At 38.0% G+C, this 57,671-nt stretch carries 67 protein-coding genes and 1 other annotated feature (2 of these 68 cut by a window edge); of the genes, 63 read left to right on the plus strand and 4 right to left on the minus strand.

What is annotated here, in order from left to right:
- Positions 1-118 (plus strand) — a sequence feature (ribosomal protein L10 leader region); it begins 27 nt to the left of the window's first position.
- 33 nt (positions 119-151) lie between these two features.
- From rplJ to EK386_RS06175, 11 genes are all read left to right on the plus strand, one after another.
- Positions 152-655, plus strand: a complete 504-nt coding sequence (rplJ, locus tag EK386_RS06125) for a 50S ribosomal protein L10 (protein WP_126658158.1) — start codon at positions 152-154, stop codon at positions 653-655.
- Between the two features lie 78 nt (positions 656-733).
- Positions 734-1,093, plus strand: coding sequence for a 50S ribosomal protein L7/L12 (gene rplL / locus EK386_RS06130; RefSeq protein ID WP_126658159.1), 360 nt, complete (start codon positions 734-736; stop codon positions 1,091-1,093).
- An 85-nt stretch (positions 1,094-1,178) separates the two neighbouring features.
- Positions 1,179-1,781 (plus strand): class I SAM-dependent methyltransferase, encoded by a 603-nt coding sequence (locus EK386_RS06135; RefSeq protein WP_126658160.1) that lies wholly within the window; start codon positions 1,179-1,181, stop codon positions 1,779-1,781.
- 240 nt (positions 1,782-2,021) lie between these two features.
- A complete protein-coding gene (rpoB, locus tag EK386_RS06140; protein WP_179966006.1) occupies positions 2,022-5,579 on the plus strand; it encodes a DNA-directed RNA polymerase subunit beta in 3,558 nt (1,185 codons plus the stop codon).
- Between the two features lie 114 nt (positions 5,580-5,693).
- Complete coding sequence (gene rpoC / locus EK386_RS06145) at positions 5,694-9,383, plus strand: DNA-directed RNA polymerase subunit beta' (RefSeq protein WP_126658162.1); 3,690 nt, start codon at positions 5,694-5,696, stop codon at positions 9,381-9,383.
- Positions 9,384-9,532: 149 nt separating this feature from the next.
- Complete coding sequence (locus EK386_RS06150; protein ID WP_126658163.1) at positions 9,533-9,784, plus strand: ribosomal L7Ae/L30e/S12e/Gadd45 family protein; 252 nt, start codon at positions 9,533-9,535, stop codon at positions 9,782-9,784.
- 98 nt (positions 9,785-9,882) lie between these two features.
- A complete protein-coding gene (rpsL, locus tag EK386_RS06155; protein ID WP_036200765.1) occupies positions 9,883-10,302 on the plus strand; it encodes a 30S ribosomal protein S12 in 420 nt (139 codons plus the stop codon).
- Between the two features lie 167 nt (positions 10,303-10,469).
- Positions 10,470-10,940 carry a 30S ribosomal protein S7 gene (rpsG, locus tag EK386_RS06160; RefSeq protein ID WP_126658164.1) on the plus strand — a complete coding sequence of 157 codons (471 nt, stop codon included), beginning with the start codon at positions 10,470-10,472 and terminating at the stop codon, positions 10,938-10,940.
- A gap of 93 nt (positions 10,941-11,033) precedes the next feature.
- Positions 11,034-13,112, plus strand: coding sequence for an elongation factor G (fusA, locus tag EK386_RS06165; RefSeq protein WP_126658165.1), 2,079 nt, complete (start codon positions 11,034-11,036; stop codon positions 13,110-13,112).
- Between the two features lie 139 nt (positions 13,113-13,251).
- Complete coding sequence (tuf, locus tag EK386_RS06170; protein ID WP_126658166.1) at positions 13,252-14,439, plus strand: elongation factor Tu; 1,188 nt, start codon at positions 13,252-13,254, stop codon at positions 14,437-14,439.
- A 219-nt stretch (positions 14,440-14,658) separates the two neighbouring features.
- Positions 14,659-16,842, plus strand: coding sequence for a malate synthase G (locus EK386_RS06175; protein WP_126658167.1), 2,184 nt, complete (start codon positions 14,659-14,661; stop codon positions 16,840-16,842).
- A 45-nt stretch (positions 16,843-16,887) separates the two neighbouring features.
- On the opposite strand, the gene EK386_RS06180 is transcribed toward EK386_RS06175, so the two are convergent.
- Positions 16,888-17,775, minus strand: a complete 888-nt coding sequence (locus EK386_RS06180; protein WP_126658168.1) for a LysR family transcriptional regulator — start codon at positions 17,773-17,775, stop codon at positions 16,888-16,890.
- Between the two features lie 215 nt (positions 17,776-17,990).
- On the opposite strand from EK386_RS06180, the gene EK386_RS06185 reads away from it, so the two are divergent.
- The 47 genes from EK386_RS06185 (at position 17,991) to EK386_RS06415 (ending at position 49,243) form a co-directional block, all read left to right on the plus strand.
- The gene (locus EK386_RS06185; RefSeq protein ID WP_126658169.1) at positions 17,991-18,674 is read left to right on the plus strand and encodes a response regulator transcription factor; all 684 of its coding nucleotides are present in this window, start codon (positions 17,991-17,993) and stop codon (positions 18,672-18,674) included.
- A gap of 3 nt (positions 18,675-18,677) precedes the next feature.
- Positions 18,678-19,694: a sensor histidine kinase gene (locus EK386_RS06190; protein ID WP_126658170.1), complete on the plus strand. Its 1,017-nt coding sequence runs from the start codon at positions 18,678-18,680 to the stop codon at positions 19,692-19,694.
- Positions 19,695-19,793: 99 nt separating this feature from the next.
- Positions 19,794-20,555: an ABC transporter ATP-binding protein gene (locus EK386_RS06195; protein WP_126658171.1), complete on the plus strand. Its 762-nt coding sequence runs from the start codon at positions 19,794-19,796 to the stop codon at positions 20,553-20,555.
- A complete protein-coding gene (locus EK386_RS06200) occupies positions 20,545-22,533 on the plus strand; it encodes an FtsX-like permease family protein (protein WP_126658172.1) in 1,989 nt (662 codons plus the stop codon). Before EK386_RS06195 ends, EK386_RS06200 begins: the two co-directional genes overlap by 11 nt.
- A gap of 141 nt (positions 22,534-22,674) precedes the next feature.
- Positions 22,675-23,991 (plus strand): Na+/H+ antiporter family protein, encoded by a 1,317-nt coding sequence (locus EK386_RS06205; protein WP_126658173.1) that lies wholly within the window; start codon positions 22,675-22,677, stop codon positions 23,989-23,991.
- Between the two features lie 351 nt (positions 23,992-24,342).
- Complete coding sequence (gene rpsJ / locus EK386_RS06210) at positions 24,343-24,651, plus strand: 30S ribosomal protein S10 (RefSeq protein WP_036172433.1); 309 nt, start codon at positions 24,343-24,345, stop codon at positions 24,649-24,651.
- Between the two features lie 47 nt (positions 24,652-24,698).
- Positions 24,699-25,328: a 50S ribosomal protein L3 gene (gene rplC, locus EK386_RS06215; RefSeq protein WP_126658174.1), complete on the plus strand. Its 630-nt coding sequence runs from the start codon at positions 24,699-24,701 to the stop codon at positions 25,326-25,328.
- A 26-nt stretch (positions 25,329-25,354) separates the two neighbouring features.
- Complete coding sequence (gene rplD, locus EK386_RS06220; protein WP_126658175.1) at positions 25,355-25,978, plus strand: 50S ribosomal protein L4; 624 nt, start codon at positions 25,355-25,357, stop codon at positions 25,976-25,978.
- Positions 25,978-26,262: a 50S ribosomal protein L23 gene (gene rplW / locus EK386_RS06225; RefSeq protein ID WP_126658176.1), complete on the plus strand. Its 285-nt coding sequence runs from the start codon at positions 25,978-25,980 to the stop codon at positions 26,260-26,262. The genes rplD and rplW overlap by 1 nt, the downstream gene beginning before the upstream one ends.
- 46 nt (positions 26,263-26,308) lie before the next feature.
- A complete protein-coding gene (gene rplB / locus EK386_RS06230) occupies positions 26,309-27,139 on the plus strand; it encodes a 50S ribosomal protein L2 (protein ID WP_126658177.1) in 831 nt (276 codons plus the stop codon).
- A 60-nt stretch (positions 27,140-27,199) separates the two neighbouring features.
- Positions 27,200-27,478: a 30S ribosomal protein S19 gene (gene rpsS, locus EK386_RS06235; protein ID WP_036200750.1), complete on the plus strand. Its 279-nt coding sequence runs from the start codon at positions 27,200-27,202 to the stop codon at positions 27,476-27,478.
- Between the two features lie 22 nt (positions 27,479-27,500).
- Positions 27,501-27,845, plus strand: a complete 345-nt coding sequence (gene rplV, locus EK386_RS06240) for a 50S ribosomal protein L22 (RefSeq protein ID WP_126658178.1) — start codon at positions 27,501-27,503, stop codon at positions 27,843-27,845.
- Positions 27,846-27,848: 3 nt separating this feature from the next.
- Positions 27,849-28,505, plus strand: coding sequence for a 30S ribosomal protein S3 (gene rpsC / locus EK386_RS06245; protein WP_126658179.1), 657 nt, complete (start codon positions 27,849-27,851; stop codon positions 28,503-28,505).
- Between the two features lie 2 nt (positions 28,506-28,507).
- Positions 28,508-28,942, plus strand: coding sequence for a 50S ribosomal protein L16 (gene rplP / locus EK386_RS06250; protein WP_126658180.1), 435 nt, complete (start codon positions 28,508-28,510; stop codon positions 28,940-28,942).
- A complete protein-coding gene (gene rpmC, locus EK386_RS06255; RefSeq protein ID WP_004233646.1) occupies positions 28,932-29,132 on the plus strand; it encodes a 50S ribosomal protein L29 in 201 nt (66 codons plus the stop codon). The genes rplP and rpmC overlap by 11 nt, the downstream gene beginning before the upstream one ends.
- 17 nt (positions 29,133-29,149) lie before the next feature.
- Positions 29,150-29,413 carry a 30S ribosomal protein S17 gene (rpsQ, locus tag EK386_RS06260; protein ID WP_036200740.1) on the plus strand — a complete coding sequence of 88 codons (264 nt, stop codon included), beginning with the start codon at positions 29,150-29,152 and terminating at the stop codon, positions 29,411-29,413.
- 42 nt (positions 29,414-29,455) lie between these two features.
- Positions 29,456-29,824, plus strand: coding sequence for a 50S ribosomal protein L14 (rplN, locus tag EK386_RS06265; protein WP_097149259.1), 369 nt, complete (start codon positions 29,456-29,458; stop codon positions 29,822-29,824).
- A 37-nt stretch (positions 29,825-29,861) separates the two neighbouring features.
- Positions 29,862-30,170: a 50S ribosomal protein L24 gene (rplX, locus tag EK386_RS06270; RefSeq protein ID WP_126658181.1), complete on the plus strand. Its 309-nt coding sequence runs from the start codon at positions 29,862-29,864 to the stop codon at positions 30,168-30,170.
- Positions 30,171-30,198: 28 nt separating this feature from the next.
- On the plus strand, positions 30,199-30,738 hold the full coding sequence (rplE, locus tag EK386_RS06275) for a 50S ribosomal protein L5 (RefSeq protein ID WP_126658182.1): 540 nt from the start codon (positions 30,199-30,201) through the stop codon (positions 30,736-30,738).
- A 21-nt stretch (positions 30,739-30,759) separates the two neighbouring features.
- Complete coding sequence (locus tag EK386_RS06280) at positions 30,760-30,945, plus strand: type Z 30S ribosomal protein S14 (RefSeq protein ID WP_097073484.1); 186 nt, start codon at positions 30,760-30,762, stop codon at positions 30,943-30,945.
- A 29-nt stretch (positions 30,946-30,974) separates the two neighbouring features.
- Entirely contained in the window at positions 30,975-31,373 is a 399-nt protein-coding gene (gene rpsH / locus EK386_RS06285; RefSeq protein ID WP_126658183.1) for a 30S ribosomal protein S8, read from the plus strand.
- Positions 31,374-31,403: 30 nt separating this feature from the next.
- On the plus strand, positions 31,404-31,943 hold the full coding sequence (gene rplF / locus EK386_RS06290; RefSeq protein WP_126658184.1) for a 50S ribosomal protein L6: 540 nt from the start codon (positions 31,404-31,406) through the stop codon (positions 31,941-31,943).
- Positions 31,944-31,973: 30 nt separating this feature from the next.
- Positions 31,974-32,333, plus strand: coding sequence for a 50S ribosomal protein L18 (rplR, locus tag EK386_RS06295; protein WP_126658185.1), 360 nt, complete (start codon positions 31,974-31,976; stop codon positions 32,331-32,333).
- Positions 32,334-32,354: 21 nt separating this feature from the next.
- The gene (gene rpsE, locus EK386_RS06300; protein WP_107932324.1) at positions 32,355-32,855 is read left to right on the plus strand and encodes a 30S ribosomal protein S5; all 501 of its coding nucleotides are present in this window, start codon (positions 32,355-32,357) and stop codon (positions 32,853-32,855) included.
- A gap of 14 nt (positions 32,856-32,869) precedes the next feature.
- Positions 32,870-33,052 (plus strand): 50S ribosomal protein L30, encoded by a 183-nt coding sequence (gene rpmD / locus EK386_RS06305; protein ID WP_126658186.1) that lies wholly within the window; start codon positions 32,870-32,872, stop codon positions 33,050-33,052.
- Positions 33,053-33,085: 33 nt separating this feature from the next.
- Positions 33,086-33,526 (plus strand): 50S ribosomal protein L15, encoded by a 441-nt coding sequence (gene rplO, locus EK386_RS06310; protein WP_126658187.1) that lies wholly within the window; start codon positions 33,086-33,088, stop codon positions 33,524-33,526.
- A complete protein-coding gene (gene secY, locus EK386_RS06315) occupies positions 33,526-34,821 on the plus strand; it encodes a preprotein translocase subunit SecY (protein WP_126658188.1) in 1,296 nt (431 codons plus the stop codon). The genes rplO and secY overlap by 1 nt, the downstream gene beginning before the upstream one ends.
- Before the next feature lie 60 nt (positions 34,822-34,881).
- Positions 34,882-35,538: an adenylate kinase gene (locus EK386_RS06320; protein ID WP_126658189.1), complete on the plus strand. Its 657-nt coding sequence runs from the start codon at positions 34,882-34,884 to the stop codon at positions 35,536-35,538.
- 420 nt (positions 35,539-35,958) lie between these two features.
- Positions 35,959-36,177 carry a translation initiation factor IF-1 gene (infA, locus tag EK386_RS06325; protein ID WP_016839390.1) on the plus strand — a complete coding sequence of 73 codons (219 nt, stop codon included), beginning with the start codon at positions 35,959-35,961 and terminating at the stop codon, positions 36,175-36,177.
- A gap of 37 nt (positions 36,178-36,214) precedes the next feature.
- On the plus strand, positions 36,215-36,328 hold the full coding sequence (rpmJ, locus tag EK386_RS06330; RefSeq protein ID WP_000868344.1) for a 50S ribosomal protein L36: 114 nt from the start codon (positions 36,215-36,217) through the stop codon (positions 36,326-36,328).
- A gap of 23 nt (positions 36,329-36,351) precedes the next feature.
- Positions 36,352-36,717: a 30S ribosomal protein S13 gene (gene rpsM, locus EK386_RS06335; RefSeq protein ID WP_126658190.1), complete on the plus strand. Its 366-nt coding sequence runs from the start codon at positions 36,352-36,354 to the stop codon at positions 36,715-36,717.
- Between the two features lie 25 nt (positions 36,718-36,742).
- Complete coding sequence (gene rpsK / locus EK386_RS06340; RefSeq protein WP_126658191.1) at positions 36,743-37,132, plus strand: 30S ribosomal protein S11; 390 nt, start codon at positions 36,743-36,745, stop codon at positions 37,130-37,132.
- Between the two features lie 141 nt (positions 37,133-37,273).
- Positions 37,274-38,218: a DNA-directed RNA polymerase subunit alpha gene (locus EK386_RS06345; RefSeq protein ID WP_126658192.1), complete on the plus strand. Its 945-nt coding sequence runs from the start codon at positions 37,274-37,276 to the stop codon at positions 38,216-38,218.
- A 53-nt stretch (positions 38,219-38,271) separates the two neighbouring features.
- Positions 38,272-38,652 (plus strand): 50S ribosomal protein L17, encoded by a 381-nt coding sequence (gene rplQ / locus EK386_RS06350; protein WP_126658193.1) that lies wholly within the window; start codon positions 38,272-38,274, stop codon positions 38,650-38,652.
- A 481-nt stretch (positions 38,653-39,133) separates the two neighbouring features.
- Positions 39,134-39,979, plus strand: coding sequence for an energy-coupling factor ABC transporter ATP-binding protein (locus EK386_RS06355; RefSeq protein WP_126658194.1), 846 nt, complete (start codon positions 39,134-39,136; stop codon positions 39,977-39,979).
- A complete protein-coding gene (locus EK386_RS06360) occupies positions 39,955-40,827 on the plus strand; it encodes an energy-coupling factor ABC transporter ATP-binding protein (RefSeq protein WP_126658195.1) in 873 nt (290 codons plus the stop codon). Before EK386_RS06355 ends, EK386_RS06360 begins: the two co-directional genes overlap by 25 nt.
- Positions 40,824-41,621: an energy-coupling factor transporter transmembrane component T family protein gene (locus tag EK386_RS06365; protein WP_126658196.1), complete on the plus strand. Its 798-nt coding sequence runs from the start codon at positions 40,824-40,826 to the stop codon at positions 41,619-41,621. Before EK386_RS06360 ends, EK386_RS06365 begins: the two co-directional genes overlap by 4 nt.
- A gap of 14 nt (positions 41,622-41,635) precedes the next feature.
- Entirely contained in the window at positions 41,636-42,388 is a 753-nt protein-coding gene (gene truA / locus EK386_RS06370; RefSeq protein ID WP_126658197.1) for a tRNA pseudouridine(38-40) synthase TruA, read from the plus strand.
- A gap of 162 nt (positions 42,389-42,550) precedes the next feature.
- Positions 42,551-42,988, plus strand: coding sequence for a 50S ribosomal protein L13 (rplM, locus tag EK386_RS06375; RefSeq protein WP_126658198.1), 438 nt, complete (start codon positions 42,551-42,553; stop codon positions 42,986-42,988).
- A 22-nt stretch (positions 42,989-43,010) separates the two neighbouring features.
- Positions 43,011-43,403 (plus strand): 30S ribosomal protein S9, encoded by a 393-nt coding sequence (gene rpsI / locus EK386_RS06380; protein WP_097073502.1) that lies wholly within the window; start codon positions 43,011-43,013, stop codon positions 43,401-43,403.
- Positions 43,404-43,588: 185 nt separating this feature from the next.
- Complete coding sequence (locus EK386_RS06385) at positions 43,589-43,846, plus strand: alpha/beta-type small acid-soluble spore protein (protein ID WP_126658199.1); 258 nt, start codon at positions 43,589-43,591, stop codon at positions 43,844-43,846.
- A gap of 175 nt (positions 43,847-44,021) precedes the next feature.
- Positions 44,022-44,885, plus strand: coding sequence for a PIG-L family deacetylase (locus EK386_RS06390; RefSeq protein WP_126658200.1), 864 nt, complete (start codon positions 44,022-44,024; stop codon positions 44,883-44,885).
- Positions 44,830-45,714: a glycosyltransferase family 2 protein gene (locus tag EK386_RS06395; RefSeq protein WP_126658201.1), complete on the plus strand. Its 885-nt coding sequence runs from the start codon at positions 44,830-44,832 to the stop codon at positions 45,712-45,714. Before EK386_RS06390 ends, EK386_RS06395 begins: the two co-directional genes overlap by 56 nt.
- 107 nt (positions 45,715-45,821) lie before the next feature.
- Entirely contained in the window at positions 45,822-47,138 is a 1,317-nt protein-coding gene (locus tag EK386_RS06400; protein WP_126658202.1) for a hypothetical protein, read from the plus strand.
- Between the two features lie 266 nt (positions 47,139-47,404).
- Positions 47,405-47,836 carry a MarR family winged helix-turn-helix transcriptional regulator gene (locus EK386_RS06405; RefSeq protein WP_126658203.1) on the plus strand — a complete coding sequence of 144 codons (432 nt, stop codon included), beginning with the start codon at positions 47,405-47,407 and terminating at the stop codon, positions 47,834-47,836.
- Positions 47,823-49,004, plus strand: a complete 1,182-nt coding sequence (locus EK386_RS06410; RefSeq protein ID WP_126658204.1) for an MFS transporter — start codon at positions 47,823-47,825, stop codon at positions 49,002-49,004. The genes EK386_RS06405 and EK386_RS06410 overlap by 14 nt, the downstream gene beginning before the upstream one ends.
- Entirely contained in the window at positions 49,004-49,243 is a 240-nt protein-coding gene (locus EK386_RS06415; protein WP_126658205.1) for a hypothetical protein, read from the plus strand. The genes EK386_RS06410 and EK386_RS06415 overlap by 1 nt, the downstream gene beginning before the upstream one ends.
- Here the strand turns inward: EK386_RS06415 and EK386_RS06420 are convergent.
- Together EK386_RS06420 and EK386_RS06425 are read right to left on the minus strand one after the other, a co-directional pair.
- Positions 49,214-49,876, minus strand: coding sequence for a GNAT family N-acetyltransferase (locus EK386_RS06420; protein WP_126658206.1), 663 nt, complete (start codon positions 49,874-49,876; stop codon positions 49,214-49,216). The genes EK386_RS06415 and EK386_RS06420 overlap by 30 nt on opposite strands.
- Positions 49,877-49,898: 22 nt before the next feature.
- Positions 49,899-50,756 carry a carbon-nitrogen hydrolase family protein gene (locus EK386_RS06425; protein WP_126658207.1) on the minus strand — a complete coding sequence of 286 codons (858 nt, stop codon included), beginning with the start codon at positions 50,754-50,756 and terminating at the stop codon, positions 49,899-49,901.
- Positions 50,757-50,922: 166 nt separating this feature from the next.
- Between EK386_RS06425 and EK386_RS06430 the strand changes: the two genes are divergently transcribed.
- The 4 genes from EK386_RS06430 (at position 50,923) to salA (ending at position 56,645) form a co-directional block, all read left to right on the plus strand.
- Entirely contained in the window at positions 50,923-52,662 is a 1,740-nt protein-coding gene (locus EK386_RS06430; RefSeq protein ID WP_126658208.1) for an ABC transporter ATP-binding protein, read from the plus strand.
- Entirely contained in the window at positions 52,655-54,463 is a 1,809-nt protein-coding gene (locus tag EK386_RS06435) for an ABC transporter ATP-binding protein (RefSeq protein ID WP_126658209.1), read from the plus strand. The genes EK386_RS06430 and EK386_RS06435 overlap by 8 nt, the downstream gene beginning before the upstream one ends.
- 208 nt (positions 54,464-54,671) lie before the next feature.
- The gene (gene cwlD / locus EK386_RS06440; RefSeq protein ID WP_126658210.1) at positions 54,672-55,385 is read left to right on the plus strand and encodes an N-acetylmuramoyl-L-alanine amidase CwlD; all 714 of its coding nucleotides are present in this window, start codon (positions 54,672-54,674) and stop codon (positions 55,383-55,385) included.
- A 201-nt stretch (positions 55,386-55,586) separates the two neighbouring features.
- Positions 55,587-56,645, plus strand: coding sequence for an iron-sulfur carrier protein/transcriptional regulator SalA (gene salA, locus EK386_RS06445; protein ID WP_126658211.1), 1,059 nt, complete (start codon positions 55,587-55,589; stop codon positions 56,643-56,645).
- An 88-nt stretch (positions 56,646-56,733) separates the two neighbouring features.
- Here the strand turns inward: salA and gerD are convergent, their stop codons facing one another.
- Complete coding sequence (gerD, locus tag EK386_RS06450) at positions 56,734-57,354, minus strand: spore germination lipoprotein GerD (RefSeq protein WP_246027594.1); 621 nt, start codon at positions 57,352-57,354, stop codon at positions 56,734-56,736.
- Between the two features lie 149 nt (positions 57,355-57,503).
- Here gerD and EK386_RS06455 point away from each other — a divergent pair, with 149 nt between their 5' ends.
- Positions 57,504-57,671, plus strand: partial view of a KinB-signaling pathway activation protein gene (locus tag EK386_RS06455; RefSeq protein ID WP_126658212.1) — the 5' portion only. The gene runs 516 nt beyond the window's last position; only the first 168 of its 684 coding nucleotides appear in the window; its start codon is at positions 57,504-57,506; the stop codon falls past the right edge of the window.

Below are 57,671 nucleotides of genomic sequence, written 5' to 3' on the forward strand. Positions count from 1 at the left end.
GTAGGAGTGCTTGCACTTAATAATCCTACCGAGGACATCGAAATCGGATTCTTTTTGAGATGATGAATTTTCCAGCCTCTAGTCTATTGTTATAACTAGAGGCTTTTCTTTTGTCGGTATAAATGACCCATTCTAATAGGAGGTGTCAAACATGAGCGTTAGTGCAATTGAAACTAAAAAAGTTCAAGTACAAGAAATCGCTGAGAAATTCCAAGGTGCTGCTTCTGTAGTAGTTGTGGATTACCGCGGTTTAACTGTAGCCCAAGTTACAGAACTTCGTAAACAACTTCGTGAAGCTGGTGTTGAGTTCAAAGTTTACAAAAACAGTTTAACTCGTCGTGCGGCTGAAATCGCTGGTGTTGAAGGGATTAACGAATTTTTAACTGGACCAAACGCGGTTGCTTTCTCGAAAGAAGACGTAATTGCTCCAGCGAAAATCGTTAACGAATTCGCTAAAAAGAACGAGGCTCTTGAAATCAAAGCTGGTATCGTCGAAGGGAATATTTCTTCAGCTGATGATATTAAAGCACTTGCAGAACTTCCATCACGCGAAGGTCTACTTTCAATGCTTTTATCAGTACTTCAAGCTCCAGTGCGAAACTTCGCACTTGCAACAAAAGCTGTTGCAGAACAAAAAGAAGAACAAGGCGCTTAATTGTTGCTTAAACTTCAACAAACAATTCGGCCAAGTAGGCTAAAAATAAACTAATATCCAATATAGGAGGAAAATAAAATGAACAAAGATCAAATCTTAGAAGCTATCAAAGCTATGACAGTTCTTGAATTAAACGACTTAGTAAAAGCAATCGAAGAAGAGTTTGGTGTAACAGCTGCTGCTCCTGTAGCAGTAGTAGGTGGCGGTGCAGCTGCTGTTGAAGAAAAAACTGAATTCGACGTAGTACTAGCATCTGCTGGTGACCAAAAAATCAAAGTAATCAAAGTGGTACGTGAACTTACTGGTCTTGGCTTAAAAGAAGCTAAAGAAGTAGTAGATAACGCTCCAAAAGCTCTTAAAGAAGGTATTTCTAAAGAAGAAGCAGAAGAATTAAAAGCTAAACTTGAAGAAGTTGGCGCTAACGTAGAAGTTAAGTAATTATTACTTACACTACAGTTCAATAAATAAAGAAAGCTCGTCTATTTTGACGGGCTTTCTTCATTTCTTTGAGGAGGGCATGTAGATGTCTGAACATTATTATTCAAAGAAGCCTCAAACTGAAAGTAAACCACGTCAATGGAGATTCACACTACGAGGGTCTTCGTTTTTATTTGAAACGGATACGGGTGTGTTTAGTAAAAGCGAAGTAGATTTTGGATCCCGTGTTTTAATTGAAACATTTGAGTTGCCATCAGTAGATGGGGCGATATTAGATGTAGGTTGCGGCTATGGTCCAATTGGGTTATCACTTGCGAAACAATATCCAGAACGACTTATTTGTATGATGGATATTAATGAACGAGCAGTGTCCCTCGCCAGTAAAAACGCACAATTAAACGGAATTCAAAATGTACGTATTTTTGAAAGTGATGGTGTAGATGAAGTTGATGCTGAATTGCAAATTGCAGCAATATTAACAAATCCGCCTATTCGCGCAGGAAAAGACACTGTTTTTAAGTTTTATGATGGAGCTTATAACAGACTAGCAGATGGTGGAGAGTTGTGGGTTGTAATACAGAAGAAGCAAGGTGCGCCGTCGACAGTAAATCATTTAGAAGAAAACTTTGCAGAAGTGGACGTTGTTGAAAAGAAAAAGGGTTATTGGATTATACGTGCGAAAAAATAATCAACATGTATAATTATTGACTTGACAAAACGGCTATGATAACATAATAAAATGCAAAAATATTATTTTGTGGGAGTTTGCCCAATTGTATGCAACTGTTATTGTGTGGGTATACTTTCCATGAATAAGTTTAGTTTAACCGAAAATGACGTCTAAGAAAAGACTCGTTTTCTTTTTGTCTTTCGAAATCATACACTATTTAGTTGGTTTTGCAAAGACCTATTATCGCTTTAATGAGGGGTGAATGAGTTGACAGGTCAACTAGTTCAGTACGGACAACACCGCCAGCGTAGAAGCTTTGCGCGTATTAAAGAGGTGCTGGAGCTTCCGAATTTAATTGAAATTCAAACAGCATCTTACGAGTGGTTCCTTGAAGAAGGGTTGCGTGAGATGTTCCGCGACATTTCTCCAATTGAAGATTTTACAGGTAATCTTTCACTAGAATTCATCGATTATACATTAGGTGATCCGAAGTATGATGTAGATGAATGTAAAGAGCGTGATGTGACGTATGCAGCTCCATTACGTGTAAAAGTACGTCTTCACAACAAAGAAACAGACGAAGTTAAAGAACAAGATGTCTTTATGGGTGATTTCCCACTAATGACTGAAACAGGGACGTTCGTTATTAACGGTGCTGAACGTGTAATCGTTTCACAATTAGTTCGTTCACCAAGTGTATATTACCACGATAAAACTGATAAAAACGGTAAAAAAGGTTTTGGAGCAACAGTTATCCCGAACCGTGGTGCATGGTTAGAATATGAAACAGATGCCAAAGACGTGGTTTATGTTCGTATCGACCGTACACGTAAATTACCTGTTACAGTTTTATTACGTGCTTTAGGCTTTGGTTCAGACTCAGAAATCATAGATATTCTAGGTGATAACGAGTACTTACGAAACACGCTTGAAAAGGATAATACGGATAGTACTGAAAAGGCACTATTAGAAATCTATGAGCGTCTTCGTCCAGGTGAACCACCTACTGTAGAAAGTGCGAAAAGTCTGCTATATTCTCGTTTCTTCGACGCTAAGCGCTACGATTTAGCAAACGTAGGACGTTATAAAATGAATAAAAAGCTTCACATTAAAAATCGTTTGTTTAACCACACGATTGCAGAAACTCTTGTTGATCCAGAAACAGGAGAGATTTTAGTTGAAAAAGGTACAGTATTAGATCGTCGTACACTTGACCGAATTATTCCGTATTTAGAGAATGGTATCGGCTTCCGCACATTATCACAAGTTGGTGGCGTGTTAGAAGAAGACGTAACAATTCAATCAATTAAAATCTACGCACCAAATGATGAAGCGCAAAAAGAAATTAATGTTATTTCAAACGCTTATATCGATGAAGAAGTAAAAAATATTACACCTGCTGATGTGATTGCTTCTATGTCTTATTTCTTCAACCTATTATATGGCGTTGGAAATACAGATGATATCGATCACTTAGGTAACCGTCGCTTACGTTCTGTAGGTGAATTGTTACAAAACCAATTCCGTATTGGATTATCTCGTATGGAACGTGTTGTACGTGAACGTATGTCAATCAATGACACTGCGTCTATTGTACCGCAGCAATTAATTAATATTCGTCCAGTTATTGCATCAATTAAAGAGTTCTTTGGTAGCTCGCAATTATCGCAATTCATGGACCAAACAAACCCATTAGCAGAATTAACGCACAAACGTCGTCTTTCTGCATTAGGTCCTGGTGGTTTAACTCGTGAACGTGCTGGTATGGAAGTACGTGACGTTCACTATTCTCACTATGGTCGTATGTGTCCAATTGAGACTCCAGAGGGTCCAAACATTGGATTAATTAACTCATTATCATCTTATGCAAAAGTAAACAAATTTGGTTTCATTGAAACACCATACCGTAAAGTGGATCCTGAAACGGGTCAAGTTACAGGGCAAATTGACTACTTAACTGCAGATGAAGAAGATAACTATATCGTAGCTCAAGCAAACTCACCATTAAATCCAGATGGAACGTTTGCAAACGAAGAAGTTTTAGGTCGTTTCCGTGGAGATAACACAGTTTTCAAAAGAGACCGTGTTGACTATATGGACGTATCACCAAAACAAGTAGTATCTGCTGCGACGGCATGTATTCCGTTCTTAGAAAACGATGACTCAAACCGTGCGTTAATGGGAGCGAACATGCAACGTCAAGCGGTTCCTTTATTAAATCCAGAAGCACCATTTGTTGGTACTGGTATGGAACATGTCGATGCTCGTGATTCAGGGGCGGCAGTAGTAGCAAAACACCATGGTATTGTGGAACATGTTGAAGCTCGTTCTATCCATGTTCGTCGTATTGAAGAAATCGATGGTAAAGAAGTGAAGGGTGAATTAACGAAATACAAACTTCAAAAATTCACTCGTTCAAACCACGGTACTTCTATTAACCAACGTCCAATCGTAAAAGTTGGCGACCGCGTTAAACCAAAAGATATTTTAGCTGATGGTCCTTCTATGGAAAAAGGTGAACTTGCGTTAGGTCGTAACGTATTAGTTGCCTTCATGACATGGGAAGGTTTCAACTATGAAGATGCTGTAATTATGAACGAACGTCTTGTTAAAGATGATGTTTATACTTCGGTTCATATTGAAGAATACGAATCAGAATCTCGTGATACAAAGCTAGGACCTGAAGAAATTACTCGTGATATTCCAAACGTTGGGGAAGATGCTCTTCGTAACTTAGATGATCGCGGTATTATTCGTATCGGTGCTGAAGTTCGTGATGGCGATATTCTAGTAGGGAAAGTAACTCCTAAAGGAGTAACGGAACTTACTGCAGAAGAACGTCTATTACACGCAATCTTTGGTGAAAAAGCTCGTGAAGTGCGTGATACTTCATTACGTGTACCTCATGGTGCTGGCGGTATCGTTCTAGATGTAAAAGTCTTCAACCGTGAAGATGGTGATGAATTACCACCAGGCGTTAACCAATTAGTTCGTGTTTATATTGTTCAAAAACGTAAAATTCGCGTTGGGGACAAAATGGCCGGACGTCACGGTAACAAAGGGGTAATTTCACGTATCTTACCTGAAGAAGATATGCCATTTATGCCAGACGGAACACCAGTTGACATCATGTTAAACCCATTAGGTGTACCATCTCGTATGAATATCGGACAAGTATTAGAGCTTCACTTAGGTATGGCTGCTCGTTATTTAGGTCTTCATATGGCAAGTCCAGTATTTGATGGAGCAAACGAAGAAGACGTATGGGAAACAATGGAAGAAGCAGGTATGAACCGTGACGGAAAAACGATCCTTTATGATGGTCGTTCGGGTGAACCTTTCGACAACCGTGTTTCTGTTGGGATCATGTACATGATCAAATTAGCCCACATGGTTGACGATAAACTTCATGCTCGTTCAACGGGTCCATACTCACTTGTTACGCAACAACCACTTGGAGGGAAAGCTCAATTCGGTGGTCAACGTTTCGGTGAGATGGAAGTTTGGGCACTTGAAGCATATGGTGCTGCATATACACTACAAGAAATTTTGACAATTAAATCAGATGATGTTGTTGGTCGTGTAAAAACATATGAAGCGATTGTTAAAGGTGAAAGTGTACCAGAACCAGGTGTACCAGAATCATTTAAAGTATTAATTAAAGAACTTCAATCATTAGGTTTAGACGTAAAAATGTTAACAATCAATGACGAAGAAGTAGAACTTCGTGATCTTGATGACGAAGATGAACTTCAACCAACTGATGCATTAAATATCTTACCTAAAGAAGAAGATGCAGTAGAAACGATCGAATAAATTATGCAAGTTAGGGCGGGGGTAATATGCTGCCTGCCCTATTTTCAAATAAACAATTAATTGTTGAGCTTCGGAAAGTCGTTAGAGGACTTATACTAAAGGGAGGTAGGCTCCTTGATAGACGTTAATGAATTTGAATATATGAAAATCGGTTTAGCTTCACCTGACAAGATTCGTTCATGGTCATATGGAGAAGTAAAAAAACCTGAAACAATTAACTATCGTACTTTAAAACCAGAAAAAGATGGTCTGTTTTGTGAACGTATTTTCGGTCCTACAAAAGACTGGGAATGTCACTGTGGTAAATACAAACGTGTTCGCTATAAAGGGGTAGTTTGTGACCGTTGTGGTGTAGAAGTTACACGCGCAAAAGTTCGTCGTGAACGCATGGGGCATATTGAATTAGCAGCTCCTGTTTCACATATTTGGTACTTTAAAGGTATTCCAAGCCGTATGGGTCTTATCCTTGATATGTCTCCGCGTGCTTTAGAAGAAGTAATTTATTTTGCATCTTATGTTGTGATCGATTCAGGAGAAACTTCATTAGAAAAGAAACAATTACTTTCAGAAAAAGAATACCGTGCATACCGTGAAAAATTCGGAAATGGCTTTGAAGCTGCTATGGGTGCAGAAGCTATTAAAAAACTTCTAGAACTAATTGATTTAGAAGATGAAACAAATTCTTTAAAAGAAGAGTTAAAAACTGCACAAGGTCAACGTCGTACGCGTGCAATTAAACGTCTTGAAGTAATTGAATCATTCCGTAACTCTGGAAATAAACCAGAATGGATGATTTTAGAAGTTCTACCTGTAATTCCACCAGAGCTTCGTCCAATGGTGCAATTAGATGGTGGTCGTTTTGCAACTTCTGACTTAAATGACCTGTACCGTCGTGTAATTAACCGTAACAATCGTTTAAAACGTTTATTAGACCTTGGTGCACCAAGCATTATCGTACAAAACGAAAAACGTATGTTACAAGAAGCGGTAGATGCTTTAATTGATAACGGTCGTCGTGGTCGTCCAGTTACGGGACCAGGGAACCGTCCATTAAAATCCCTTTCACATATGTTAAAAGGGAAACAAGGGCGTTTCCGTCAAAACTTACTAGGTAAACGTGTTGACTATTCTGGTCGTTCGGTTATCGTAGTAGGTCCAAACTTAAAAATGTATCAATGTGGTCTTCCAAAAGAAATGGCGATTGAGTTATTCAAGCCTTTCGTTATGAAAGAACTTGTTGAGCGTGGTCTTGCCCACAACATTAAAAGTGCAAAACGTAAAATTGAACGTCTGCACAATGAAGTTTGGGACGTTTTAGAAGATGTAATTCGTGAGCACCCAGTTTTATTAAACCGTGCACCGACATTACACCGACTTGGTATTCAAGCATTCGAACCAACATTAGTAGAAGGTCGTGCAATTCGTCTTCACCCATTAGTATGTACAGCTTATAACGCTGACTTTGATGGTGACCAAATGGCGGTTCACGTTCCATTATCAGCAGAAGCACAAGCAGAAGCTCGATTACTAATGTTAGCTGCTCAAAACATCTTAAATCCGAAAGATGGTAAACCAGTTGTTACACCGTCTCAGGATATGGTATTAGGAAACTACTACTTAACATTAGAACGTGAAGGCGCTCGCGGTGAAGGTTCTGTGTTCTATGGTCCAAATGAAGTGTTAATTGCATATCAAACTGGTAACGTTCATTTACACACTCGTATTGCAGTTAAAGCAAGTTCATTTAAAAACCCAACGTTTACTGAAGAACAAAATAATATGTTCTTATTAACTACGGTTGGTAAGGTAATTTTCAATGAGATTCTTCCTGAATCATTCCCTTACATTAATGAACCGACTTCTACAAACCTAGAACAAAAAACACCTGAGAAATACTTTGCAAACTTAACAATTGGTGAAGAAACGCTAAATGAGTTACAAGCTTCTGAGGAATACCAAGCACTTTCAGAGGACGACAAAATTGCTGCACAACGTAAAGCAGTGTTACAAAGACACTTTGCAAGCGTTAAGCCAATTAGTCCATTCCGTAAAAAGTTCCTAGGAAATATCATTGCGGAAGTATTTAAACGATTCCACATTACAGAAACGTCTAAAATGCTTGACCGTATGAAAGATCTAGGATTTAAATATTCAACAAAAGCTGGTATTACCGTGGCAATTTCAGACATCGTGGTATTACCAGAGAAAAATAAAATCTTAGAAGAAGCGCAGAAAAAAGTAGATAAAGTATTAGTTCAATTCCGTCGTGGTTTAATTACGGAAGAAGAGCGTTATGACCGCGTTATCTCAAGCTGGTCTGCAGCAAAAGATGACATTCAAGGAAAACTGATGGATTCTTTACCGGACACGAACCCTATCTTCATGATGAGTGATTCCGGTGCCCGTGGTAACGCATCGAACTTTACGCAGCTAGCTGGTATGCGTGGTTTAATGGCCAACCCGGCTGGTCGTATTATCGAACTTCCAATCAAATCTTCATTCCGTGAAGGTTTAACGGTATTAGAGTACTTCATCTCTACTCATGGTGCGCGTAAAGGTTTAGCCGATACAGCCCTAAAAACAGCCGATTCAGGTTACTTAACTCGTCGACTAGTAGACGTAGCACAGGATGTTATTGTTCGTGAAGACGATTGTGGAACGGACCGTGGTTTAACAATTGGTGCTTTAATGGAAGGTACTGAAGTGATCGAAGCGTTAGATGAGCGTATTATCGGTCGTCATACGAAGAAAACAATTCGTCATCCTGAAACAGGTGAAGTTATTTTAGAGCGTGATGAATTAATCACTCAAGATATCGCACGTGTTATTGAAGATGCGGGTATTGAAGAAGTAACAATTCGTTCTGCATTCACATGTAATACAAAACATGGTGTATGTAAAAAATGTTATGGTATTAACTTAGCAACAGGTGAAGAGGTAGAAGTGGGTGAAGCGGTAGGTATTATCGCGGCTCAATCTATCGGGGAACCAGGTACACAATTAACAATGCGTACATTCCATACAGGTGGGGTTGCTGGTAACGATATTACACAAGGTCTTCCACGTATCCAAGAGATTTTCGAATCGCGTAATCCGAAAGGGCAAGCGGTTATTTCTGAAATCACAGGTACGGTTTCTGAAATTGAAGAAATCCGTGAAGGCTTAAAAGAAGTTACAGTGCAAGGCGAAATCGAAACACGTAAATATCAAGCACCTTACAATGCTCGCTTAAAAGTAGTTGTGGGTGATGCGATTAAACCTGGTCAAATCCTTTCTGAAGGTTCTATCGATCCAAAACAATTATTAAAAGTAAAAGACGTTGCAACGGTTCAAGAGTACTTATTAAAAGAAGTACAAAAAGTTTATCGTATGCAAGGGGTAGAAATTGGCGATAAACATATCGAAGTAATGGTACGTCAAATGTTACGTAAAGTTCGCGTAATTGAAGCGGGCGATACGGATCTATTACCAGGTTCATTACTTGATATTCACCAATTTACGGACGCAAACAAAGAAGCAATTATTAATGGAAGAGTTCCAGCTACTTGTCGTCCAGTAATCCTAGGTATTACGAAAGCTTCACTAGAAACAGAATCATTCTTATCTGCTGCATCATTCCAAGAAACAACTCGTGTGTTAACGGATGCTGCAATTAAAGGTAAGCGTGATGAGCTATTAGGTCTGAAGGAAAATGTAATTATCGGTAAACTAGTTCCAGCTGGTACTGGTATGCAACGATATCGTCAAATTCGTATCGAAGAAGACCCAATGGATTTAGAAGAAGAGTTTTCTTCTGTAGAATAATCATTTGTAATTAGCTATATTTAATATTTTCTCGGGTGGTATAAAACTCCGCCCGAGAAATCTTAATAAAAATATTTGACAGTTTAAATTAATAGTGTTAATATACTTAAGGTTGATAGTTAACTGTCTGTACTTCGGAGGATATGAGAATGTCTTATGAAAAAGTTAAACAGGCTAGTAAAACAATCATAGGTACAAAGCAAGCAGTAAAAGCAATCCGTGCTGGTCAAGTTGCAGAACTTTTTATAGCGCTTGATGCAGACAGCTGGGTAACCGATCCAGTTGTTATTCTTGCAAAAGAAGTCGGCGTACCAGTGAGTCTCGTTGAGTCGAAAAATGAGCTTGGCAAAGCGTGTGGTATTCATGTTGGTGCTGCGGTAGTTGCAATTGCTGTAAGTTAGTTTTTGTGTGGAAAACACAAAGACTTTGTTTTTACCCTAAAAATGAACCACCTGGATGTGTGGTATTAACAAGGAATATATGAAGGGAGGAATAACCGATGCCTACAATTAACCAATTGGTACGTAAGCCTCGTAAATCCAAAACAACGAAATCAAATTCACCTGCGTTAAACAAGGGATATAACAGCTTTAAAAAATCTTTAACAGATGTTAACTCTCCTCAAAAACGTGGAGTTTGTACTCGTGTTGGTACAATGACACCGAAAAAACCAAACTCAGCGCTTCGTAAATATGCGCGTGTACGCTTAACTAACCAAATCGAAGTTACAGCTTACATTCCTGGTGAAGGTCACAACTTACAAGAACACAGCGTAGTATTAATCCGCGGTGGACGAGTAAAAGACTTACCAGGGGTACGTTACCATATCGTTCGTGGTGCTCTTGATACTGCTGGTGTAAACGGTCGTATGCAATCACGTTCTCTATACGGTACAAAACGTCCAAAAGAAAAAAAATAATTTAGTTTCCTAAAAGTTGCCTTTGTTGGACGTAACAGATTTTGAATAGATTGAATCGTGCGCACGATTCAAAATCTGGACGTATAAATAGTGCGAAACTGCACAATTATACAATGGCAAACTTAAATCTCTTATTAAATAGATAATTCTTGAAAGGAGGAAAACACATGCCTCGTAAAGGTCCTGTTTCCAAACGTGACGTGTTACCAGATCCAATTTATAATTCAAAACTAGTAACTCGTTTAATCAATAAAATGATGATTGATGGTAAAAGAGGTACTTCTCAAAAAATTCTTTATGGAGCGTTCGAATTAGTTAAAGAGCGTTCTGGTAAAGAAGCTTTAGAAGTATTCGAAGCTGCATTAAACAATGTAATGCCAGTTCTTGAAGTACGTGCTCGCCGTGTTGGTGGTTCTAACTACCAAGTACCAGTTGAAGTTCGTCCAGAACGTCGTGTTACATTAGGTCTTCGCTATTTAGTTAACTATTCTCGTCTTCGTGGTGAAAAAACTATGGAAGAGCGTTTAGCTAATGAAATCTTAGATGCATCTAACAACACAGGTGCTTCAGTTAAGAAACGTGAAGATATGCATAAAATGGCAGAAGCTAACAAAGCGTTTGCTCACTATCGTTGGTAATTTAGACTACGTGCTAGTGGTAAGCTAGTACGTAGATTTAAATATATAATTCAACAACTAGTCTATACCCAATATGGAAGGAGAAAATTTCCTATGAAACGCGAATTCTCACTAGAGAATACACGTAATATTGGGATCATGGCTCACATTGATGCTGGTAAAACAACAACAACTGAGCGTATCCTTTATTACACTGGTAAGATCCACAAAATCGGTGAAACTCACGAAGGTGCCTCTCAAATGGACTGGATGGAGCAAGAGCAAGAACGTGGTATCACAATCACGTCTGCTGCTACAACAGCTCAATGGAAAGGCAATCGCGTAAATATCATCGACACACCAGGACACGTAGACTTCACAGTAGAAGTTGAACGTTCATTGCGTGTACTTGACGGAGCTGTAACAGTTCTTGATGCTCAATCTGGTGTTGAGCCTCAAACTGAAACTGTATGGCGTCAAGCTACAACTTACGGTGTTCCACGTATCGTATTCGTTAACAAAATGGATAAAATCGGTGCAGATTTCTTATATTCTGTTGGTACACTTCGCGATCGTTTACAAGCAAATGCTCACCCAATTCAATTACCAATCGGTGCTGAAGATGCATTCGAAGCAATTATCGATTTAGTTGAAATGAAAGCTATTTTCTATGGTAACGACCTTGGAACTGATATTCAAGAGCGTGAAATCCCAGAAGAATACAAAGCACAAGCTGAAGAATACCGTGAAAAATTAGTAGAAGCTGTAGCAGAACTTGATGAAGACCTTATGGAAAAATACTTTGCTGGTGAAGAAATCACTATTGAAGAACTTAAAGCAGGTATCCGTAAAGCTACTCTATCTGTACAATTCTACCCAGTTATTTGTGGTACAGCATTCAAAAACAAAGGTGTTCAATTAATGTTAGATGCTGTAATTGACTATCTACCAGCTCCAACTGATGTAGAGTCAATTAAAGGTATCGATCCTGATACTGGCGATGAGCTAGTTCGTCATTCAAATGATGAAGAGCCATTTGCTGCTTTAGCATTCAAAGTTATGACTGACCCTTATGTTGGTAAATTAACATTCTTCCGTGTGTACTCTGGTATTTTAGATTCAGGTTCATATGTGAAAAACTCTACAAAAGGTAAACGTGAACGTGTAGGTCGTATCCTACAAATGCACGCGAACTCTCGTGAAGAAATTGCTAAAGTATTCGCAGGAGATATCGCAGCGGCTGTAGGTCTTAAAGATACTACTACTGGTGACACTCTTTGTGACGAGAAAAATCTTGTTATTTTAGAGTCTATGGAATTCCCAGAACCAGTTATCTCTTTATCTGTAGAACCAAAATCAAAAGCTGACCAAGATAAAATGGGACAAGCTTTACAAAAACTTCAAGAAGAAGATCCAACATTCCGTGCACATACTGACCAAGAAACTGGTCAAACAATCATCTCTGGTATGGGTGAGCTTCACCTTGACATCCTTGTTGACCGTATGAAACGTGAATTCAAAGTAGAAGCTAATGTGGGTGCTCCACAAGTTTCTTACCGTGAAACATTCCGTGGTTCAGCTGCTGTACAAGGTAAATTCACTCGCCAATCTGGTGGACGTGGACAATACGGTGATGTTTGGATTGAATTCTCTCCAAACGAAGAAGGTAAAGGTTTTGAGTTCGAAAATGCTATCGTTGGTGGGGTTGTACCACGTGAATACATTCCAGCTGTTGAAGCAGGTCTTCGTGACTCGCTTGACCGTGGTGTAATCGCAGGTTACCCATTAATCGACATCAAAGCGAAGTTATATGATGGTTCATACCATGATGTTGACTCAAACGAAATGGCATTCAAAATCGCTGCTTCTATGGCTCTAAAAGCTGCAGCTTCTAAATGTAGCCCAGTTCTATTAGAACCAGTTATGAAAGTAGAAGTAGTAATTCCAGAAGAATACCTTGGTGATATCATGGGTAACATCACTTCTCGCCGTGGACGCGTAGAAGGTATGGAAGCTCGCGGTAACGCTCAAGTTGTTCGTGCAATGGTACCACTTGCTGAGATGTTCGGATATGCAACTACATTACGTTCTGCTACACAAGGTCGTGGTGTGTTCTCAATGGTATTCGATCACTATGAAGAAGTACCAAAATCAATCTCAGAAGAGATCGTTAAAAAAAATAAAGGTGAATAATTGAAATTTCATCTTGCTTCAAGTATAAATAATTTGTAAGCTATGATTGACTGGCTGAGAAAGGGCCCTTATCAGCCGGCAGTTATAACATATAAAAACTAAAAAAACTATTAAACACATATTTAGGAGGCTCACTCTAATGGCTAAAGAAAAATTTGACCGTTCGAAAACGCATGCTAACGTTGGTACAATTGGACACGTTGACCATGGTAAAACTACATTAACTGCTGCTATCGCTACAGTTCTTTCTAAAAAAATGGGCGGAGAAGCTAAATCATACGCTGATATCGATAATGCTCCAGAAGAAAAAGAACGTGGAATTACTATCAACACTTCTCACGTAGAATATGAAACTGAAACTCGTCACTATGCACACGTTGACTGCCCAGGACATGCTGACTATGTTAAAAACATGATCACTGGTGCTGCTCAAATGGACGGCGGTATCCTAGTAGTATCTGCTGCTGATGGTCCAATGCCACAAACTCGTGAACACATCCTTTTATCACGTCAAGTAGGTGTACCTTACTTAGTAGTATTCTTAAACAAATGTGATATGGTTGATGACGAAGAATTATTAGAATTAGTTGAAATGGAAGTTCGTGACTTATTATCAGAATACGATTTCCCAGGCGACGATGTTCCTGTAATCAAAGGTTCTGCTCTTAAAGCTCTTGAAGGTGAAGCAGAATGGGAAGAAAAAATTATCGAATTAATGGACGCTGTAGACAGCTATATCCCAACTCCAGAACGTCAAACTGACAAACCATTCATGATGCCAGTAGAGGACGTATTCTCTATCACTGGTCGTGGTACAGTTGCTACTGGTCGTGTAGAACGCGGTCAAGTTAAAGTTGGTGACGTAGTAGAAATCGTTGGTATCGAAGAAGAAGCTAAATCTACAACTGTTACTGGAGTAGAAATGTTCCGTAAATTATTAGATTATGCTGAAGCTGGTGACAACATCGGTGCTTTACTTCGTGGGGTTGCTCGTGAAGACATCCAACGTGGACAAGTATTAGCTAAACCAGGCTCAATCACTCCACACACAACTTTTAAAGCAGAAGTTTACGTTTTATCAAAAGAAGAGGGTGGCCGTCATACTCCATTCTTCTCTAACTACCGTCCTCAGTTCTACTTCCGTACAACTGACGTAACTGGTGTTATCAACTTACCAGAAGGCGTAGAAATGGTTATGCCTGGTGACAACATCGAAATGAACGTAGAATTAATCTCTCCAATCGCTCTTGAAGAAGGTACTAAATTCTCTATCCGTGAGGGTGGCCGTACTGTTGGAGCTGGAGTAGTAGCTTCTATCCAAAAATAATTTTAGCTTATTGCTAATACAAACATCCTATGGGGACGCCTGTAGGATGTTTTTTTGGGTTCTAATTTCTTCGGTTGGTTATGTACTATAACTAAAATGAATAATGAATATTCAAAATATGTATTTCATTTATGGACCTCTATTCTATTATAATAATTGCTAAGGAAAGATTGAGGAAAACTCCTCTTTCTTGAATTTTGTATATTGGGGGATATGTTCATGACTAATTATATTCAAGTGGGGAATCTTCAAGTAGCTTCAATTCTTTATGATTTTATTAACAATCAAGCACTTCCAGGTAGCGAAGTAGATCAAGAACAGTTTTGGAACGGTTTTGATGCGTTAATCCATGACTTAACACCGGAAAATAAAGCATTGCTTGTAAAACGTGATGAACTACAAGAAGCAATTAATAACTGGCATAAAGAAAATAAAGAAAACTTTAATTTTGATGCTTATAAATCTTTCTTACAAGAAATTGGCTATCTTGAGCCGAAAGTAGAAGATTTTAAAATTACAACTGAAAATGTGGATGAAGCAATTGCAGTACAAGCTGGCCCACAGTTAGTTGTACCTGTAAACAATGCGCGCTATGCAATTAATGCTGCAAATGCACGATGGGGAAGCCTGTATGACGCGTTTTATGGCACTGACGCAATTAGTGAAGAAGATGGTGCAGATATCGGCAAAGGGTATAACCCAGTTCGTGGTGAAAAGGTTATTACAAAGTCAAAACAATTACTAGATCAAGCTGTTGCATTAAAAGATGCTTCACATATTGATGTAGTCAAATATGCAATTGTTGAAAATAAATTAGCTGCTACATTAGCAACTGGAGAAACAACAGGACTTGTAGATGAATCAAAACTAGTGGGATACCAAGGAACACTTGAGGAACCAACTGTTTTATTATTCAAAAACAATGACCTACACATTGAAGTTCAAATTGACCGTGAACATCCAATAGGGAAAACAGATGCAGCTGGTGTGAAAGATATCGTTCTTGAATCTGCAATTACAACAATTATGGACTGTGAAGACTCTGTTGCTGCAGTTGATGCAGAAGATAAAGTGTTAGTATATAGCAATTGGTTAGGTTTGATGAAAGGTGATTTAGCTGCAACATTCGAAAAAGGTACAAAATCGATGACACGTACATTAAATCCTGACCGTACGTATACAGCATTAAATGGCGAAACAATTACGTTATCAGGTCGTTCGTTAATGTTCGTACGTAATGTTGGTCACTTAATGACAAATAGTGCAATCCTAGATAAAGATGGTCAAGAAGTACCTGAAGGAATTTTAGATGGTGTAATTACTAGCTTAATTGCGAAACACGAGACTTTAGGGTCAGGAAAATATAAAAACTCACAAAAAGGGTCTATTTATATTGTAAAACCAAAAATGCACGGACCAAAAGAAGTAGCATTTGCCAATAAGCTATTTGAACGTGTAGAAGACTTAATAGGCTTAGAACGTTTCACATTAAAAATTGGTGTAATGGATGAAGAACGTCGAACATCTTTAAACTTAAAGGCATGTATTAAAGAAGTTAAAGATCGAGTTGTTTTCATCAATACAGGATTCTTAGATCGTACAGGTGATGAAATCCATACATCTATGGAAGCAGGACCTATGATTCGTAAAAATGAAATGAAAACTTCTACTTGGTTACAATCATATGAAAAATCAAATGTAACAGTTGGTCTTGACTGTGGTTTACAAGGTCGTGCTCAAATTGGTAAAGGTATGTGGGCTATGCCAGATTTAATGGCAGAAATGTTAAAGCAAAAAATTGGTCACTTACAAGCAGGGGCAAATACAGCTTGGGTTCCATCGCCAACAGCTGCAACGTTACATGCTACACATTATCACCAATTAAATGTAAAAGATGTTCAAAAAGGGTTATCGAGCTCAGAAGACTTCCAAGATGCTATCTTACAATTCCCAGTATCACCAACTACAAACTGGAGCCCAGAAGAAATCCAACAAGAGTTAGACAACAACTCTCAAGGTATATTAGGATACGTTGTGCGTTGGGTAGAACAAGGTGTGGGATGTTCGAAGGTTCCTGATATTAACGATATTGGGCTAATGGAAGACCGTGCAACGCTTCGTATTTCAAGTCAGCACGTTGCGAACTGGTTACACCATGGTATTTGTACAGAAGAGCAAGTGTTAGAAACAATGAAACGTATGGCAAAAGTGGTTGACGGACAAAATGCGGATGATCCAGAATACCGTCCAATGGCACCAAACTTTGAAGAGTCAGTAGCATTCCAAGCAGCATGTGACTTAGTATTCAAAGGTTATGAGCAGCCAAGTGGTTATACGGAGCCAATTCTACACAAAAAACGTTTAGAAGCAAAAGCGAAGTATGGTACAGTAATAGCAAATTAAAAATAAAAAGACATTATCTCTTGAAGGGGATAATGTCTTTTAATTTTACTGGCGAATAAAATCATGAGCTAGTGCAATAAATTCTCGCACTGCAAAGGATAAATATTTATTTTTCTTCCATGTCATACCGAGCTCTAAATAAATAGTTTCCTCATTAAAAGGAATTGCTACAATCGTATCATATTGAATTTTCTCGCAAATTCGCTTTGGTAACAGCGCAATACCAAGCTTTGCTGCCACCATTTCGATAATTAAATCCTTCTGAGATGTTTCGCATGCAATTGTAGGGAAAAACCCACTTTTTGCGCATTCATCAATTATCCGATCATACAACGTAAAATCATTTCGATAAATAATAAATGCTTCCTTTTCCAATTCTGCCAATTGTACAGAAGGACGAACAGCAAGCGGGTGATCTCGATGAACAATTAACATTAATGGATCTTTTAATATACCAATTGCCTCTAAGTTTTCGTTTGCCACACTTAAATTACAGATGAGTCCGATATCTAATTCTCCTGCTTCAACGCCTACTCGAATTTTCTTCGATCCAACTTCCGTTAAAATAAGTTCAATATAAGGATACTGTTCTTTGTATTGACTCACTAATTTCGAAAAAAATTCTGAACCTACAATAGGCGGAATACCAATACGAATTTGTCCTTTTTTCAATTCCATTAAATCCGTAAGCTCGGATCTTAAATTTTTAAACGCTTCCAGTACATGTTGTGCATTGATTAAGACTGCTCGTCCTGCATCTGTCAATTCTAATTGTTTTGAGGAACGGTAAAACAAAGGAACCCCAAGTTCAGCTTCTAAGTTTTGAATGGCCTTGCTGATTGAAGGCTGGGATACATGTAAAGTAGAAGCGGCTTTTGTGAAGCTTAAATGTTTCGCAACTTCTGAAAAGTATTCAATCTGACGTATATCCAAAAGAAGCAACTCCTTTACGAAATAATTAAATTCTTATTGAATTTAGTATTCTGCAATCTTATTATCTTGGCGCTATCATTAGCTCTCCTTCAAACTATTATACATTTAAACTCTGAATAAAAACCTCACTTTATGCTTGAGTTGAAGATGTATAGTATAATGAAACTGGATTAATTAGGAAAATTTATATCCCCATATGAAGGGAATGAGTAACTATGAAAATTTTTTTAATAGAAGATGATGCAGCGATTTTTGAAACGATTTCGGAACGCTTCAATAGCTGGGATTTAGATGTTATAGGCCCTTCAGACTTTCAAAAAATAATGGATACCTTTATAGAAGCAAAGCCTCATTTGGTGATTATTGATATACAGCTGCCGGCTTTTGATGGATTTCATTGGTGTAGGGAAATTCGTTCAGTTTCTAAGGTACCAATTATCTTCTTATCCTCTCGAGATCACCCAATGGATATGGTTATGGCAATGCAAATGGGGGCAGACGATTTTATCCAAAAGCCTTTTCATATGGAAGTGCTATTAGCGAAAGTGCAGGCAATTTTACGTCGAACGTATGATTATGTAGATGAGCAACCTGAAATTTCACGGTGGAATAGTGCAACAGTGGATTATGCTAAAGGAACAGTAAGGCTAGGAAATCGAACATGTGATTTAACGAAAAATGAGTTGTTTATTTTACGTGTTTTACTTCAGCATGTGGACCAAGTTGTTTCAAGAGATGAACTAATGCGTAAACTATGGGATGATGAGCGCTTCGTCAATGACAATACGTTATCAGTCAATGTTAATCGTTTACGCGTAAAACTTGAGGAAATTGGGTTAGAAAATGTAATCATTACAAAAAAAGGACTAGGCTATATTGCCGTAAATGTGATGGAGTAGTATATGTTGATTTTATTTTTAAAAGAGCGAAGTGCATGGATCGTATACATAATTCTATTATTACTATGTATGAATCTATTGTTTTATTTGGATAGTGGCTTCTCTGGTGTAAGTATAAGTTATTTTAATATAATTGCTATATCGCTATCGGTTGTATTCTTAGTTTGGCAGTACATAAAAGAACAACGACAGATGATTCATTTCCTGGGAAATTTGTCGAAAAGTGCAGAGGTACATTCGAATGAATATATCTCGATGTCACCCTATCAAAAGAAGTATATGGAAGATATTCTTACTGTATTTGAACAAAAGAATTCGGTTATAAATGAGTCGAAAATACAGCTTCAAGAACAGACAGATGACTTATTAGCGTGGGTGCATGAGGTGAAAACACCGTTAACTGCAATGAAGTTAATGATTGAGCAAACGAATGATGCTAAGCTTAGGAAAAAACTAGAGAGTGAATGGGTTCGAATTCATTTACTGTTAGATCAACAGCTTCACAGTACAAGACTTGCAACCATTGAAAAAGATAATCGTTTAGAGAAATTAGATTTAAAACTTATTGTATTTAAAGAAATCCGTGAATTTCAATCTTGGTGTTTGGAAAAGGGGATAGGGTTTCAAATTGAAGCATTAGAGGAATCCGTTATAACAGATAGAAAATGGGTTGCCTTTATTGTGCGTCAAATTTTATCTAATGCGATTAAGTATAGCTGGGAAAATGAAGAGATACAAATTTACACAGAAAGAGATCAAGATGAACATGTATTACTTCATATAAAAGATTTTGGAATAGGAATTGCTCAACAAGATTTACCCCGTATTTTTAATAAATCGTATACTGGGACGATTGGGAGAGAATCAGTACAATCAACTGGCATGGGGCTTTATCTAGCGCAAAATGCGGCACAAAAGTTAGGGGTCCAAATTTCAGTGAAGTCTAAAGAAAATGAAGGTTCTACGTTTACTTTGCGCTTCCCATTAATGAATGAATACCACAAAACATTTGGTAGATGACAAAATTGTCACCTACCATTTTACTTTGTCATCTAAAACGAGGGCAGTTAGGAAATGCCAAATGTACAATTGAAATAAGTTAAGAAAGGAGCGAATTATATGTCAGTTTTAATCGGTAGAAAGATTCGTAAAATATATGGCAAGAAATCCACTGCTCAAGAGGTGTTAAAAGGGATAGATTTAGAAGTAAATAAAGGTGAATTTGTGGGGATTATGGGTCCTTCTGGTTCTGGAAAGACGACTTTATTAAATGTGTTGTGTTCTATAGATCATCCAACAGAAGGGATCGTAGAAATTAATGGGCAAAATTTAAGAGGGATGAAAGAAAAAGCATTGGCCAACTTTAGAAGAGAGCAACTTGGCTTCATTTTTCAAGATTATAATTTACTTGATACGTTAACGGTCAAAGAAAATATTTTGTTACCGTTAGCAATTAGTAAACTTCCAAAAGTAGTAGCAGAAAGTCATTTGAAAGAACTTGTTGGTTTACTAGGCATATCAGATATTTTAAATAAATATCCAAATGAAATTTCAGGGGGACAAAAACAGAGAACTTCTGCGGCACGAGCGTTGATTACAAAGCCAGCATTAGTCTTTGCGGATGAACCTACAGGAGCGCTTGATTCGAAATCTGCTACAGCTTTACTTACAAACTTAGAAAGTATTAATCAACAAAAAGAAGTAACCATTATGATGGTAACCCATGATCCGGTGGCAGCCAGCTTTTGTTCACGGGTATTGTTTTTAAAAGATGGGGCGATTTATACAGAGTTATACCGTGGAGAGAAGACACGTCAGCAGCTATTTCAACAAATATTAAGTACGCAAAGTGTGCTAGGCGGTGACGGTTATGACGCTTAGTCGGTTAGTGTTCCGAAGTATGCGTAAAAATGTTAAACATTACTACTTATATTTTTTCGCACTTATATTTAGTGTAACGTTATGTTTTTCGTTTACGACATTGCAATATAACCCAACAGTTGAAGCTGCTCTTAAGGAGAGTGGAACTGCTACAGCAGGGTTTAGTGCAGGTAGTTATACATTGTACTTTATCATCACTTTTTTTGTGTTATATGCAAATCATCTGTTTATGAAGAGAAGAAGTAAAGAATTTGGATTGTATCAACTAGTTGGCATGACGAAGGGGTTAGTGATTCGTTTAATTGCATTAGAGAATATCATCCTGTTTGTGTTGGCTGTCGGTATTGGAATGGGTATTGGGTATTTTAGTTCCCGCCTTTTTGCAATGGTGTTGTTAAAAATGCTAGAGATTGATCTCGTTGTAAAATTATCTTTTTCACAAGAAGCATTTAATCAATCTGTGCTTATTTTTGGCATTCTACTTGTCGTCATATTAATACAAATGGTTTGGATGATTCGTAAAGTATCACTGCTTTCACTATTTACTGCATCGAATAAAACAGATGAACGTGTAAAGCGGTTTAGCGTTTTCCATATGATGATGGGGTTAGTTGGGATCATTCTTATTATTTTTGGCTACTACCAGTCTACTCTGCTATTTAATGTAGAAAAGAATAAAATTTTTAACGATTTATATGTACACATGATGGTAATCCTTGGTTCAACTATTTTAGGGACTTTCCTTGTCTTCCGATATTCGGTTGCGTTGATCATGAATGCACTACGATCAAGTAGAAATGGCCATTTAAAAGTTACGGACGTGTTAGCGGTGACACCAATTTTACATCGGATGAAAAGTAATGCAAAATCGTTAACGCTTATAACACTACTCACAGGACTTGCAGTTGGCATTATGAGTTTGTCTTATATTGCTTATTATTCTTCAGATAAACATGCCCGTCAGGAAACCCCGTATGATTATATATTGTTAAATGATCTTGGGTTAGGATTTCTAGATGCTCTGGAGCGAGAGGGTATTGGATATGAGAAGCATTCGTTTCGTATGGGTATGGTAGAGTTAAATATTAAGGATTTACTTGATGAAAGTTTAAAAGATAGTACAGTATTCAATTTTAATGAAGGGTCCCCTACGAATGTCATTTCAATCAGTGAATTTAGACAAGTTGAGTCCAATGTCATGCTAAAAGAGGGAGAAGCATTTATTACAGGTTATGATAGTATGCTTGAGGAAGTTTTAAGTCTAAATGCAGAAAGAGACATTTTCGTTCATTCAGGTGATACGGAAATTCCACTTTACATTACGGAAATTCGAGATGAGAATATTTTCCCTCATCGTGTATTATTAGGTACTCCAGTTTTAGTTGTTACTGATCAACTGTTTGAGAATGTGTTAAATACCGAAAATGAAGAGCGTGAATTCTTTTCTCAAGTGGGGATCAACCTCGTAGATAAAGATGACTTAGCAATAGCGGAAGTACTATATCAACAGTATGAATCAGAAAGAGGAGTAGTATTTGAAGGGTTTGAAGACTACCCTTACGTACAACCATCATATGAGGAAACCCGTAAAGGAAGTTTAGCAACATTAGGTCTAACAATTTTTGTAACAGCGTTTCTTGGATTAGCTTTCCTTTTAACAACGGGTAGTATACTTTACTTTAAACAGATGGCGGAAGCTGAGGATGAAAAAGAATTTTATACGACATTACGAAAAATCGGCTTTTCCACTTCCCATATTATGAAGGGGATTTATGCGAAACAACTATTTAACTTCGGTGTGCCGTTAATCATTGGGTTATTGCATAGCTATTTCGCAGTGAAGTCTGGCTGGTTCTTATTTGGAACTGAATTAGTTGCACCACTTGTTATTACAATGTGTTTATATGTCATTATGTATGGTGTATTTGCGGTCCTCTCCATCCAGTATTATAAACAAGTTGTTAGATCATCATTATAATAGTAGAAAGCCGTTATAATTTCCGAAAATTGCGGGAATTTATAATGGCTTTAAATTACATTGACTTTTATGGGGAGATTAATTAGACTTTAACACGTTATCAATTTATTAATTTAGCATACGAAAGTAAGAGGTAATGTAATGAACGCTGTTTTAATAGCTGTTGTTGTAATGTTAGTGTTAAGTCTACTTAAAGTAAATGTTGTTTTATCCCTTGTAATTGGTGCACTCATTGGTGGATTAACAGGTGGTATGACAATTACCGATACAATTACTGCATTTAACGAAGGATTAGGTGGAGGTGCACAAGTTGCGCTAAGTTATGGGTTGCTGGGTGCATTTGCAGTAGCAATCTCCAAAACGGGTATTCCGGATTTACTTATTTCAGTAATTTTAAAAGTTGTTCGTAAAAATGGAGACTCTGAGAAGAAATCTTTAGTAAAAGTTTTGATTTTCTTCTTCCTACTATTAATGGCAATTTTCTCTCAAAATTTAATACCAATACATATTGCCTTCATTCCTTTATTAGTTCCACCGATTTTAAAAATATTAAACTTATTAGAAGTCGATCGTCGATTAATTGCGTGTATCCTTACGTTTGGTTTAATAACGCCTTATATCTTTTTACCGTATGGGTTCGGCTTCATTTATCAAGAAATTGTAGCTACTCAGATGGCACTTTCAGGTCTTGAAATTGAAATGTCGGATATACCAAAGGCAATGGCGTTTCCTGCACTTGGTATGGTAGTCGGACTAGCGATGGCATTTTTCTTTTATCGTAAACCAAGACAATACAAACAGGTTGGCGTGAAAGAGGAAACAATTGAAGTATCAGTTTCTAAAAAAACAATCATCTTCACCATACTCTCTTTAATAGTAGCGGTTGTTATTCAAATCCCAACAGATTCTATGATTATTGGAGCCATATCAGGAATTGCTGTTTTATATGTAACAGGTGCTTTAAAATGGAATGATGCTGATGTAATCCTTTCAGAAGGTATGCGTATGATGGCCTTTATTGGGTTTGTAATAATATCAGCAAATGGTTTTTCTTCCGTTATTAACGCGACAGGGCATGTTGAATCGTTAGTAGAGAATACACTGAGTATTTTAGATGGAAATGTCAGCTTAGCAGTTTTATTAATGCTTATTATTGGTCTTGTTGTAACGATGGGAATAGGATCTTCCTTTGCAACAATTCCAATTATCGCAGCCATCTTTGTTCCGTTAAGTTTAGAGCTTGAACTAAGTGCATTGGCGATTATCGCATTAATAGGTACTGCTGGTGCATTAGGTGATGCGGGATCTCCTGCTTCAGACTCTACACTAGGGCCTACATCAGGACTGAATGCAGATGGGCAACATAATCACATTTGGGATACATGTGTTCCAACATTTCTTTTTTACAACATTCCGCTCATAATCTTTGGTTGGCTTTCAGTAATGTTTATACTTTAATAAGTCTAAGAAAATCGCTTTCTAATTTAGGGAAGCGATTTTTATATTGAAAGGAAAAATTACCATTAACAATTTGAAAAGAAACATTTGATATATGGTATAAATTCTTATATACTAAAAAACGGCTTTGAAACTTATGTTGATAAGCGAAATGTATAAAACAATACAATTTAAAATGATTTAGTAAAAAATACTTGCTTTATCATTTTTTATTGTGTATACTGTTGAATGTTGGTCTTTGACTGCGATGAAGCGAGAGGTTGCCGACACACCCGGCCGCTTTGCCATGGCGCGTGTGTGGGAAATTTTCGTGGAGAATGTCTAGAAAATAGGCGAGAAGGAGGGAAAATAATGGCAAAACAAAAGATTCGTATCCGTTTAAAAGCGTATGATCACCGTGTTTTAGATCAGTCAGCTGAGAAAATTGTGGAAACTGCTAAGCGTTCAGGTGCAAGTGTATCAGGTCCGATTCCGTTACCAACTGAAAAGTCTGTGTACACAATTCTTCGTGCAGTTCACAAGTATAAAGATTCTCGTGAACAATTCGAAATGCGTACGCATAAACGTTTAATCGATATCATTAACCCAACACCACAAACTGTTGACGCGTTAATGAAACTTGATTTACCATCTGGCGTTGATATCGAAATCAAACTTTAATGGTAAAAACAAATAGAACTTTTTAATTATCACAGGAGGTGTGACAAATGGCTAAAGGAATCTTAGGTAGAAAAATCGGTATGACTCAAGTTTTCGCTGAGAATGGCGATTTAATCCCAGTAACAGTTATTGAAGCTTCTGCAAACGTAGTACTTCAAAAGAAAACTGTTGAAACTGACGGCTACGAAGCGATCCAAGTTGGTTTTGAAGATAAGCGCGTTAAGCTTTCAAACAAACCTGAACAAGGTCACGTAGCAAAAGCGAATACTGCTCCTAAGCGCTTCATTCGTGAATTCCGCAACGTTAACGTTGGAGAATACGAAGTTGGTCAAGAAGTCAAAGTAGAAATTTTCGCAGAAGGCGATGTAGTAGACGTAACAGGTGTTACTAAAGGTAAAGGTTTCCAAGGTGTTATTAAACGCCACGGACAATCTCGTGGTCCTATGGCCCACGGTTCTCGTTACCACCGTCGTCCTGGTTCAATGGGTCCAGTTGCTCCGAACCGCGTATTCAAACAAAAGAAATTACCTGGTCAAATGGGTGGGACTGTAGTTACAATCCAAAACTTAGAAATCGTTAAAGTTGATGCAGATCGTAACTTACTACTTGTTAAAGGTAATGTTCCTGGTTCTAAAAAAGCATTAGTTACAGTTAAAACAGCTGTAAAATCTAAATAATTTCTCGAAGAAAGGAGGAAACAGGAATGACAAAGGTATCTGTACTTAGTCAAACAGGTGCTTCAGTTGGTGAAATCGAATTAAACGATACGATCTTTGGAATCGAGCCAAATGAAGCAGTATTATTCGACGCAGTAGTTGCTCAACGTGCTTCTCTACGTCAAGGTAATCATAAAGTTAAAAACCGTTCTGAAGTTGCTGGTGGTGGTCGTAAGCCATGGCGTCAAAAAGGAACTGGTCGTGCTCGTCAAGGTTCGATCCGCTCTCCACAATGGCGCGGTGGTGGTATCGTATTCGGTCCAACTCCACGTAGCTACTCATATAAATTACCGAAGAAAGTTCGTCGCTTAGCTCTTAAATCAGCTTTATCAGCTAAAGTTGGAGAACAAAACTTCGTAGTTCTTGATGCATTACAATTAGATGCACCAAAAACTAAAGAGTTCGTTTCAATTTTAGGAAACTTAAACATTGAAACTAAAGCATTATTCGTTACAGCTGAGTTAGATGAAAACGTAGCATTATCTGCACGTAACATCCCTGGTGTAACTGTTTTAACAGCTAACGGAATTAACGTTCTTGATCTATTAGGTCATGACAAAGTTGTATTCACTAAAGCTGCTGTAGAAAAAGTTGAGGAGGTGCTTGGATAATGGAAGCACGTGATATCTTAAAACGTCCGGTCATTACTGAGCGTTCTTCTGAGCTTATGGCTGAGAAAAAATACACTTTTGAAGTTGACGTTCGTGCGAACAAAACTCAAGTTAAAGATGCAGTAGAAGAAATCTTTGATGTGAAAGTTGACAAAGTTAACATCATGAACTACAAAGGTAAATTCAAACGCGTTGGTAAATTCGGCGGATATACAAACAAACGTCGTAAAGCAATCGTGAAATTAACTGCAGATAGCAAAGAAATCGAAATTTTTGAAATCTAATTCGAACTAGAGTTAGACTTTAACATTTAAGAAGGAGGGAAAACACATGGCGATTAAAAAGTATAAACCAACCTCAAATGGTCGTCGTAATATGACGTCATCTGACTTTGCTGAAATTACAACTAATAAGCCTGAAAAGTCTTTATTAGCTCCAAAAAAACGCAAAGCTGGTCGTAATAACCAAGGTAAAATTACTGTTCGTCATCATGGTGGTGGTCATAAGAAGCAATACCGCGTAATTGACTTCAAACGTCTTAAAGATGGAATTCCAGGACGCGTTGCTACTATCGAATATGATCCAAACCGCTCTGCGAATATCGCATTAATTAACTACGCTGACGGTGAAAAACGTTACATCTTAGCTCCAAAAGGATTAGAAGTTGGTCAAACAATCGTTTCTGGTCCAGATGCAGATATTAAAGTAGGTAACGCATTACCATTAGCTAACATCCCAATGGGTACAACAATCCATAACATCGAGTTAAAACCTGGTAAAGGTGGACAATTAGTACGTTCTGCTGGTACTTCTGCGCAAGTACTTGGTCGTGAAGGCAAATACGTAATCGTTCGTCTACAATCTGGTGAAGTTCGTTTAGTACTTGCTACTTGCCGTGCTACAATCGGTCAAGTTGGTAATGAACAACATGAACTAATCCACATTGGTAAAGCAGGTCGTTCTCGTTGGTTAGGTAAACGCCCAACTGTTCGTGGATCTGTAATGAACCCTAACGATCACCCACACGGTGGTGGTGAAGGACGTTCTCCAATCGGACGTAAATCTCCAATGACTCCATGGGGTAAACCAGCTCTTGGATTCAAAACTCGTAAAAAGAAAAACAAAACAAGCAAATTTATCATTCGTAGCCGTAAAAAATAATGTGATTGTACTACGGTTCGCACATGCAGCCGTGGTGAGTCACAGAAGGGAGGTTCCTAAATGGGTCGCAGCTTGAAAAAAGGACCTTTTGTCGATGACCACTTAATGAAAAAGGTTGAAGCACAAGAGAGTTCTGAGAAAAAACAAGTTATTAAAACTTGGTCTCGCCGTTCTACTATTTTCCCAAACTTCATCGGACTAACGATCGCAGTATATGATGGACGCAAACATGTACCTGTATACGTGACAGAAGATATGGTAGGTCATAAATTAGGTGAGTTCGCACCAACACGTACTTATAAAGGTCACGGTGCAGATGACAAGAAAACAAGACGCTAATTTTGAGAGGAGGTAAATCCTAATGACACAAGCTAAAGCTATCGCTCGCACAGTGCGTATCGCTCCTCGTAAAGTACGTCTAGTAGTAGACTTAATCCGAGGCAAGCAAGTTGGTGAAGCAGTTGCAATTTTACGTCATACTCCAAAAGCGGCGTCTCCAGTCGTTGAGAAAGTATTAAAATCTGCAGTTGCTAACGCTGAGCACAACTATGAATTAGATGTAAACAACTTAGTTGTTTCTGAAGTTTTTGTTGACGAAGGTCCAACATTAAAACGTTTCCGTCCACGTGCGCAAGGACGTGCAAGCGCAATTAACAAACGCACAAGCCACATTACAGTAGTGGTATCTGAGAAGAAGGAGGGTTAATCCGTGGGTCAAAAAGTACATCCAATAGGACTACGAGTTGGTATTATTCGTGACTGGGAGTCAAAATGGTACGCTGAGAAAGATTATGCTACTTTACTTCACGAAGATATCAAAGTTCGTAAATATATTGAAACTGCTTTAAAAGATGCATCTGTATCTAAAGTAGAAATCGAACGCGCTGCAAACCGCGTAAACATTACAATTCACACTGCGAAACCAGGTATGGTTATCGGTAAAGGCGGTACGGAAGTAGAAAACTTACGTAAATACCTTAACGATTTAACTGGCAAACGTGTGCACATTAACATCGTAGAAATTAAAAGAGCGGATCTTGATGCTCGTTTAGTAGCAGAAAACATCGCTCGTCAACTTGAGAACCGCGTATCATTCCGTCGTGCTCAAAAACAAGCAATCCAACGCACAATCCGCGCTGGTGCAAAAGGAATTAAAACACAAGTATCTGGTCGTTTAGGTGGCGCTGACATCGCGCGTGCTGAACATTACAGTGAAGGAACTGTTCCACTTCATACTCTTCGCGCTGACATCGACTATGCTCACGCTGAAGCTGACACTACTTATGGTAAATTAGGTGTTAAAGTATGGATTTACCGTGGTGAGGTCCTTCCAACGAAGAAGAACTCTGTGGAAGGAGGCAAATAATAATGTTATTACCAAAACGCGTAAAATATCGTCGTGAACACCGTGGTAACATGCGTGGTGAAGCGAAAGGCGGTAAAGAAGTAGCTTTCGGTGAATGGGGCTTACAAGCTCAAACTGCAAGCTGGATTACTAACCGTCAAATCGAATCTGCCCGTATTGCAATGACACGTTACATGAAACGTGGCGGTAAAGTTTGGATTAAAATTTTCCCACATAAACCGTATACGAAAAAGCCTCTAGAGGTACGTATGGGTTCTGGTAAAGGTTCTCCAGAAGGTTGGGTAGCAGTAGTAAAACCAGGAAAAGTAATGTTTGAGGTTGCTGGTGTATCTGAAGAGATCGCACGTGAAGCACTTCGTTTAGCATCACACAAACTTCCTGTTAAATGTAAAATTGTGAAACGTCAAGAAACTGGTGGTGAATCTAATGAAAGCTAATGAAATCCGTGACCTTGCCACTTCTGAAATTGAATTAAAAGTGAAATCACTGAAAGAAGAGCTTTTCAACCTTCGCTTCCAATTGGCGACTGGTCAATTAGAAAACACAGCTCGCATTCGCGAAGTTCGTAAAGCGATTGCGCGCATGAAAACTGTGATTCGTGAAAGAGAAATCAGTGCAAATAACTGATAAGGAGGTTCGGAAGAATGACTGAGCGTAACCAACGCAAAGTTTACACTGGCCGTGTAGTTTCAGATAAAATGGACAAAACAGTAACTGTTCTTGTTGAAACTTATAAGAAACACAAATTATATGGTAAACGTGTAAAATACTCTAAAAAGTTCAAAGCTCATGATGAGTTAAACGAAGCGAAAATCGGTGATATCGTACGTATCATGGAAACTCGTCCGCTATCAGCTACTAAACGTTTCCGTCTAGTGGAAGTAGTAGAAAAAGCGGTTATTATTTAATACATTTCGGAAAAATTATAATTCCGAAGGGAGGTAACCTAAGTGATCCAACAAGAAAGTCGTATGAAAGTTGCTGACAACTCAGGTGCACGCGAAGTTTTAACAATTAAAGTACTTGGTGGTTCTGGCCGTAAAACTGCTAATATCGGTGATATCGTAGTTTGTACAGTTAAGAAAGCAACACCAGGGGGCGTTGTCAAGAAAGGTGACGTTGTTAAGGCTGTTGTCGTTCGCACTAAATCCGGTGTACGCCGTAAAGATGGTACTTATATTAAATTTGACGAAAATGCTTGCGTAATCATCAAAGACGATAAGTCACCACGTGGAACTCGTATTTTCGGACCAGTTGCTCGTGAATTACGTGATAGCAACTTCATGAAAATCGTTTCATTAGCTCCAGAAGTTCTTTAATTTCATGACAGTACCAATCAAGGAGGTGCGACACATAATGCATGTTAAAAAGGGCGACAAAGTAAAAGTTATTACTGGTAAAGATAAAGGTAAAGAAGGCGTTGTTTTAGCGGCTTTCCCAAAACAAGACCGAGTTCTTGTTGAAGGTGTAAACATCGTTAAAAAACACGTTAAACCTAACCAGTTAAACCCACAAGGTGGTATTGTAAGCCAAGAAGCAGCAATCCACATTTCGAACGTAATGCTAATCGATCCTAAATCTGGCGAGCCGACTCGTGTAGGTTATAAAATCGAAGATGGCAAAAAAGTTCGTGTTGCAAAAAAATCAGGTGCAGTAATCGACTAATAAGTAAATTGAGAAGGGAGGTACGAACATGAGCCGCCTAAAAGAAAAGTATTTAAACGAAGTTTCTTCAGCTCTTATGAGTAAATTTGACTATAAATCAGTAATGCAAGTGCCTAAAGTGGAAAAAATCGTTATCAACATGGGTGTTGGTGATGCTGTACAAAACTCTAAAGCACTAGATGCTGCTGTAGAAGAATTAACAATCATCACTGGTCAAAAACCAGTTGTAACTAAAGCGAAAAAATCGATCGCAGGATTCCGTTTACGTGAAGGTATGCCTATCGGTGCAAAAGTTACATTACGTGGTGAACGTATGTATGAATTCTTGGATAAATTAATCGCTATCGCACTTCCACGTGTACGTGACTTCCGTGGGGTTTCTAACAAATCATTCGATGGTCGCGGTAACTACACTTTAGGTGTTAAAGAACAATTAATTTTCCCAGAAATCGATTACGATAAAGTTTCAAAGGTACGCGGTATGGACATCGTGATCGTAACAACTGCGAATTCTGATGAAGAAGCTCGCGAGTTATTGACACAATTCGGTATGCCGTTCCAAAAGTAATCAAATAAGGAGGGCGAAAACGTGGCTAAAAAATCAATGGTCATTAAACAACAACGTAAGCAAAAGTTTAAAGTACAAGAATATACACGTTGTGAACGCTGTGGTCGTCCACACTCTGTATATCGTAAGTTTAAACTTTGCCGTATTTGTTTCCGTGAACTTGCATATAAGGGACAAATTCCAGGCGTTAAAAAAGCTAGCTGGTAATCCCCTAAATTGGGAAGGAGGTAAAATTTATGACAATGTCAGATCCAATTGCAGATATGCTGACTCGCATTCGTAATGCGAACATGGTTCGTCACGAGAAATTAGAAGTACCAGCTTCTAACTTAAAGAAAGAAATCGCTGAAATTTTAAAGCGTGAAGGTTTCGTTCGTGATGTTGAGTATGTTGAAGATAATAAACAAGGTATCATTCGTATCTTCTTAAAATACGGAAGAGAAAATGAACGTGTTATCACTGGTTTAAAACGTATTTCAAAACCTGGCTTACGTGTATACGCTAAAACTGAAGAAGTACCACGTGTACTTAATGGTTTAGGTATCGCTTTAGTATCTACTTCTCAAGGTGTATTAACTGATAAAGAAGCACGTGCTAAAAAAGTTGGCGGAGAAATCTTAGCTTACATTTGGTAAGAAGTTATAAATGAATGGAGGTGCAACTTAATGTCTCGTGTAGGTAAAAAACCAATCGAGGTACCTGCTAACGTTACTGTGGTTGTCGCTGAAGACAACACAGTTACAGTTAAAGGACCAAAAGGCGAATTAAGTCGTCAATTCAATAAAGATATGAAAATCGAGCAAGAAGGTAACGTTATTACTATCGTACGTCCTTCTGAATCAAAAGAACACCGTACAATCCACGGTACAACTCGTGCGCTATTAGCAAACATGGTAACTGGTGTTTCTGAAGGTTTCTCTCGCTCTCTAGAACTTATCGGGGTAGGTTACCGTGCGCAATTACAAGGTACAAAACTTGTACTTAACGTTGGATACTCTCACCCAGTAGAGTTTACACCTGAAGAAGGTCTAGAAATCGAAGTTCCTTCAAACACTAAAGTGATCATTAAAGGAATTAGCAAAGAACGTGTTGGTGCATTAGCATCTAACATTCGTGATGTTCGTCCACCAGAGCCTTATAAAGGTAAAGGTATTCGTTATGAAGGCGAATATGTACGTCGTAAAGAAGGTAAAACAGGTAAATAATGCTTTTCGCATTAGAAAGGAGTGACCTCTGTGATTACGAAACAAGATAAAAATCAAGTTCGTAAAAAACGTCATGCGCGTGTTCGTTCTAAAATTACGGGTACTGCTGAACGTCCTCGTTTAAACGTATTCCGTTCAAACAAGAACATCTATGCGCAAATTATTGACGATGTTGCTGGTGTAACACTTGTTAGTGCATCAACTCAAGAAACAGCTTTTGAGGGTGCAGGTAGCAATGTAGATGCTGCAGCAAAAATCGGTGAAACAATCGCTAAACGCGCTGCGGAAAAAAATATTACTGCTGTTGTATTTGACCGTGGTGGTTACTTATATCATGGACGTGTAAAAGCTTTAGCAGAAGCTGCACGTGAAAACGGCTTAGAATTTTAATAAGAAGGAGGGACATACTTCATGAGTCGCATTGACGCAAACAAACTTGAACTTGAAGAACGCGTAGTTACAATTAACCGTGTTGCTAAAGTTGTTAAAGGTGGACGTCGCTTCCGCTTTACAGCACTAGTTGTTGTAGGTGATAAAAACGGTCATGTAGGTTTTGGTACTGGTAAAGCTCAAGAGGTTCCAGATGCAATCCGTAAAGCTGTTGAAGACGCGAAGAAAAACTTAATCGAAGTGCCACGTGTTGGTGGAACAACTCCACATGATGTTGTTGGTCGCTTCGGAGCAGGTCAAATCTTAATTAAACCTGCAGCTCCTGGTACTGGAGTTATCGCTGGTGGTCCTGTACGTGCCGTACTTGAACTTGCTGGTATTACTGATATTCTTTCAAAATCTCTAGGGTCTAACACACCAATTAACATGGTGCGTGCAACTGTAGCAGGTTTATCTGAATTAAAACGCGCTGAGGACGTTGCAAAACTTCGCGGTAAATCAGTGGAAGAACTATTAGGATAAGGGAGGGAATTATAATGGCAAACAAATTAGAAATTACCCTTACTAAGTCTTTGATCGGTACTAAGCCACAGCAACGTAAAATTGTTGAAGCTTTAGGTTTAAAAAAAGTAAATTCTACTGTTGAACAAGCTGACAACGCAGCTATTCGTGGTATGTTAGATAAAGTAGCTCATTTAGTTACTGTAAAAGAAAATTAATTTTCAAACTTTGAACAAGGAGGTGCCACCCATATGAAACTTCATGAGTTAAAACCAGCGGAAGGTTCTCGTAAGGAACGTAACCGTGTTGGTCGTGGTATCGGTTCTGGTAACGGTAAAACTGCAGGTAAAGGTCATAAAGGTCAAAACGCTCGTTCTGGCGGCGGCGTTCGCCCTGGATTTGAGGGGGGTCAAAACCCACTTTTCCGTCGTTTACCAAAACGCGGCTTTACGAACATCAACCGTAAAGAATTCGCTATCGTTAACCTTGATACATTAAACCGTTTTGAAGATGGTGCAGAAGTAACACCTGCATTATTGTTAGAAACTGGTATTGTGAGCAACGAGAAAGCTGGAATTAAGATCCTAGGTAATGGAACTCTTAATAAAAAGCTTACTGTTAAAGCTCATAAGTTCTCTGCTTCAGCTAAAGAAGCGATCGAGAACGCTGGCGGAACAACTGAGGTGATTTAATGTTTCAAACAATCTCAAACTTTATGCGCGTTCGAGATATACGAAATAAAATCATCTTTACACTTTTAATGTTGATCGTTTTCCGTATCGGAACATTTATTCCGGTACCAAACGTCGACTCAGAAGTATTAAAGGTAGCCGATGAATTTAATTTAGTTGGCTTCCTTAATACATTCGGTGGTGGTGCATTGGCTAATTTCTCGATCTTTGCATTGGGTATTATGCCATACATTACTGCTTCAATTATTGTTCAGTTACTACAAATGGATGTTGTACCGAAGTTTGCTGAATGGGCAAAACAAGGTGATGTTGGTCGACGCAAATTGGCTCAATTCACACGTTACTTAACAATTGTTTTAGCCTTCATCCAAGCTTTCGCTATGTCATTTGGTTTTAATCAAATGTATGGTGGTTCGTTAATTACAGACACAAGTGTGCTTTCATATGCTACAATTGCGGTTGTATTAACTGGTGGTACTGCTTTTCTACTTTGGTTAGGTGAACAAATTACATCACATGGTGTTGGGAACGGCATTTCAATTATTATCTTCGCGGGTATAGTTGCTGCTTTACCAACGTCAATAAACCAAATTTATGCACAACAAATCGAGGATGCTGGTGATCAGTTATTTATTCAAATTGCCATTTTAGTATTACTTGCTTTGATTATGCTAGCTGTTGTAATTGGAGTTATTTACTTCCAACAAGCGTTGCGTAAAATTCCAATTCAATATGCAAAACGAGTTGCGGGCCGTACGCCACAAGCTGGTGGACAACAAACACATTTACCGTTAAAAGTAAATGCTGCAGGGGTTATTCCGGTAATCTTTTCTGTTGCGTTTATTGTAACACCACAAACTTTAGCTACGTTCTTCGGTCAAAATGATATCACTACGTTCATTCAAAATACGTTTGATTATACTAAACCTGTTGGAATGATCATTTATGTTGCATTGATTGTTGCGTTTACGTACTTCTATGCATTCATTCAAGTGAATCCTGAAAACTTGACTGACAACTTGAAAAAACAAGGTGCATACATTCCTGGTATTCGTCCAGGTAATGATACACAACAATACTTAACAAAGGTTTTATATCGTTTAACATTTGTTGGTGCTATATTCTTAGTAGTCATTTCTGTATTACCGATACTATTTATTAACTTTATGAACCTACCTGCGACAGCGCAAATTGGTGGTACTAGTGTTATTATCGTAGTCGGTGTTGCTTTAGAAACGATGAAACAATTAGAAGCACAATTAGTTAAACGACACTATAAAGGCTTTATGAAATAATGCAGGTTTTAGGAAACGGCTTGTTTCCTAGACTGCAGCTTTTAGGGGGAGGCAATACGTATGAATATCGTTTTAATGGGTTTGCCTGGTGCTGGTAAAGGTACACAAGCAGACAAAATTGTTGAGAAGTACGAAATCCCTCATATTTCTACAGGCGACATGTTCCGTGCTGCTATTAAAGATGGTACAGAACTTGGTTTACAAGCAAAATCGTTTATGGATCAAGGTGCATTAGTACCTGATGAAGTAACGATTGGTATCGTTCGTGAGCGACTTTCACAAAAAGATTGCGAAAAAGGATTCTTATTAGACGGATTCCCACGCACAGTTCCTCAAGCAGAAGCGTTAGATAACATCTTAGATGAACTAGGGAAAAAAATTGAGCATACAATTAATATCCAAGTTGAAAAAGATGAACTTGTTGCACGTCTAAGTGGTCGTCGTATTTGTAAAGTATGCGGTACTTCTTATCATATTCTATTTAATCCTCCAGCTGAGGAAGGTAAATGTGATAAAGATGGTGGCGAACTTTATACACGTGCAGACGATAATCCTGAAACTGTTGCAAACCGTCTGGAAGTAAATATGAATCAAGCTCAACCTTTACTTGATTTCTACCAAGCTAAAGGTGTTCTAACAAATATCGATGGACAGCAAGATATTAATAAAGTATTTGCTGATCTTGACGCTCTATTATTACAGGGCAGCCGCTTCTGATACCCGGCATTAGGCGAAAGTCAAACTGCTTTTACATGGGAGACGTGCGGAGGGCAACATTAAAACATTATTTTTTGAGAGTTGCAAAAGCATATTGTGCCCGGTATACACGAAAACAAGAGTGGAAAATTTATCTACTTTTGAATAAGTGTAAGGGTTTCGTGGAAGCATCTGTGTAACGGGTATGAATCTCTCATCCAAAGACATTCCGGCTTATTGTTAAGTCAACTGAATTACATACCGGAAATAGTCGTCCCTGGATTGTGTGAAGCGAAACCAGACGAGCGTCTTTCGAACATCTCTCATACAATCCAAGAAATTTAATGGAGTTGCTTCTTACTGGGAGAAAACAGTTGCAATAATTCTCTAGTTCATGTAAGTTAGAGAATTGGAATTGCATATAGAAGGGAGACAGGATTGATGGCGAAAGACGATGTAATTGAAGTCGAAGGAACAGTTGTTGAGACTTTGCCAAACGCGATGTTTAAGGTAGAATTAGAAAATGGGCACACTGTGCTTGCACATGTATCTGGAAAGATTCGTATGCACTTTATTAGAATTTTACCTGGAGATAAGGTTACTATCGAGTTATCTCCTTATGATTTAACTCGCGGTCGTATCACATACCGTTTTAAATAATCTTTTGCACTCCGGACTATTAAGGAGGTTGGGTTAGATGAAAGTGAGACCATCTGTGAAACCGATCTGCGAAAAATGTAAAGTAATTCGCCGACGCGGTAAAGTAATGGTAATCTGTGAAAATCCTAAACATAAACAAAAACAAGGATAATTAGAAGGAGGTGCAATTAGTACATGGCACGTATTGCTGGTGTTGACATTCCTCGCGACAAACGCGTTGTAATTTCATTAACATACATTTACGGAATTGGTAAAACTACATCTCAAAAAGTATTAGCTGCTGCTGGTGTAAACGAAGATACTCGCGTGCGCGATCTTACTGAAGATGAATTAAACAAAATCCGTGAACAATTAGACACATATAAAGTGGAAGGTGACTTACGTCGCGAAATTTCACTTAACATTAAACGCCTGATGGAAATCGGTTCTAACCGTGGTATCCGTCACCGTCGTGGTTTACCTGTTCGTGGTCAAAATACGAAAAACAATGCGCGTACGCGTAAAGGTCCTCGTAAAACTGTAGCGAACAAGAAAAAATAATAAGTAAAGGGGGTTCCTTCTTAACATGGCTCGTAAACAACAAACACGTAAACGTCGTGTGAAAAAGAATATCGAATCTGGTATTGCACACATTCGTTCTACATTTAACAATACAATCGTAACGATTACAGATATGCAAGGTAATGCAGTATCTTGGTCAAGTGCTGGTGCGCTTGGATTCAAAGGTTCTCGTAAATCTACTCCATACGCTGCTCAAATGGCTGCTGAAGCTGCTGCAAAAGCATCTGTTGAACATGGTCTGAAGACGTTGGAAGTAACTGTTAAAGGTCCTGGTGCTGGTCGTGAAGCTGCTATCCGTGCTCTTCAAGCTGCAGGTTTAGAAGTAACAGCAATTAAAGATGTTACTCCAGTTCCTCATAATGGTTGCCGTCCGCCAAAACGTCGTCGTGTGTAATGGGTGCATCTCAAAGTATCTTTGAGTTCATCATTGCTTGTACAAAACAAAAATCTTGTGCAATTTTATAAAGTCGAGTATTTTTGACTATTATGATGTTATGAACCTATACATTCGATGTTTTGAAGGAGGGTAAATTGAATGATCGAAATTGAAAAACCAAAGATTGAAACTGTTGAGATCAACGAGGATTCCAAATATGGCAAGTTTGTTGTAGAACCGCTTGAACGCGGATATGGAAACACTTTGGGTAATTCTTTACGTCGTATCCTTCTGTCTTCTTTACCAGGAGCTGCTGTTACATCTATTCAAATTGATGGTGTTTTACATGAATTCTCTACCGTAGAAGGTGTAGAAGAGGATGTTGCGTCAATCATTTTGAATATCAAAAAACTTGCACTGAAAATCTACTCTGACGAAGAAAAAGTTATTGAGATTGATGTGAAAGGTGATGGAACGGTTACTGCTGCCGATATTACGCATGACAGTGACGTTGAGATTTTAAATCCAGATCTATATATTGCAACTATCGCTAAAAATGGTCACCTACGTATGCGCATGTATGCTCGTCGTGGCCGTGGATATACACCTGCTGATCAAAACAAACGTGAGGATCTTCCTATCGGCGTGATCCCGATCGACTCTATTTACACTCCAGTTTCACGCGTTAATTTTCAAGTGGAGAACACTCGTGTTGGACAAAATTCTGATTTCGATAAGTTATCACTTGATGTGTGGACAGATGGAAGCATCGGTCCAAAAGAGGCGATATCGCTCGGAGCTAAAATTCTAACTGAACACCTCAATATCTTTGTAGGCCTAACGAATGAAGCACAAACTGCTGAAATCATGGTCGAAAAAGAAGAGGATCAAAAAGAAAAAGTTTTAGAGATGACGATTGAAGAACTTGATCTTTCAGTACGTTCTTATAACTGCTTAAAACGCGCTGGTATCAATACGGTACTAGAACTTGCGAATAAGTCAGAAGACGACATGATGAAAGTACGTAATCTTGGTCGCAAATCGCTAGAAGAAGTAAAAGCGAAATTAGAAGAACTTGGTTTAGGTCTACGTAAAGAAGACTAATCAAGGTATATATAGATAATATTTAGATTGCCTTATAAAGGAGGGAAACATCCATGGGTTACAGAAAACTTGGTCGTACAAGTTCTCAGCGTAAAGCGTTATTACGTGATTTAGCTACTGACTTAATCATCAACGAACGCATCGAAACTACTGAAGCACGTGCGAAAGAATTACGTTCTGTAGTTGAAAAAATGATTACTTTAGGTAAACGTGGAGACTTACATGCTCGTCGTCAAGCGGCTGCATTTATCCGTCGTGAAGTAGTAACAACTACTGACGCAGAAGGTAACGAATCTACATCATTTGCACTTCAAAAGTTATTTGATGATGTTGCACCACGTTACACTGAGCGTCAAGGTGGTTACACTCGTATTCTTAAAGTAGGTCCTCGCCGTGGTGACGGTGCGCCTGTAGTTGTAATTGAATTAGTGTAATTTAATTATTCAACTTGCGTAGAGGGTGTCCGGTTCACCCGTTGAACTTTCGGACCCCTCTCTTTTTTAAAATAAATTGATTTATACGACAATAAAATTGCATTGAGCGTTATAATGAGCGAGCCATCTTTGGCGGCGTCTCGTCTAGCTCTCCGCACCTCATTCATAAGGACACGGAATTGAGCAGCCGTGTTCTTATCTTACAAATGTAGTAAAAGCGCATTTCTCTGAATGAGGTGCGCGCTTTTTTATTCCATAAAACACCTTATACATATACAAAAATAGTGTACGTTGCCATCTGTTATCTTGTTGATCTTCCTATAGCTGACCTTGCTGAATGAAGATTTGTCCCAAGCGGATAGATGTGTAAACGTACCTTATTTTTATCTATGTAATTGACAATATTCTGAAAAAAGGTAGTATTGCACTTGAAGACAGTGTAATTTAGTTAGTAGAGCGATTTTTGAGAGGAGTTAGAGTAGTGACTGAGATTCTATCGTTTAACAACGTGAGTTATTCGTACACACCAGATAACCCAGAGTTGCGAAAAGCCGTTCAAAACGTCTCCTTTTCTATTCAAGAAGGAGAATGGATTGCAATTGTTGGGCACAATGGTTCTGGTAAGTCAACGATGGTCAAATTAGTTAGCGGATTACTTTTCCCACAAGAGGGAGAGGTCCGTGTGATGAGAGAAGTATTAACAGAAGAAAATCTTTGGGAAACTCGTTCAAACATTGGAATGGTTTTTCAAAATCCTGATAATCAGTTCGTAGGAGCTACTGTACAAGATGATGTAGCTTTTGCTTTAGAAAATAATGGTGTGCCATTTGAGGATATGGTGAAGCGCGTACATACATCTCTTGAGCAAGTAAAAATGGATCAATTTTTAAATCATGAGCCGCACCATCTTTCTGGTGGACAAAAACAGCGTGTTGCGATTGCTGGGGCTCTTGCAATGCGGCCTAAAATACTTATTTTAGATGAGTCTACATCGATGTTAGATCCTCAAGGGCGCGATGAAGTGTTAAAAACGGTTCGTGCGTTACGTGAAGAGATTGGTTTAACTGTATTATCGATTACACATGATGTAGAGGAAGCGTTATTTGCTGATCGAATTTTATTCATGAATGACGGGAAAAAGTATGCAGAGGGATCTCCTCAAGAAATTTTTGCTTTAGGAGATAAGCTAGTAGAGTTTGGGCTAGAACTACCATTTGCAATGCGTATGACAAAACTCTTACAATCCAAAGGTGTACAATTAGTAGGACAACATATGACAGAAGAAGAGTTGGTGAATGATTTATGGACATCAAACTTCAACAAGTAAGCTATGCATATTCAATGGGGACACCATTTGAAAAGTATGCTTTATTTGATGTAGATTTAACGATTTCTTCCAAAACGTATCAAGCAATTATTGGACATACAGGTTCAGGCAAATCAACTATTTTACAACACTTTAATGGCCTGCTAAAACCTTCAAAAGGACAAGTACATATTGGAAATCGTGTTATTGAAGCTGGAAAGAAAGCGAAGGAACTAAAACCAATTCGTCAAAAGGTGGGCATTGTTTTTCAATTTCCAGAGCATCAATTGTTTGAAGAAACGGTATTAAAGGATATTATGTTTGGGCCAATGAATTTTGGTGTAACGGAACAAGAGGCCGAAAAACGTGCAAGAGAACTCATAAAACTTGTTGGATTGCCTGAAGAGACATTAAATAAGTCACCCTTTGATTTATCAGGTGGACAGATGCGACGTGTAGCGATAGCGGGCGTACTTGCGATGGATCCAGAAGTCATCGTTTTAGACGAGCCGACTGCAGGCCTTGATCCACGTGGACAACGTGAAATTATGGATATGTTCTATACACTTCATAAGGAACGAGGGCTCACAACAATCCTTGTAACGCATAGTATGGAAGACGCTGCGAAATATGCAGATCAAATTGCGATCATGCATGAAGGGCGTTGTGTACTTACTGGAACGCCATATGAAGTTTTTTCAGATGCAAAGACGTTGGAAAGCTATCGTTTAGAATTGCCACATATCGTACGCTTCCAACAAAAAGTTGAAAATATGATGAATCTACGTTTATCAAAAATTTGTTTAACCGAAGAGGAACTAGCAGAAGAAGTATCACGTGTCTTACGAGAGGGGCGTGGTGGACAATGATGGAAAAAATGATTTTTGGGCGCTACATACCTGGGGATTCCTTTGTTCATAAACTCGATCCTCGTTCGAAGTTAATTTTCGTTTTTGCGTTTATTATCATTGTCTTTTTAGCTAATAATGCAGTGACATATGCGTTGCTATTGGCGTTTACTTTATTTGTTATTTTAATGTCTAAAATTCGTTTGTATTTTTTAATTAATGGCTTAAAACCGGTCATCATATTATTAGTCTTTACGTTTCTAATTCATATTATCTTTACCCGTGAAGGCGATCTACTTCTCGATCTTGGGTTCTTAAAAGTGTATGAGGAAGGATTAAAACAAGGGATATTTATTTCCATTCGCTTTTTAGTCCTTGTGTTTATGACATCGATTTTAACATTAACAACATCGCCAATTTCGATAACAGACGGAATTGAAACATTATTAAACCCATTAAAGAAAATAAAAATGCCAGTTCACGAGCTTGCATTAATGATGTCTATCGCACTACGTTTTATTCCTACATTGATGGACGAGACAGACAAAATTATGAAAGCACAAATGGCCCGTGGTTCGGATTTAAGTGCTGGTCCTTTAAAAGACCGTATTAAAGCAGTAGTACCATTATTAGTTCCGCTATTTGTAAGTGCCTTTAAGCGTGCAGAAGATCTAGCGACTGCGATGGAAGTTCGTGGTTATCGTGGTGGAGAAGGTCGTACGCGTTACCGTCAGTTAAAATGGGATTGGCGCGATACGATTAGTTTAGTTGCCTTAATTGCTGTAACAGTTATTTTAGTTCTATTGCGTAAGTAAACCGAGGTGGTATGATGAGACGTTTAAAAGCAACGATTAGTTATGATGGCACATTGTTTGCTGGCTATCAAGTACAACCAGGAGAAAGAACAGTGCAATCTGAATTGGAAACTGTGTTAACGAAAATGCATAAAGGGGGAAAGGTGAAAGTCACAGCTAGTGGACGAACAGATGCGCGTGTACATGCAACAGGACAAGTGATTCATTTTGATACTCCTTTAACGATTCCAGTAGATCGTTATAAAAAGGCATTAAACGTCCAATTACCTCGTGATATCCGAGTTTTAGATGTAGAAGAAGTAGCACACGATTTTCATGCACGATACAGTGTATCAGGAAAGCGATATCGATATATTTGGAATTGTGAAGAGGTACAAAGCCCATTTAGCCGGCATTACTCGACAGATACAAACGGTGTAAAACCAGATATCGAAAAAATGACTGCAGCAGCGCAGTATATTATCGGTACACACGACTTTTCATGCTTCTGTGCAGCAAACACTAGTGTTATTGATAAAGTGCGTACAGTGCATTCTCTGGCCTTCTCATGGCATGGAGAAGAACTACATATGACAATAGAAGGCAATGGCTTTTTATACAATATGGTGCGTATAATTGCTGGCACATTGTGGGAAGTAGGTATCGGAAAAAGAAAGGCTTGGGAGCTAGAGTTAATTATAGCTTCGTTGGACCGTGGAAATGCAGGTAAAACCGCGCCAGCATACGGTTTGTATCTGGAAAAAGTGTTTTATAAAAATGAAATATAAAAAACAACATCTCCAGGTGTACAATTTCTCTTGACTAACTTTAAAATATATTATAAGATGACATATGGTATTTTCATTACCAACCACAAAATAAGCCCCGAAACTTATAAGTGTATAATAATGAAAAATAACGGTAATCGAATCGATTAGGAGGACATATAAATGCGTACAACATTCATGGCTAAAGGTCACGAAGTAGAGCGTAAATGGTTAGTAGTTGACGCAGAAGGCCAAACTCTTGGACGTTTAGCTTCTGAAGTAGCTTCAATCTTACGTGGTAAACATAAACCAACATTCACACCAAACGTTGATACAGGTGACAACGTGATCATCATCAATGCAGACAAAATCGAATTAACAGGTAACAAATTAGAAGGTAAAATTTATTACCGTCACACTCAATTCGCAGGTGGTTTAAAAACACGTACTGCTGGCGAAATGAAAGAAAAATACCCACAACAAATGCTAGAATTAGCAGTAAAAGGTATGCTTCCTAAAAACTCTTTAGGACGTAAAATGTTCACAAAACTTCACGTTTACGCTGGAGCAGAACATCCACATGCAGCACAAAAACCGGAAAGCTATACGCTTCGCGGATAATTAATTAGAGGAGGATATACCCTTGGCACAAGTTCAATATATCGGCACAGGTCGTCGTAAAAGCTCAGTAGCTCGTGTACGTTTAGTACCAGGCGAAGGCAAAATTGTTATCAATGATCGCAACATCGAGGATTACTTACCATTCGAAACTTTACACTTAATCATCAACCAACCATTAGAAGCAACTCAAACTAAAGGTAGCTATGATGTATTTGTAAACGTAAACGGTGGTGGATTCACTGGTCAAGCTGGTGCAATCCGTCACGGTATCGCTCGTGCGTTACTACAAGTTGACCCAGATTTCCGTCCAGCACTTAAATCTGCAGGTTTACTAACTCGTGACCCACGTATGAAAGAACGTAAAAAATACGGTCTTAAAGGTGCTCGTCGTGCGCCTCAGTTCTCAAAACGTTAATATATCTACGTTTCAAGGCTCTCAACCATTTTTGGTTGGGGGTCTTTTTTTGCTTAAAAAATTCTTACAGGAAGTATAAGCTCTTTCATAATAAATATGTAAAACCATTCAATTTTAAGCCCATAAAGTTTTCAAAAATATTTCTTCTTTTTTAGAGCATTATAAAAATAAAAGGAGGAAGATTTATGGCACGTAGAAATAGAAATAAAATACTTGTACCAGAAGCACGACAAGAACTTGATCAACTTAAGGCAAAGGTTGCTGGCACTACTAATCCGGAACAAGCCAAATACGAGGTTGCAGAAGAAATAGGTGTACCGTTAAAAGAGGGTTATAACGGCAAACTTACATCTGAACAAGCAGGTAAAGTTGGTGGTAGATTAGGTGGTAACATGGTGAAAGAACTTGTAAGAATGGCTCAAGAAAACTTACGTAATCAATAGTAACGATTTTAAAGGTCTGTCTAGGAATCTTCATTTTCCTACAGACCTTTTTAAGTTTTATGGATATCTGCAATGATATGACAACACGTGTTTTCTACTGAAATGGTGTCATATGTCATAATAACAAATAACGTTTAATAAAATAGAAAATCAATCTAGCCTAGGGGAGAGACTCATGCAACAATTTAATGCCATAGTATTTGTCATTGTTGCTCATATGGATGATTGGCTATTATTTATGAATCCCAATATAAGATATGAATTGGCAAATAAAAATAATAAAGTTGTGTTTATCTATACAACTGCAAATGATGCTGGTGCTAGTGAAACTTTTTGGAGGGGAAATGAGGAGGCATCGCTTAGCTCCATACGATTTGGAGTCACTTATGAAAATGAAGAAAAGGAATATAGAGATCAAGTCAAACTTAATAACCATTTACTTCATAGATGGACTTATGGAAATGTGGTTAGTTACTTCCTTCGTCTTCCGGATGGAAATTTATCAGGTAACGGTTTTTCGAGCCAAGGTTACCAAAGTCTTCAAAAGTTATATTTAAGAGAGATTCCAGACATTTGTACATTAGACCACTCAACGGTTTATCATGGATGGGATGATTTAGTCAATACAATTCAATCAATTATTGATTTTGAAGGCGACAATCATTCAGTAATAAAAATCAACTTTCCAGAGCCAGATAGAGTAATTAATCAGGGAGATCATTCTGACCACATTACTACTGGCTTAGCAGTTCGTGTTATTCCTAAGTATAATAACTATTATAGTTATTCTTATAAAGGTTATTCCATTTCGAACTATCCAATAGATCTAACAGGTGAAGATTTATTCTGGAAAATTGGAATGTTCTTCGTTTACGATAAAACCCTCTATGATTTAACTGGGTATAGTTTACTTCAAAGAAATCCTAATACATTTATGGAGTTTTGCTTCAGGTCGTCAAAATTTCAAGTGGAGGGATGTTTAAATGACACTAAACTTGAAAATACCATACGTTTCAATCATAATACCCGTAAAAAATGAAGGGATACATATTCAAAATACACTACATTCAATATTTCAAGTTAAAAGCAAATATAGCTTTGAAGTTATTGTTATAGATGATGCATCAACAGATGGATGTTGTGATTTCTTAGTAAATAATCAATTATTTAAAATCAATTTAGTTAGAACCAAAGGCGTGGGTGTTGCAAATGCTAAAAATATAGGTGCGCAGTATGCAAAGGGACAGTTCCTAATTTTTTGTGATGCACATATTATTTTTGAAGATTATTGGATTGATCAATTAATTCAACCTATATTAGATGGTGTTGCAAATGGTGTTTCACCTGGGATTGCTGATACTAAAGCACCGAATAACGTTGGATATGGTCAGAGCTTAAATGAGCATTTAGGAGTGATATGGCACCTGAATAAAGGAGAAATATTTCCAACGGCAGTTTTACCAGGAGGGTGTTGCGCAATATCAAAGTATGTTTTTAACAACATTGGGGGATTTGATAGAGGATTTAGAGTTTGGGGGTTTGAAGATGTCGAAATATCAATGAAGTTGTGGCTGTTTGGTTATACTTGCTATATCGAACCAAAAGTAAAAATTCTTCACGTATTTCGGGAACAAACACCGTACCAAGTAAGTCATGAGCATGTCTATTTTAACATGCTACGAATGGCTTATAATCATTTTAATGAAGAAAGAATTGAACGATGTCGAAAGCTAATTGGGAATCATAGAATATCGAGTATTGAGCCAGTTGTTTTGGCTAGTGGGGTGCTCTCGCAAAGACATGTCTATTTTGCCAGACGAAAACGAGATGATGACTGGTATATGAATTTTTTTAATATCCCTTTCTAGTACTTTAGAATTCCATAATACTTCAAATAAATTATGAATTAGACAATTTACCGCATCATAAACTGTACGGTTAGTTAAGCTAAATAAATAGGTAGGTAGGTGAATAAGTGAATAATAACCCATATTTGAGATGGGTAACAGCTGTTCCTATGAGAGGCTATCATTACCCGAATATGAACATGTATAATGGTCCAGTAGGTTATAATGGTCAAAGTGGACAGTATTGGATACAAAACACTCCCTCACCGTATTATCTAAGTAACCCATCACCAACTTATTCAGTTGTAGATTATCTTTACCCGAACATGAATATGTATAATAGCCCGGCAAACTACAATGGTCAAAGAGAACCGTATTACTGGGTACAAAATACTCCGACAAGGTATTATACAAACAACGCATTACCAACTTATCCAGTAATAGATGAGCATTCCCCATATATAAATATGTATGATAGTCGGATGAATTATAATAACCAACGTAATTCGTTTTATAGGACGCAAAATATTCAAGCACAGTTTTTACCGAATATTCCAACCCCAAATATCCCGACCATTCCAACGCCGAATATTCCAAATATCCCGACTCCAAACATTCCAACGCCGAATATTCCGAACATCCCAACTCCGAATATTCCAATCCAAATAGATAGTCCAACCATCCCAACCCCAAATATTCCTATTCAAATAGATAGTCCTTCAATTCCAACGCCGAATATTCCGAGAAGTATTCCAACCATTCCAACGCCGACGATTCCAGATAGAATTCCAACCGTCCCAACGCCGACGATTCCAGATAGAATTCCAACCATTCCAACTCCAACCATCCCAACCCCACGTATTGATTGGAGAGAATGGAGAGAAAAGGTTGAACAATGGGGAGGTCATTGGGTAGAAGAGGGTGAGAGTACATGGAATGAAATTGAAGAGGGTAGTAGAAATATTACAACTAGGTTAAACACAGTTAGGAGAAGATTTCAAGCTTGTGTTCCACCTGTAGGCTATAGTTGTGTAGAATATAAAGTGATAGATAATTTACCCATTTTTGGGAGTGTAGAAACCGAAGATATTATTGTTCGAATTTGCCATCCTACAAAGATTAGAATTGACGTGGAAGGTATTATAACAAGTTGGTTAAAAGATTGCTTGGAAGTAGCAGTAAATGACGCTGCAAAAGCATTCTTTGGAGTGCTCGTTATGACTGCTTGGGGTGCATTTGTCGGTTCTCTTTCAGCAGCAATAAGTGCAGCAATCAATACTTTTAGAGACTCTATTTTTACATGTTTGACGACACCTCCCGAAAATATTAGGATTAATGATCAAGAAATAATTCCTTCCGTTTATATGAGAAAACATAGTAGATTTATACCTAGGGGGAATAATTGTTTTCCAATGTATGATAATTGGGGACATGAAATAGATTAAAGAGAATATCGTTCACGGTAATTCCCCAAGGCTCTTTTCACTTATGTGGAAAGAGTCCTTTTTATGCCTGAAAAGTACTTCTAACCACTTGTAACCATAAACGTGCCTTTTCTCGAATAAGAATGCTATTACTAGAAAGGGAATAGAATCCTAAAATGATTTGGTTAAGGCTATCATCATTGACATCTCTTTCAGAAAGGAATATAGTTGCCTATGGTAATAGTTACTTAAGGTAATTAATATTTGTGAGAAAGGAGAGAACAAATTTGGAAGGATTTTTTCAAAGCTATTTGCGTCTGTATCGATTAATTATTACTTCACTAAACGAACTATTAAGTACTTATAAGCTTTCTTATTCTTTATGGCAAGTAATTTTTCATATAAAAAACAATGGTCCTTCGACACTTGTAGATATTGCAAAACAATATAATGTAGAAAAGCCGACCATTACTCGGCGGGTTCACCGTTTGGAAGAACTTCAAATTGTAAAGCAAATTGTTGGTCAGGATAGAAGAGAAAAAATTATTCAGTTAACAGAACTAGGAGAAGAACTTTATAAAGCGTGTAGGAAAGAGATAACGGATTTAGAAATCAAAATTATGGAAGGGATTACGAGGGAGGAGCAAGAAGTAATTTCCTATATTCTTCCTAAAATACAAGAGAATATTATAAATAAAGAAGGTAATAAAATTGAGTAAGCCTAAATTATGGACAAAGAATTTTATCATTGTTTCGGCTATCAATTTTTTCTTAACGGTAGTCTTTTATTTATTAATCGTCATCATGGGTGTTTATGCAGTAAATGAATTTCATGCTTCTACAAGTCAAGCAGGGCTCGTAACAGGGATTTTTATTATCGGGGCTTTAATCGGAAGGCTTTATATTGGCCGCAGTATTGAGTCAATTGGACGTAGGAAAACGTTATTCATCGGTATAATTCTTTTTACTTTGGTAACTCTTTTATACTTTGTTAATTATGGTGTAAACTTCCTGCTTTTTGTTCGTTTCTTACATGGGGTTACACTCGGTATAGCAAGTACGGCAACAGGAACGATTGTAGCTCAGATCATCCCGGCAACGCGAAAAGGGGAAGGAATTGGCTATTACAGCATGAGTGCAACATTGGCTACAGCGATCGGACCGTTTATTGGATTATATATGAGTGAACACACTAGTATTCAAATGATTTTTAGTTTCTGTTTAGCTCTAGGAATCATCAGTTTCATTACAGCCTTCTTTGTACATGTACCAGTACTGGAGGCATCAATAGAAAGAACTGAAATAAAAGGATTCAAACTTTCAAGCTTTATTGAACCAAAGGCCATTCCGATTGCATTTATTACTCTCGTTTTAGCTTTTTGTTACTCAAGTGTCCTTTCGTTTATTAATTTCTATGCAAGAGAAATCAATCTAGTTCAAACAGCAAGTTTCTTTTTTTTAGTCTATTCGTTAGCAGTATTGGCTTCACGTCCATTTACAGGTCGTTTACTGGATGTAAAAGGTGCAAACTATATTATGTATCCGGCATTTATTCTATTTACAGCTGGAATGGTGCTTCTAAGTTTCGCCCACAATAGTATTACATTATTATTAGCTGGTGTTCTTATTGGACTCGGATTTGGTAATATGCAGTCGTGTACTCAGGCGATTGCTATTAAATTGACACCTCCACATCGTATGGGACTGGCAACATCGACTTTCTTTATATTTCTTGATGCAGGACTTGGATTTGGACCTTATCTACTTGGATTCATCATTCCATTCGCAAGCTACAGTACACTCTATGCAATCTTAGGGTTTGTAGTTTTAGCATCTACAATTCTTTACTTTTTCTTGCATGGCAACAAAGAAAAGGCGATTATTTAATGAAAGTAATTATGTCCTATAAAGATGGTTTTAAGCAAATTGAAAAAAGCTCTCTTCTCGATTTGAGAAAAGAGCTTTTTTATGTTGGAATTTTGGAAGTCGCACGTAAAAGCCCGAAAGTCGCTCGTAAATTGATCAAACCCGCACGTAACCACTCAAAAGTCGCACGTAAACCAACCAAACCCGCACGTAACCTCAACAAAACTCAATTATTTAAACGGATTTTTCCACTCCATTAATACGCCATAATTTAACGATTCTTCGTCGTCTAAATAATTTTCGACAATGGCAATTGGTTTTCGCCCGCAACGTAATAAAAACGAAACAACCGGATCATATAAGTCACCGCGCACTACGGCATCAATATATTCATGCGCGCTAAGTGTATCTGCTTTTTTATGATATCCAGGAATTCGCCCACCACCCAGTAAGCGTTCTAATCCGTTTTCAATAACTACGTGGTACATTGCTTGCATCATGATTTTTCCGAGGCCAAGTGAGCGATAGGCAGGGCGTACACTAATATCGACAATATAAAGCGTATTGCCGTTTGGATCATGATTTGTAATATAACCATCATCAGTTGCCTCTGCCCATGTATGATTAGGATGAGATGGATCAAATTGAGTACAAACGCCTGTTAACGAACTGACGACTTGCCCAGCAATTTCAATGCAAATGGCGCCTTCTTGAAACAGATTCACGTGATTGGTTAGTTGTTCTTTATTCCACCATAACTCAGAAGGGAAGGGTGGAGGGAAACATTCGGCTTGAATCGCAATTAACGCATCGAAATCCTCTTTTGTATAGTTCCGAATAATAATTGGTATAGGCTTACCTTCATCAAATACGAACTGCTCACTTCGATACATCGTAATTGCCCCCTAACTATGGTTATTCCCAATCTGTATATAAATCTGTTCGTCGGTCGCGCCAAGTTGTGACAGAGCCTTTTTCACGCACTTGATATAAAAGCTCTAAATCAAGGTCTGCTGTAATAATCATATCGTTGTTAATTTCCCCTTCAGCTAAAAGCCCTTTTGGTGGGAAGGGAACGTCATTTGGAGTAATGATCGCAGCTTGGCCGAAGTTAGCACGCATAAAGTCCACAGTAGGTAATGCGCCCACTGTTCCTGTTAATACAACATATACTTGATTTTCAATTGCCCGGGCATGACTTGTATAACGCACACGGTGGAATCCATGGCGGTCATCAGTACAAGATGGACAGAAGATCACATCCGCACCACGCGCTTTGGCCATCCGTACAATTTCAGGGAACTCAATATCATAGCAAGTAAGAATCGCAATTTTCCCTTTCTCCGTTTCAAAAATTTCTAACCCATCACCGCGAGACATATTCCACTCATTTACTTCAGTTGGCGTAATATGAATCTTTGCTTGTGTGCCCACTTTGTCATCTGGATAAAATAAATGCGCGGTATTCCGTAATTTCCCTTCTACTTCGATAACGTGAGTACCGCCAATTATGTGCACATTGTACTTTTTCGCTAACGAAGTAAATAATTCAACATACTGATTTGTAAATGAAGGTAAATCGTTAATCGTTAAAGCTTTTCCATTTTCCCCTTTAATGGAAAGGAGTTGGGTTGTGAAAAACTCAGGGTACAGTATAAATTCAGCATCAAACTCTAGTGCTGCCTTTAAGTAATGTTCACATTGATATGCAAAATCCTCAAAGGTCTCAATTGTATGTAAATGATATTGGATAGCGGAAACTCGTAATTTCAAAACAAAACCCTCCTATTTTTAACATTTTCTATATAGTAGCACACCCATCTGACATAAGAGAAAGCTTATGCTGTTGTGAAAACGATTCTCAATTAATGCTTGAGAATTTTGAAAGAGAGGAGTAGTATTTCATAGAGATATTTCTAACAATGATAGAGGTGAAGAAATGAAAGCGGCTTGGAAGCTTAAAAAATACCTACATCCCTATATCTTCTTTGCCATACTTGCTCCTTCTATGATGATTTTAGAAGTAATAATGGATTTAGTGCAACCGACCATATTACAAAAAATTATTGATAATGGAATTGCAAATGGTGATGAACAATATATCATCAGTATGTTTGGGTTGATGATTCTTTCGGCATTTATTGCACTTATTGGTGGCGTTGCGTGTTCAACTTATGCAACAAAAACAGCCGTAAACTTTGCAACCGATGTACGACAGGATTTATATGAAACCATTACACGTTTTTCAGAACGAAATAAGGATCACTTTACATTAGGAAAGCTGATTACGAATCTAACATCGGATATCGAAACGTTGCAACGCGCTGTGATCATGTTATTAAAAGTTTTCGTTCGTGGCCCATTAATGTTTATAGGTGCTATCATTTTTGTTTACATAACAGCTCGAGAGTTATTTTCAGTATTACTTTATGTTGTACCGATTCTCGCAATTAGTGTCATTATTTTTACACAGCTAACAGGGAAGTTTTTCAGAGCTGTACAAGAAGTGATGGATCAAATGAATACGAAGGTGCAGGAAAACTTAGCGGGGATTCGTGTGATTAAGGCATTTAATCGGAAAGCACACCAAATACAGCAGTTTCTCGAGGTAAATGGATTACTGACAAAACGCAATATCACAGCGGAACAAGTTGTGGGTGTACTGATGCCTTTAACTGCGCTCATTGTGAATATTGGACTTGTTTTCGCCCTTTGGATTGGTGCGATTAAAGTCGAAAACAACATTATTGAAGTTGGTGTGATTTTAGCATTTATCAACTATTTAATGATGATTTTGCAAGGGTTAATTAGTTCGAGTAATGTTCTCATTCAAATTGCACGTGCCATTCCAAGTGCTGAACGAATTGTGACTGTCCTTGAAGAACCAAATGATATACAAAATTGTCATGAACCTATTAAAAATAGCCCACGTGGTGAAGTAGAGTTTAAAAATGTCAGTTTTTCTTATACAAAACAAGGAGAGCCAGTATTAAAAGACATCTCCTTCCATGTAAAAGCTGGCGAAACAATCGGTATTATTGGAATGACAGGTAGCGGAAAATCGACCATGATGAAGATGTTACCAAGAGCCTTTGATGTAGATCAAGGTGAAGTGTTAATCGACCAGCAACCAATTCAGTATTATGACTTAGCCACTTTAAGACAAGCAATTGGTTTTGCGCCACAAAAAGCAGCTTTATTCTCAATGTCAATTGAAGGAAATTTAAAGTATGGGAAACAAGATGTTAGTCTTCAAGAGATTAACGAAGCATTAGAGGCATCGTGCGCGGCAGAATTTGTTGAAAAATTACCTGATCGAGAACAGCATGTGCTTTCCCAAGGAGCGACGAATTTATCTGGAGGTCAAAAACAACGACTTGCCATGAGCCGAGCGTTCATTCGAAAGCCAACGATTTTAATATTAGATGATACGACTTCCGCAGTTGATGCTATTTCTGAGAAGAAAATTCAACAAGCGATTGACTCTAATTTCCCAAACAGCACGAAATTTATTGTCTCGTCAAAAGTCTCATCCATAAAAAATGCAGATCAAATCCTTGTAATTGAAGATGGACGATTGATTGCATCGGGTACCCATGAAGAGTTATTACAATCAAGCGAGTATTACATGGAAATAGTGGAAACACAAACGGAGAAGGGAGGGGTGATGAATGACTAACGAACCAAAACAAGGGACTCGAACAGGTCTTGAACGAAACCATGGTTTTAGGGGACCTGTTGTAAAGCCAAAAGATCAAAAAGCGGCACTCAGCAGAATTTGGAGTTATCTTCGTAAACAGAGGATAGGTATTGTCCTTTCGACTTTGTTTGTCATTTTATCATCCATCCTAAGTTTGTTAGGTCCATTATATATAGGAATTATTATTGATGATTATATTATTCCAGGCGATTTATCTGGAACGGTAAGAATGTTAATTTTACTTGGAGCCATCTATTTGGCTTCGTCCATTTTTATGTGGCTACAGACGTTTGTGATGGTGCGTGTGTCCTTAAAAACGATTCAACGTCTTCGAAAAGAGCTGTTCGAAAAAATTCAACGGTTACCTTTATCCGTTTTTGATAAACGACAGTCTGGGGATTTAATGAGTCGTATGACAAACGATATTGATAATCTACATATGGCACTTTCGCAAAGTATTATCCAAATTGTTTCTTCGCTATTTACAATTATCGGGACAGCCATTGCAATGTTCTACATGAATTGGATTTTGGCGATTGTCTCACTTATTATCATTCCACTCGTTGTTTATGTCACAAAACAAATTATTAAAAGAAGTAGCGTAAACTATAAAGCGAGACAACGGGATTTAGGTCAATTAAACGGATATATTGAGGAAACGATTTCAAATGCCAATATTATTACGCTGTTTGGGAGAGAACAAGAAACAATTGAGCAATTTAAAAAGGCGAATGAACAATTGCGTACATCTGCTTTAAAAGCGGAAATGGTTTCAGGATTTTTGCCACCAATTAATAACTTTATGAACAATTTAGGGATTGGATTTATTATTGGTGTAGGCGCATTGTTAGCGGTAAATGAGCTTGTTACAGTGGGTGTTATTGCTGCATTCGTCACTTACTCAAGACAATTCTTCCGTCCCATCAATCAATTATCCAATTTATTAAATACGTTTCAATCAGCTATTGCAGGTGCAGAACGAGTGTTTGAAATACTTGATGAGCAAGAAGAAGTAAGAGACGTACAGGATGCGATAGCAAAAGATCAATTTGATGGTGATGTAGAGTTTCGAAATGTTGAATTTTACTATAATGCCGATAAACCGATTTTAAAAAATATTTCATTCCATGCAAAGGCTGGGGAAACGATTGCCCTTGTTGGTCCAACAGGCTCAGGGAAAACAACCATTATTCAGTTACTCAATCGGTTTTATGATGCAAAACAAGGTCAAATTATGATTGATGGAGAAGATAGTACATCCTATCAACTCGACAATTTAAGAGACCACATTGGCGTTGTTTTGCAAGATACGTATTTATTCTCAGGGACAGTCCGTGAAAATATTCGGTACGGTAAGCTAAGTGCTACAGATGAGCAAGTGGAGAAAGCTGCAAAAATTGCTTATGCCCATAATTTTATTAAGTACTTGCCACAAGGGTACGACACAATGTTAGCGTCAGGCGGAATGAATATTAGTCAAGGTCAACGCCAGCTAATTGCGATTGCGCGGGCCATTTTAGAAGATCCCGATATTCTCATTTTAGATGAAGCAACTTCAAGTGTAGATACGATGACAGAAGTACACATTCAAAAAGGATTAAATAACCTAATGAAAGGCCGTACAAGCTTTGTCATCGCCCACCGATTAAAAACTATCGAAAATGCAGACCAAATCTTTGTGATTAAAGATGGCACCATTTTAGAAAAAGGAAATCATGAAACGTTAATGATGAAAAAAGGGTTTTATGCAAATCTACAAAATCAATTGCAAGTCCAATAAAAATAAAATAGTGCGAAGTTGTCCAATATAAAAGTCGGGCAGCTAAAATATGTCCATTACGCTAAGGTGTAATGGATTTTTTTCTGTATAGAACTAGAGATGATTGAGCATGCTTATATTTGTTTTGGAGGGTGTAAGAACTTTACGCATACTAGTCCCATTTTTTGCGTATAGTAGTGCAAAAGGTTGTAAAAGGCGGTGTAATAGTTTGAAGCGATGGGTTGCACTTGGAGTTATTTTATTATGTTGTTTACTTGTAGTGGTTTATGAGACAAGCGCATCGGATCGACGTTTCTTCTTACCTGAACCTTTAGGAGGAGTAAAAATCGTCATTGATGCAGGTCATGGAGGAATTGATGGGGGTGCCTCTTCAGGTGATGTCATTGAAAAAGATGTTACCCTTGCAGTTGCTCAAAAAGTAGAGCGTCAATTAAAACGAATGGGTGCCGAAGTAGTAATGACTCGTTCAACAGATGATGACGTATTAACAGAGCATGCACCTAGTGAAGAATTTGCTACATTAAGGGAGAGGAAGAAGGAAGATATATTCCTTCGAGCAAATCTTGTGAAATCAGAGGAACCAGACATTTTTATTACCATTCATGCAAATGCTATTCCAGAAGAAAAATGGCGTGGAGCACAAGTCTTTTATCATAAAGATGGACATGCCAATAGTGAAATGTTAGCAAAATCAGTGCAGGATTCAATTAAAAACACCCTACAAAATACGGATCGTCAAGCGATGGCAATTAAACAAATTTATCTTTTAAAGAAAACCGAAGTGCCAGCAATTTTAGTTGAAACCGGCTTCTTAAGTAATAATGAAGAACGCCAACTACTGGCTGACGAAAAATACCAAGAAAAAATGGCGAATGCGATTGTTAATGGTATTGATAACTATGTAAATTTAGAATTCGAATAATTGATTGCAAAAACCATTCATCTAGGTGAATGGTTTTTATGTGTAATGTATAACGTATAGATAGATAAAACAAATGATGGAAATATATTTTCGAGGCTTTGAAATGAAAGGCAAATTAGTTGTAGAATGTTTCAATTAAGTATTCAAGAAACACTATGTTATACTAGTATTATTGGAAGCCAATATAGGGGAGTGTTTTTAGTGATTAACGAACAACAAGTCCGCGAAGTATTAGGACAATTACAAGATCCTTTTTTACATAGATCGTTTGAAGAAACAAAGGGTATTACAAACGTATCGATTAAAGAGGAAAAAAATCATGTCAGTGTAAAGGTAGCAATTGCGAAAACAAATACACCAGAACAAATGCAACTGCAAATGAAAATTGTAGAAGCCTTAAAAGAAGCAGGTGCCTCCACAGTTGGTATTCGCTTTGAAGAATTAGCACCAGAAGTTTTAGAAAGTTTCCGTGGTCAAGCGACTGAATCTGAAGTCCATGATCTTTTATCGCCACTTTCATCCGTGCAATTTATTGCGATTGCTTCAGGAAAAGGTGGAGTAGGGAAATCAACGGTCTCTGTCAATTTAGCGGTAGCATTAGCTCGACTAGGAAAAAAAGTAGGTCTTATTGATGCCGATATTTACGGCTTTAGTGTACCGGATATGATGGGCATTCAAGATATGCCAGTTGTAAAAGATGAACGCATTTATCCAGTTGAACGAAAAGGCGTAAAAGTCATTTCAATGGGATTCTTCGTTGAAAATAACGCGCCAATCGTTTGGCGTGGACCAATGCTTGGGAAAGTATTAGATCAATTCTTCCGTGATGTAGAATGGGGAGATCTTGACTACTTATTATTAGACTTACCACCAGGTACAGGGGATGTTGCGTTAGATATTCACCAAATGTTGCCGACATCAAAAGAAGTCATCGTAACAACTCCACATCCGACAGCTGCATTTGTTGCTGCTCGCGCGGGTGCAATGGCGCTACAAACAGACCATGAGATTCTAGGTGTTATCGAGAATATGGCGTGGTTTGAGTCAAAAGTAACTGGAGAACGCGAATATGTATTTGGTCAAGGTGGCGGACCGAAACTAGCAGACGAGCTACGTACAGAGCTATTAGGTCAAGTTCCACTAGGACAACCAGATTGGTCAAACGAGGACTTTGCTCCATCTGTATATGAAGAGAACCATCCAACAGGTCAAATCTATTTAAACATCGCTCAAAAAGTAATCGATCAATTAGCGAAGTAATTGAATAGGAATACCAAGTGCTGAATTTATTAGCATTAATATTTCAACTAAAAAAGCGGATTGCGCCAATATGCAATCCGCTTTCTAATTATGAGCCGCCGCCGCCTTCCGATCCTTCTCCACCGCTACCGGATTCACCGCCACCGCCAGATTCACCTTTTTTCTCTTCGCCACTAGAGCCTGATTCGCCACTTTTCTTAATAATCTCCACCCATTGCGTTTGTAAAATTGGATCTTGTAAAGTTTCCTTCACAACTTCTTCCATTTGTTTCCGCATATCTTTGCTTTTTAATATTGTTGCAAATTCTTTTTGCATTTCTTCTTGTCCGAAAAACTTAATTAAATCCTCTTGATAGGAAGAGTTTTTTATCAGGTCTTTCATTATTTCAGTTTGTTGTTCTTTCATACTTTTCGCCATGGCTTCCTTAAATTTTGGATCTGCATAAGTTTTTTTCCAAAATTCTTCGGCATCTTTTGAAAGCAACGTGTCATTAATAGAAGCTTCGATTTCATCATGTTCAAGGACAATTAATTCACGAAAACTTGGGTCTTCTAGCAATTGGCGTATTGCCTTCTTCCCATCTTCAGTTTGAACAGAGTCAATGACCATCTTCTTCACTTCTTCATAGGACATGGTTGGATTAGTATTTTCCGAACAACTTGCTAATAATAACACTACAAACAACAGGGAGAGAATACGATTTAGCACAAAAATCAGTCCTTTCTATAAAGACTCTCTTTCATTTATTGTTCACATTCTCACGCAGAATATGTATGCAATTATGACTTCGATAGCTTTTTTAAGATTGCATTGATAAAATAATAAATGATATTTAAAAAGATGGAGGACTTTATGTCGTGACGATACGAAATTGGGTTAAATTTTTCTTAATGTGTTTACTTGTCGGTGGTGTTGTGACTGGAATAGCTGGGCTAATCATACGCTGGTCTTTTTTTCAACCATATCTTGCTGATGGTAAATTTGGTGAATTCCTTGCAGCATTTGCATGGATGATTTTACTTGGG

Source organism: Lysinibacillus antri, from assembly GCF_003977595.1.
In the GTDB taxonomy this organism is placed as follows: Bacteria; Bacillota; Bacilli; order Bacillales_A; family Planococcaceae; genus Ureibacillus; species Ureibacillus antri.

Coding starts and splice junctions, on each gene's coding strand:
- rpsM (WP_126658190.1), top strand. CDS start 36,352: ATGGCACGTATTGCTGGTGTTGACATTCCTCGCGACAAACGCGTTGTA.
- rplB (WP_126658177.1), top strand. CDS start 26,309: ATGGCGATTAAAAAGTATAAACCAACCTCAAATGGTCGTCGTAATATG.
- rplJ (WP_126658158.1), top strand. CDS start 152: ATGAGCGTTAGTGCAATTGAAACTAAAAAAGTTCAAGTACAAGAAATC.
- EK386_RS06185 (WP_126658169.1), top strand. CDS start 17,991: ATGAAAATTTTTTTAATAGAAGATGATGCAGCGATTTTTGAAACGATT.
- truA (WP_126658197.1), top strand. CDS start 41,636: ATGAGACGTTTAAAAGCAACGATTAGTTATGATGGCACATTGTTTGCT.
- rpsJ (WP_036172433.1), top strand. CDS start 24,343: ATGGCAAAACAAAAGATTCGTATCCGTTTAAAAGCGTATGATCACCGT.
- tuf (WP_126658166.1), top strand. CDS start 13,252: ATGGCTAAAGAAAAATTTGACCGTTCGAAAACGCATGCTAACGTTGGT.
- EK386_RS06150 (WP_126658163.1), top strand. CDS start 9,533: ATGTCTTATGAAAAAGTTAAACAGGCTAGTAAAACAATCATAGGTACA.
- rplX (WP_126658181.1), top strand. CDS start 29,862: ATGCATGTTAAAAAGGGCGACAAAGTAAAAGTTATTACTGGTAAAGAT.
- rplW (WP_126658176.1), top strand. CDS start 25,978: ATGGAAGCACGTGATATCTTAAAACGTCCGGTCATTACTGAGCGTTCT.
- rpmC (WP_004233646.1), top strand. CDS start 28,932: ATGAAAGCTAATGAAATCCGTGACCTTGCCACTTCTGAAATTGAATTA.
- rplL (WP_126658159.1), top strand. CDS start 734: ATGAACAAAGATCAAATCTTAGAAGCTATCAAAGCTATGACAGTTCTT.
- EK386_RS06195 (WP_126658171.1), top strand. CDS start 19,794: ATGTCAGTTTTAATCGGTAGAAAGATTCGTAAAATATATGGCAAGAAA.
- EK386_RS06360 (WP_126658195.1), top strand. CDS start 39,955: ATGGACATCAAACTTCAACAAGTAAGCTATGCATATTCAATGGGGACA.
- rpsQ (WP_036200740.1), top strand. CDS start 29,150: ATGACTGAGCGTAACCAACGCAAAGTTTACACTGGCCGTGTAGTTTCA.
- secY (WP_126658188.1), top strand. CDS start 33,526: ATGTTTCAAACAATCTCAAACTTTATGCGCGTTCGAGATATACGAAAT.
- rplF (WP_126658184.1), top strand. CDS start 31,404: ATGTCTCGTGTAGGTAAAAAACCAATCGAGGTACCTGCTAACGTTACT.
- rpmJ (WP_000868344.1), top strand. CDS start 36,215: ATGAAAGTGAGACCATCTGTGAAACCGATCTGCGAAAAATGTAAAGTA.
- rplP (WP_126658180.1), top strand. CDS start 28,508: ATGTTATTACCAAAACGCGTAAAATATCGTCGTGAACACCGTGGTAAC.
- infA (WP_016839390.1), top strand. CDS start 35,959: ATGGCGAAAGACGATGTAATTGAAGTCGAAGGAACAGTTGTTGAGACT.
- rpmD (WP_126658186.1), top strand. CDS start 32,870: ATGGCAAACAAATTAGAAATTACCCTTACTAAGTCTTTGATCGGTACT.
- EK386_RS06385 (WP_126658199.1), top strand. CDS start 43,589: ATGGCACGTAGAAATAGAAATAAAATACTTGTACCAGAAGCACGACAA.
- rplD (WP_126658175.1), top strand. CDS start 25,355: ATGACAAAGGTATCTGTACTTAGTCAAACAGGTGCTTCAGTTGGTGAA.
- rplO (WP_126658187.1), top strand. CDS start 33,086: ATGAAACTTCATGAGTTAAAACCAGCGGAAGGTTCTCGTAAGGAACGT.
- rplM (WP_126658198.1), top strand. CDS start 42,551: ATGCGTACAACATTCATGGCTAAAGGTCACGAAGTAGAGCGTAAATGG.
- rpsK (WP_126658191.1), top strand. CDS start 36,743: ATGGCTCGTAAACAACAAACACGTAAACGTCGTGTGAAAAAGAATATC.
- rpsS (WP_036200750.1), top strand. CDS start 27,200: ATGGGTCGCAGCTTGAAAAAAGGACCTTTTGTCGATGACCACTTAATG.
- EK386_RS06435 (WP_126658209.1), top strand. CDS start 52,655: ATGACTAACGAACCAAAACAAGGGACTCGAACAGGTCTTGAACGAAAC.
- rplV (WP_126658178.1), top strand. CDS start 27,501: ATGACACAAGCTAAAGCTATCGCTCGCACAGTGCGTATCGCTCCTCGT.
- EK386_RS06365 (WP_126658196.1), top strand. CDS start 40,824: ATGATGGAAAAAATGATTTTTGGGCGCTACATACCTGGGGATTCCTTT.
- EK386_RS06390 (WP_126658200.1), top strand. CDS start 44,022: ATGCAACAATTTAATGCCATAGTATTTGTCATTGTTGCTCATATGGAT.
- EK386_RS06205 (WP_126658173.1), top strand. CDS start 22,675: ATGAACGCTGTTTTAATAGCTGTTGTTGTAATGTTAGTGTTAAGTCTA.
- rpsE (WP_107932324.1), top strand. CDS start 32,355: ATGAGTCGCATTGACGCAAACAAACTTGAACTTGAAGAACGCGTAGTT.
- EK386_RS06175 (WP_126658167.1), top strand. CDS start 14,659: ATGACTAATTATATTCAAGTGGGGAATCTTCAAGTAGCTTCAATTCTT.
- EK386_RS06320 (WP_126658189.1), top strand. CDS start 34,882: ATGAATATCGTTTTAATGGGTTTGCCTGGTGCTGGTAAAGGTACACAA.
- EK386_RS06395 (WP_126658201.1), top strand. CDS start 44,830: ATGACACTAAACTTGAAAATACCATACGTTTCAATCATAATACCCGTA.
- rpsH (WP_126658183.1), top strand. CDS start 30,975: ATGACAATGTCAGATCCAATTGCAGATATGCTGACTCGCATTCGTAAT.
- EK386_RS06200 (WP_126658172.1), top strand. CDS start 20,545: ATGACGCTTAGTCGGTTAGTGTTCCGAAGTATGCGTAAAAATGTTAAA.
- rplC (WP_126658174.1), top strand. CDS start 24,699: ATGGCTAAAGGAATCTTAGGTAGAAAAATCGGTATGACTCAAGTTTTC.
- rplE (WP_126658182.1), top strand. CDS start 30,199: ATGAGCCGCCTAAAAGAAAAGTATTTAAACGAAGTTTCTTCAGCTCTT.
- rpsG (WP_126658164.1), top strand. CDS start 10,470: ATGCCTCGTAAAGGTCCTGTTTCCAAACGTGACGTGTTACCAGATCCA.
- rpsL (WP_036200765.1), top strand. CDS start 9,883: ATGCCTACAATTAACCAATTGGTACGTAAGCCTCGTAAATCCAAAACA.
- EK386_RS06345 (WP_126658192.1), top strand. CDS start 37,274: ATGATCGAAATTGAAAAACCAAAGATTGAAACTGTTGAGATCAACGAG.
- EK386_RS06135 (WP_126658160.1), top strand. CDS start 1,179: ATGTCTGAACATTATTATTCAAAGAAGCCTCAAACTGAAAGTAAACCA.
- fusA (WP_126658165.1), top strand. CDS start 11,034: ATGAAACGCGAATTCTCACTAGAGAATACACGTAATATTGGGATCATG.
- EK386_RS06430 (WP_126658208.1), top strand. CDS start 50,923: ATGAAAGCGGCTTGGAAGCTTAAAAAATACCTACATCCCTATATCTTC.
- rplQ (WP_126658193.1), top strand. CDS start 38,272: ATGGGTTACAGAAAACTTGGTCGTACAAGTTCTCAGCGTAAAGCGTTA.
- EK386_RS06420 (WP_126658206.1), bottom strand. CDS start 49,876: ATGTATCGAAGTGAGCAGTTCGTATTTGATGAAGGTAAGCCTATACCA.
- EK386_RS06190 (WP_126658170.1), top strand. CDS start 18,678: ATGTTGATTTTATTTTTAAAAGAGCGAAGTGCATGGATCGTATACATA.
- EK386_RS06415 (WP_126658205.1), top strand. CDS start 49,004: ATGAAAGTAATTATGTCCTATAAAGATGGTTTTAAGCAAATTGAAAAA.